Origin of the sequence: Tenacibaculum profundi (assembly GCF_052050075.1) — a bacterium.
GTDB lineage: Bacteria > Bacteroidota > Bacteroidia > Flavobacteriales > Flavobacteriaceae > Polaribacter.
Map to the genome: position 1 here is coordinate 1,865,001 of NZ_CP197225.1, position 57,671 is coordinate 1,922,671.

Sequence of the window (57,671 nt, forward strand, 5' to 3'; positions counted from 1 at the left end):
CGATTACTAGCGATTCCAGCTTCACGGAGTCGAGTTGCAGACTCCGATCCGAACTGTGATATGGTTTATAGATTCGCTCCTATTCGCATAGTGGCTGCTCATTGTCCATACCATTGTAGCACGTGTGTGGCCCAGGACGTAAGGGCCGTGATGATTTGACGTCATCCCCACCTTCCTCACGGTTTGCACCGGCAGTCTCGCTAGAGTCCTCAGCTTTACCTGCTAGCAACTAACGATAGGGGTTGCGCTCGTTATAGGACTTAACCTGACACCTCACGGCACGAGCTGACGACAACCATGCAGCACCTTGTGAAATGTCCGAAGAAAAAGCTATCTCTAGCCCTGTCATTCCACATTTAAGCCCTGGTAAGGTTCCTCGCGTATCATCGAATTAAACCACATGCTCCACCGCTTGTGCGGGCCCCCGTCAATTCCTTTGAGTTTCAATCTTGCGATCGTACTCCCCAGGTGGGACACTTATCACTTTCGCTTAGTCACTGAATCTAAATCCAACAACTAGTGTCCATCGTTTACGGCGTGGACTACCAGGGTATCTAATCCTGTTCGCTCCCCACGCTTTCGTCCATGAGCGTCAGTATATACGTAGTAGACTGCCTTCGCAATCGGTATTCTGTGTAATATCTATGCATTTCACCGCTACACTACACATTCTATCTACTTCCGTATAACTCAAGTCAACCAGTATCAAAGGCAGTTCTACAGTTAAGCTGTAGGATTTCACCTCTGACTTAATTGACCGCCTGCGGACCCTTTAAACCCAATGATTCCGGATAACGCTTGCACCCTCCGTATTACCGCGGCTGCTGGCACGGAGTTAGCCGGTGCTTATTCTTACGGTACCGTCAAGGTCGTACACGTACGACTGTTTCTTCCCGTATAAAAGCAGTTTACAACCCATAGGGCAGTCTTCCTGCACGCGGCATGGCTGGTTCAGGCTTGCGCCCATTGACCAATATTCCTCACTGCTGCCTCCCGTAGGAGTCTGGTCCGTGTCTCAGTACCAGTGTGGGGGATAATCCTCTCAGACCCCCTACCTATCGTTGCCATGGTAAGCCGTTACCTCACCATCTAGCTAATAGGACGCATAGTCATCTTGTACCAATAAATCTTTAATATACAACCGATGCCAATCATATATATTATGGAGTATTAATCTTCATTTCTAAAGGCTATCCTCCTGTACAAGGTAGATTCTATACGCGTTACGCACCCGTGCGCCGGTCGTCAGCAAGTAGCAAGCTACTCCTGTTACCCCTCGACTTGCATGTGTTAAGCCTGCCGCTAGCGTTCATCCTGAGCCAGGATCAAACTCTTCATTGTATAATCTTTAATATTATTTAATGTCAAGTCTTCAAAAGAATTTTCAAGTGGTAAACCCTAAAGCTTACCGTGGTAATTCTACTCTAATTACGCTGTCAATTTCAATATTTTCAATGAACTTGTTAACCCAAAATAATTAATATAATCTCAATCAATATCTCAAATTAAACTCTTGTAGAAATGCTAGAATCGAACTAACTGATAAACTAATTATCATTCCAAAATTTCTGTGATCGTATCGCTCTCCGTAAGCGGATGCAAAACTAAAAACTTTTTTAAAAATAACAAACATTTTTGAAAGTTTTTTTAGTTTTTTTTTCAGAACAGCCGAAGTCAAATTAAAACCTCAAACAAACTAAAAAAAAGCAGACAATTACTAATTATCTTACCCCCTTTATAACTCTAAAACAACACGCTAAATCAATGAACTTGCTAACTCTTTTACTATGCGTTTTCACGTTAGCGGTTGCAAACATACAACCATTTTTTATTCTAACAAGACTTTTTTTAACCTTTTTTAAACCAAACAAAAAAACAGCTTAATACCAATTACTTATATTTTAAATAATACGTAAACTTTATTGAAAGCTACTGAATATGAATTAAAATTTAAAATCAAAAATTAAAAATTAAAAAAAGCATAAGCTTTATTCTTCAAACAATATAACAAAATACTTAATTAGCTATGCTAACTTAAAAAAATCAATTAATTATTAATCAAATAACTATCAAGAGCCCTTTATTTTATTAATCAGGTCCATATTTTAATTTTTATACTCTATTATATCTTGATCACTATCATTCCTCCTATTAGTCTGTCCACCAGAGTCCGATTTAATCGTAACTTTTAAGGGGACTTTTCCTGAAGAATTAGTTGGTGAATTAAACACAGCTTTAACACCAATTCTAGACAATCCTCCACCTAAAAAAACTCCCCCATTAGCAATATATTCAAACTTATGAAGATCAGAATCAAAGCTATAAGACCAATCTGAGTTATCTACGGCTACCCCGTTTATATCAAGTAAATCTGGATCGAATGTAAAAGCAAAACTTTGACTATGGGGCACCCTAACTTCAACAGAAAAATTTCTTCTAGAATTTTTCCCATTACTCTCAGCAACAGCGATAAAAAAATCAATATTTCCTTTTTCACCAAATACTATTGTTTTTCCTGAAAATAAAGTAGGGAAGTAATCCGGCGGAGAAAACCCATTAACTTTAATTTCCACGCTTCCCTGATCACAAGCTCCTTCAGAATCACAAACATCATAAACGAAAGAATCTGTACCTGAAAACCCATTAGGAGGTAAATAAATTAAATCTCCTGAAGAACTTAAGATAGCTATTCCTCCTTGTGAAGTATTAACTCTCTTAGGAACAACTGACTGAGCATGCCCTTCATTATCAATATCATTTAATAAGACATTGATATTAGCCCCTTCTAATTTTTTTTCAAAATCAGTAGTAAAGAAATCATCTACAGCTATTGTTCTATTTGTATCCAAACTAGTAAAAGCAAATTTCATACGATCTCCTCTAGGCGCCCTAGGTCCTCTGAAATGAGGAACTGTTAATGTAAAACTAGAAACGGCACCATTTATTCTCAATGATCCTGAAGCAGCATAATTCCAATCATCAGCCGATGGTATATCTGTAGATAAAGGAACACCCGTTACAACGTTTCCTGCGCTCGAATCATAAACACCATTACCATTATTTAGAATAAAGTCTGAAGTTCCAGATATTTTTTGCCAAGACAATCCATTATTTAAAGTTAATAGTGATGAATATGAAGTACTCCTAAAAAAAGGATAAAATAAAATTTTATGTTGAATACCTCCAACATGGTCAACATGTATTACAGGATTCTTAACATTTATGAATTGATTTGTAATTGGATCTCTAAATTCAAACGTTATTGAATTATTCCAATTAAATGTTGTGCTCAAACCCGTCATTCCAGCTACACTAGAAGGAGACCAAAAATTTCTTCCATTGATATTCATCGCTTTTCGCTCAAAACCTGGGCTTGTGGTTTTTACAATAATTTTTACACCATCGACAATAGCAACTGCATTCCTGCCACTAATGCTCCAATTTTGCGCTGTTCCCTCAAATATTAACGAACACAATAAAATTAATAAGAATCCTATTTTCCATTTTTTTTTACCAATCCCCCACATTTTGAATATTATTTATTTTAACTAAAATTATTTCTGTACGCCTATATATTACTGAAATATAAAGTTGATTTTAAAAAAACTTGTTATCACAAATTTTTTTGGGGGAAGTTCAAAACAAATACGCGTTTTTATTTATCAAGCGTCAAAAATACAAAAATATACTATATATCAACAACTTAAATAGAATTCCTTTGAAATATATCAATAAAGGTTCTTCTAATTTTTAGTCCGTTTAACAACTGTAAAAAAAAACTCAGTTCCTTTACCTTTATCACTCTCTAACCAAACCCTGCCTCCATTTGTTTCTATTATCTTTTTAACTAACGCCAATCCTATTCCAATAGAATCAATATGTGGTTTCAATTCTAATTTTTGAAATAACTGAAAAATCTTTTGGTGGTATTTTTTATCTATCCCAGGGCCATTATCAGATACTGAGAATATATAATTTTCAGAATTTTCCTTTACATTTATATAAATAACTGATTTTTCTTTATCGTTGTGCTTAATCGCATTTTGAATAAGATTTTGAAAAACCTGTAATAATTGAGATTCATTAAAATAAACATCAGGTAATTTGTTTTTAACTTCAATAATACATCTATCTGAACTATTAACAAGAATTATCCTCTTTATAAGGTCTTCTAAAACTACTTTTTTTATTTCTTTCTCTCTTTCCATCTGCAAAGAATAATTTAGAATGCCGTTAATCAACATATCCATCTGCTCAGCCTGTTCTCTAATAATAAATAAATTCTTATGCATTTCAGAATCTTCTTTCACAAAATTTTCCTCCAATAGTTCTTTTGAGGTTACCCATTCTGCCATTGTATAAATATTTCGAAGAGGTCTTTTCAGGTCATGAGATACCACATAAGCAAACTCTTCCAAGTCTTTATTTCGTCGAAATAATTCTCCGGCTCTTTTTTCTAAATCATTTGTACGTACTTTTATTTTAGATTCTAACTGTAAATTAATTTCCTCGAGCCCTCTCCTATACTGCATAGCACCATTTAAAATTATAAATGAGAAAATAAAAATTGTAGTAATTGATATTAAAATTGCTCCTTCTGTAACGATATTAACATTATTACTTATTACTTGATAAGTCATGTGAAATAGTTGCATGGTGCTAAACAAAATTATTAACCATCTATTATTGAGCATCAATATACCTCCAAATGTTGCTATATATGCTCCTAATAAATAGTCTATTGAGAAATTATTAATAGCCATCATATAAATCAGATAGTGTTCAAAAAAAAACATCGGAATGAACACTAAAAGTCCGTAATAGTTTAACACTATCTTGCTTTTAATTAGGGGCAAAAGCCCTAAGAACAAAAATAATATTGAAAAAAATTCTCTTGCAAAAGGAATATATATTAGAGTTGGATTTAGATAATGTATTAACAGGGAATAAAAAAAAATACCTGGACTGATTAAACACAGTACCTTACTACTGTTTTTTATTTCAAAAGACTCTAACCTTCCAACTTCTCTTATAAAATCCCATTTTGACATATAGCGAAATCATGTTGCCACAAATTAAGTAATTAAGTATAAAATTATTCGCTAACTATCCATCAATTGAAGATAATGTATCGATAGGTTGTATCAAAAAAGCGCTCTTATTTAAAAAACTCCGAAAATTTTTAATTGACGGAGTTTATAAGTTAATTAGTAAAACTAAAAAGTTGCTGAAGAGGCTGGAATACTTCGGTTTATCTTTCGCATAAGTCCCTGTAAAACTTTACCAGGTCCTACTTCGACAAACTCAGAACCTCCATCTGCAATCATATTTTGAATTGATTGTGTCCATTTAACAGGAGCAGTTAATTGAGAAATAAGATTTTCTTTTATTTTTTTTGGAGTAATTACGGCCTCTGCTACCACATTTTGATATATGGGGCATATTGGTTCTTTAAAGTCTGTTTCTTCAATTGCTTTTGCCAGCTCCTCTCTTGCTGGTTCCATTATCGGAGAATGAAAAGCTCCACCAACAGGTAAAATCATAGCTCTTCTAGCTCCTTGTCCTTTTAAAACTTCACAAGCCTTTTCAACTGCCTCTATTTCTCCTGAAATCACCAACTGACCTGGACAATTATAATTAGCTGCTACTACAACTCCCTCAGTTTGATCACAAATTTTCTCTACCAAAGTATCCTCAACACCTAAAACTGCAGCCATTGTCGATGGCTGTATTTCACAAGCTTTTTGCATTGCTTTGGCTCTCTTTGAAACTAAGCTTAACCCGTCTTGAAAAGATAAAACTTTGTTTGCTACCAATGCTGATAATTCACCTAAAGAATGCCCAGCAACCATCTCTGGATTAAAATCATCTCCTAGCACTTTTGCTGATATTACAGAATGTAAAAATACTGCTGGCTGTGTTACTTTAGTTTGCTTTAATTCCTCTGGACTACCTTCAAACATTACGTCTGTGATACTAAAACCTAGTATATCATTTGCTTTCTCAAATAACTCTTGAGCTATTGGAAATTTTTCGTAAAGATCTAATCCCATTCCAGTGAACTGTGCACCTTGACCAGGAAATATATATGCTTTCATCTGTTTATTATTATTTTTTAACTTAAGCAGAGACACCTTTGTTAATACAAAGAGGTATTATGTTTAAAGCATTAATAAAAACCATTTAATAAATAGGTTTTATTTACTTTTACTTGCTCGTGCAAACATACAATTTTTAAAATTACTATTTTATCAAACATGACTACACAACAAAAATTACAAGCAAATTTAATTTACTTGATTTTAACCTCTTTATTTGTAGCATCTCTAATAACGTCTAATTTAATTTTTCAAAAATTCTTTTATTGGTACCCTTTTGATATTACAATTTTTGACACGAGGCTTTTTGAGATATCAGTTGGCCTTTTACCCTATCCAATAACATTTTTAATTACGGATATTATTTCGGAAATTTATGGAAAAACTAAAGCAAACCAAATGGTTGTTGCAGGGGTTTTTGCTTCCATTTTTTCTTTAGCTATTATTTATGTTTCTCAACATGCCCCATCAACACAATGGTCTAAGGTAAATGATGCTACTTTTACACATGTGTTTGGTGCTGCCCCAATAGCTGTTTTCGCATCTATGCTAGCTTATTTAGCTGCTCAATTTATTGATATTCGTATTTATCATTTTTGGAAATCTTATACCAAAGGAAAACATTTATGGCTACGAAATAACTTTTCAACCTTTTCTTCACAGCTCATAGATACACTAACTGTTCTAGTTCTATTATGTTCGTTCAATATTATTGAATGGAATAAATTTTTAGGGTTATTTGTTAGTGGTGTTCTATTTAAGGTTATCATTGCAATTCTTGATACACCACTACTATATATTACCGTATACTTATTTAGAAAGAAATTTAATTTAAAACCTGGCGAAGAAATTCCTAATTTTGACAACTAATATAATTCAAAATGGTCAGTAAATTTTTTTATCATTTTTTCAAAGATAAACTTCTTGTTCCTCATGAGGCTTCAATATACCTAAACTTAATTACTAATTTAGTAGTCATAGGTATCTTTGGATATATCTTGTTTAAGCTTCTCAGGTTTTTTGGAAAGAAGTTTCTTGGTAAGATAGCATACAAAACAAAAACTTCATTTGACGACTTACTAATTAAAAATAAAGTATTTCGTAACATATCTAGGATAATAATATTATCAATGTTTAATTCCTCTTTGCATATTTTATTGGAAGACCTCCCTTTTTTATACAGATACTTTGAAAAAGTTGTTTCTATTGCAATTATTCTATTTACCGTTTGGCTAATTAGAAGTATTTTACTGTCGATAAAAGACTTTTTGAGAGAATTTTCGTCTTTCAAAGACAAACCACTTGAGAGCTATGTACAAATTTTTATGGTTATCTTATGGATGATAGCTATAGTAATTGCTTTCTCTGTGCTTACAGACAAATCTCTTTACAGATTTTTAACAGCACTAGGAACTTTTTCTGCCATTCTTCTTTTAATCTTTAAAGACACAATATTAGGCTTTGTTGCTAGTATTCAAATAACAATCAATGACACTGTACGATTAAATGACTGGATTACCATGGAAAAGTACTCTGCTGATGGTAGTGTTATTGAAATTAACTTAGCTTCGGTTATCGTTAAAAACTTCGATAATACTGTAACAAGTATTCCTACTTATTCATTAATTTCAGATTCATTTAAAAATTGGAGAGCAATGAATAATTCAAAAGGTAGAAGAATTAAACGCTCTGTATTAATTAAAGTAAATTCAATCAAGTTTGTAGAGGATTTAAGCTCTTTTAACAAAATCGAATTACTAAAACCTTATATAGCCAACTCTTTAAAAGAAATTAATAGATATAATACAGAAAAAAAAATTGACAAATCACTATTAATAAATGGTCGTAATTTAACTAATTTGGGGTTATTCAGAAAATACTTAGACGAATACTTAAAGCAACATCCCAAAATAAATCAAGAACTTCTCTTTATGACTCGTCAATTAGAATCAACCCCTAATGGGATGCCATTGGAAGTATATGCTTTTAGCAAAGATAAAACTTGGATAAATTATGAAAGAATTACGGCTGACATATTTGATCATATTTTTGCAAGTATTTCTTACTTCGATTTAGAAGCGTTTGAATTACCTACGGGCAATGATTTAAATCATCTAAACAAATAGAATATTTTGGTATCTATTTTTCTACAATTGCATACTCTTTATTCATTTTTAACTCACTCAACACATTTAATGCTTCATTCATGTATATATCTTTTTTAAGGCTTTTATGCCATGCAAAACGCTTATCTTTTAATACTGTGTCTTTTTTAAATAATTCATTCTCATATTTTGGAGAACTAAAAGTCAAATTCGAATCAAATTTAAAAACCTCTTTAAATCTTTTTCCTTCATTTTCTTTTTTATGTCTTTTGCTCTTAAAATCATTGTAATTCAAAGAAAGTATATTATCTTCTTGATTTCTTTTGAGCCATTTTGCGTATTCACTGATTTTCTTAAATTTTTTATCATTAAATATTCTTTGTTGAGAATTATTAACAACCTCCTCCCAATTACTATACGAATTTTTCTTCTTATAATTGGCTTGAACTACCTTGTCCCAAGGTAAAGCTCCTTTTAAGTCACGTTCTCCAAACTCCATATAACTATACCTTGAAGGCAATGCTATATCAGAATAAACTCCTTCTTTTTGAGTTGACCCTCCACTGATTCTATAAAACTTTTGAATGGTCATTTTAAGAGAACCCAAATCACTTGGGTATTGTTCATAAAAACGGTTGATTGGTAATATGTTTTGAACAGTTCCTTTACCATAGGTCTGTTTTCCTCCTATAACAATCCCTCTTTTGTAGTCTTGCATAGCAGCCGCAAATATTTCCGATGCAGATGCAGAAAACTCATTAACCATAACTACTAGGGGGCCAGACCACTGAATTTGTTCATCAACATCGTTCTTCACGGTTGGAGCTTCTCCTCTATACTTAACTTGAACAATTGGCCCTTTATCGATGAACAACCCTCCTATTTCTATTGCCATTTGTAAGGATCCTCCTCCGTTATCTCTAAGATCAATTATCAGCCCTTCAACACCTTCTTTCTTTAATCTTTCTATTTCTTTCTCCATGTCTTTCGCAGCATCCCTCCTTCCTGGGTCATTGAAATCAATATAAAATTTCGGTAAATTAACTATTCCATATGTTTTTTCATTTTTTTCAACAATACTTGACTTAACAAAAGTTTCTTCAAGCTCGACGACATCTCTAATAATTGAAATCACTTGAAGAGATCCATCAATTTTTTTCACCGTAAGTCTAACTTCTGTGCCCTTTTTACCTTTTATAAACTTAATAGCATCATCTAACCGCATTCCAACAATATCAAGAGGTTCGTTTTTTCCTTGAGCTACTTTTAGTATAATATCCCCTGACTCTAATTCTCCCTGCTTCCATGCGGGCCCACCAGAAATTAGCTCAACAACATGTGTGTACATTCCCTTTTTTTGGAGTCTAGCTCCAATGCCCTCTAACCTTCCAGACATATCTTGATCAAACCTACTCTTAACTCTTGGTGACATGTAAGTAGTGTGCGGATCAAATCCACTAACGATACTATTCAAAAAAGAGGAATACCAATCAGAATTCTCCAACTCATCAATTCGGTTGTATAATTCATTCATGTTTTCTAGAACTTTCGCTCTTGCTACTTTTTCTAGTTCAGCAAAACTTTTCTTTTTAAAAATACTATCTTTTTTGGCTTTTTCATCTTGATCACTTTCTGATTGCTCTACTCTACTAATTACTGATAACTTTAATTGCTTTCTCCAAATATCACGTAACTCTAAATCGTTTTTAGCAAAAGGTATTTTCTCATAATCTATGTTTATTTCCTCATCACTATTGTAATCAAAAGAATCTTTCAATAATAATTTATACAAAGATTTAGCTTTGTCAATTTTTTCTAGAAATCGATTATAGACAAGCTTATAAAAATCAATATTTGTGTTTTTTATTTGATCATCAATTAAATACTTGTATTTTGAAAATTCTAGAATATCTTTTTGAGTAAAGTATCGCTTACTTGGATCAAGATTATTAATAAACTCATTATAAACATGTTCTGAAAAATCATCATCTAATTTTTTTTGAACATAATGATACCTACTTAAAATGTTTTTTAAGACATAAACAATTATTTTATCTTTTTCTGAATCACTATATTGTTTCCCTATCTTATTTGCACTTACAATATTTGAATAAAAAAATGCTGAAATAAGAAATGAAATAAAAAATTTCGTTTTCATAAACTCTCCTATCGTTTTGTATTAAATGATATTATATACCTTGGCTAAGCTACTAAAATAATGCCACTTTTACTAACTTAGAGCCTTTATTATAATAATTAGCTAACTCTCTTTTTATTTTCATACTCTACTAAATATCAATAAGATCCTTTATTTAAAATAAGACTTACTCAATTTTAAAAATATTGTTCTAAAAAAAAATAGAGGAATTTTATTACCCATTTTTCAATATAAACCAATCATTATTCATCGGAATAAATAGAGAATACAAAGGAATACTTCCCAAAAATTTTGTTTCTATATTTTTCTCAATGTTTAGCATAAAAACACACCAATAATACACAATCATTGTAAGATTAACTCTTTAATAAATGTTAAAAACTATAAATATCATTTCTTTAGAAAACTTTTCAAGTATACTCTCGTTGTTATTATAAATTGACACTTTTTTACTAATAAAATTCTTCGCCTAAGTAACTTTTCAAATGAACAATTTTAATTGAGTCCAATAAAAAAATTCATGTACTTTTGTTTTAAACTTGATTTAGTATGAAAAAAAGACCTTTAATTTTAGTTACCAATGACGATGGTATCACAGCTCCTGGTATAAGAATGTTAATAGAAATAATGAATAAAATAGGAGATGTTGTTGTTGTAGCCCCTGATAGTCCTCAAAGTGGTATGGGTCATGCAATTACCGTAAACAACGTTCTTCACTGTAATCCAATAACAATTGACGAAGGTCCACAAATTGAATATAGCTGTTCGGGAACTCCTGCCGACTGCGTTAAAATGGCAAAGAATGAGATACTAAATAGAATTCCTGATCTTTGTGTTTCAGGGATCAATCATGGATCAAACTCTTCAATTAACGTAATTTATTCAGGTACAATGAGTGCTGCTGTTGAAGCTGGAATTGAGGGAATACCTGCAATTGGTTTTTCTTTACTAGATTTTGATTGGCATGCTAACTTCAGGGCTGCTAAAAAATTTATAGAACAAATTACGCTTAATGTAATTCTAAATGGCTTACCCGATGGAGTTGTTCTTAATGTTAATATTCCTAAGCTGAAAGAAGAAGAAATTAAAGGAATACGTGTTTGTAGACAGGCAAATGGATATTGGAAGGAAAACTTTGACAAAAGAAAAAGTCCATACGGAAAGGAGTATTATTGGTTGACGGGTGAATTTATAAATAAAGATAAAGGACAAGATACTGATATTTGGGCTCTAGAAAACGGCTATATATCCGTAGTTCCTGTACAATTTGATATGACTGCTCATCACGCAATTCAAAAGTTAAACACATGGGATTTATAAGAAAAGAGGTTTGTATTGGGGTTTTAATTTCGCTACTTGCTACTATTTGTAGTTTTTTTATTTACTTACAATACATCACTGAAAGTGATTTAATGTCTACATATCATAAAGTCAAAGAAGGCGGTGTTATAAGTACTGTAATCACCTTAGCTGCCATTCCTAATTTATTTGTCTTCTTTGTATTTTTAAAAAAGAAACAAGATTATAGAGCAAGAGGTGTTTTAGTAGGCACTATTTGTATTGCATTGCTTACATTCGTTTTAAAAATCATTTAGTAGTTTAAAATAATACCAAATAAGTGAGATACTATATAATTGCAGGAGAGGCCTCAGGAGATCTTCATGGAGCAAACCTTATGAAATCATTATTCAAGTTTGATACTGACGCTGAGATACGCTTTTGGGGAGGAGATCTAATGAAAAAAACAGGAGGTGATCTTGTTGTTCATTACAAGGAGAGAGCTTTTATGGGATTTGCAGAGGTTTTCACGAATCTAAGAAAAATATTAAATTTTATATCATTCTGTAAAAAAGACATTCGTAAGTTCAATCCAAACATAATTATTTTTATAGATAATTCAGGGTTTAACTTAAGGATTGCGAAATGGGCTAAAAAAAATGAGTTTAAAACAAACTATTATATTTCTCCACAGGTTTGGGCTAGTAGGGCTGGCAGAATAAAAACCATTAAACGAGATATTGATAAAATGTTTGTCATCCTTCCCTTTGAAAAATCTTTTTACAAAAAATACAACTATGATGTAGAATTTGTTGGTCATCCTCTAATTGATGGAATTGACAATAGAAAGTTAGTGAATGAATCCGAATTTAGAAAAGAATATGACTTGGGGGAAAAACCAATTATTGCATTACTTCCAGGAAGCAGAAAACAAGAAATTACAAAAATGCTATCCGTTATGTTATCTCTAATAAATGACTTCAGCGATTATAAATTTGTTATCGCTGGAGCTCCTAGTCAGTCATTCGAATTTTACAGAGCATTTATAAATGAAAGTGACGCTTCTTTTATATCAAATAAAACGTATGATTTATTAAGTATTTCTTATGCTGCTTTAGTAACCTCTGGAACTGCTACTTTAGAGGCTGCATTATTTAAAGTACCGCAGGTCGTGTGCTACAAGGCTAGCAACCTATCGTATCAAATAGCAAAACGAATTATTACTTTAGAATACATCTCTTTAGTAAATTTAGTTATGGAAAAAAAAGTTGTTTCAGAATTAATTCAAGATGAGTTTACATATAAAAACTTAAAACAAGAACTTAAGCTAATTTTAGATCGAAAACATAGAGAGAAACTATTTCTTGATTACTTTGATCTAGAACAACGTTTGGGAGGAGCAGGGGCTTCAGATAAAACGGCTAAACTGATTATTTCAGGTGCAACAAAATGACCTATTGCAAAAACTTAATAGCCTTCTCATTAGAATAATTTAAATTACTAAGTAATTTCTTGAAAAACTGAATCACAAAAACAATATAAATGCAAAAAAAAATACTCCTCTTTTTACTAATCTTTATATCATTTTATTCTTGTGGCTCTTATCAGAAAATAAATGAAAATAAAAATAGTCCCGTAGCTTCAAAAACTCTCAATAAAGCCCCCTCTATTGCTGATAAAGTAGTTTGGACAGCTGTATCTTTCAAAGGAACTCCCTACAAGTATGGAGGAACAAGTAATAAAGGAATGGATTGTTCAGGCTTAATTTTCACCTCGTTCAAGAAAAGAAAAATTCTTTTACCTCGCTCTTCAAGATTAATGTATACTAAAGGCAAATACATAAAACTTAATGAAGTTAAAAGAGGAGATTTATTATTTTTTAAAACATCACGAAGAAAGACGGTAAATCATGTTGGCTTAATAACTTCAACAGAAAAAGGAAAAATTCAATTCATCCATGCAACAAGCTCAAAGGGTGTTCTAGTAAGTTATCTAAGTGAAAAATATTGGAAAAGGGCTTTTGTTAGTGCTAAACGGATTATTCATCAATAATCCATATAATATAAACTTTTGTTCATATGTTTTTATAAAAAAACTAATTATTAGTTTAACTTTATTCGCTATACAAAATAATTAAAAAATCGTGCTCTTTAAATATTATAAATTTAAAAAGAGCTGTACATAATTTACAACTATTTTTAAATTTATAATATATTATCTGATGGTTAAATTTCTAATTTAATAACTCCCATAATTTATCCTTAAGTTCCATTAGCCCTATTTGTGCTACGGATGAGATAAATACAGTATCAACATCACTTGGTAACTCTTCAGATAACTCTTCTTTTAATTCTTCATCAAGCATATCACATTTAGAAATTGCTAATAGTCGTTTTTTATCTAATAATTCAGGATTATGTTTTCTTAGTTCCTCTAATAAAACATTAAATTCTTTTTTTACATCCTCACTATCAGCCGTAACAAGAAATAGTAATACTGAATTACGTTCAATATGGCGAAGAAAATAATGACCTAATCCTTTTCCTTCAGAAGCTCCCTCTATAATACCTGGAATATCAGCCATTACAAAACTCTGGTGATTTCTATATTCTACAATTCCTAAATTTGGCTTTAATGTTGTAAATGCATAATCAGCAATTTTAGGTTTTGCTGCGGTAAGTACTGATAATAGAGTAGACTTTCCAGCATTAGGAAATCCAACTAAACCTACATCTGCTAGTACCTTTAGCTCAATTCGATACCACCCTTCCTGACCTTCCAAACCAGGTTGAGCATATCTTGGAGTCTGATTAGTAGGCGATTTAAAATGCCAGTTTCCTTTCCCCCCTTTTCCCCCTTCTAGCAAAACTACATCTTCGTCGTGTTCATTAACTTCAAATAGTACTTTATCAGTATCAGCATCTCTGAAAATAGTACCTAACGGTACCGGAATAATAATATCATTACCATCACTACCTGTACTTCTACTACTACCTCCATCTCCCCCGTGTTCTGCTCTAAAATGACGTTTAAACTTTAAATGAAATAGTGTCCACATACTTTTATCACCACGAACTATTACGTGACCTCCTCTTCCGCCATCTCCTCCATCAGGCCCTCCTTTAGCTACAAACTTTTCTCTATGTAAATGTGCTGACCCTCTACCTCCTTTTCCAGAAGAAGCATAAATTTTTAAATAGTCTACAAAATTTCCTTCAGTCATTTTAATTGTTTTTTAAATAAAAAAGGGACTTTAATAAGTACCCTCTTCACAATTTTACAAATTATCAAATATATTTGATAACCGTTCTGTAATTTGCTCAATAGTACCTACTCCATCAACTCCATGATAATTACCTTTCTCACGGTAAAAATCTTTCAATATAGCTGTCTTTGTATTGTACTCATTAAATCGATTTCTGATTTTGCTTTCATCAGTATCATCAGATCTACCACTAGTTTTTCCTCTTTCAAGAATTCGATTAACTAATAAATCTTCTTGTACTTCCAGCGCTATCATTCCGTTAATTTTTTCTCCCTTCTCGGCTAAAAATTTCTCTAAAGCTACTGCTTGAGATTCAGTTCTCGGAAATCCGTCAAAAATAAATCCACTTGCATCAATATGTCTTTCTACTTCATCTTGTAGCATACTAATGGTAACCTTATCTGGAACAAGTTCGCCTGCATCAATATACTTTTTTGCTAAAAGCCCTAACTCTGTAGCATTTTTGATATTAAATCGAAATACATCCCCTGTTGAAATATGGATTAAATTATATTTTTCTTTTAAAATAGAAGCTTGTGTCCCTTTTCCAGCACCTGGGGGACCAAATAATACAATATTTTTCATTTTTGGTTGTGTTGTTAATTGATAAACAGCAGGCATATTTCTTCCATAACCATTATAATCTAATCCGTAACCAATAATAAAACTATCCGGAATACTCTTCCCTATATAATCTATTGGTAATTCTTTTCTGTAGACGTCTGGTTTAAAGAAAAGTGTTGCTATTTTTAATTCTTTTAAATTTTTAGATTTAAATATTTCGTATATTTCCTGAAGTGTATTTCCTGTATCTATTACATCTTCTAGAATAATCACAGTTCTTCCCTCAAGATTCTCATTAACACCAATTAATTTTTTCACTTTATCAGTAGAAGAAGTTCCTTCGTATGAGGCAAGTTTTACGAAAGACACTTCACAATCACCTTTAAAAGCCCTCATAAAATCAGACGCAAAAATAAAACATCCATTTAATATACCTATAAAAAGAGGAACTTCATTTTCTGGTAAATCATTTTTAACTTGTACAGCTAATTCAGTAACAATACTGGCTATTTCTTTTTTAGAGACATACTCCTTAAAATATAAATCGTGAATTTTTGTAATTTCCATCTGAATGCAAAGATAGTTTCTTGATATTAAATGAAAAAACCGTTTTGAACTCTATTCAAAACGGTTTGACTATAATCTCAATTATAATTTATTTTTTTTCTTTTTTCTTGGCTACGTCAAACATAATTGGTGTTGCAACGAATAATGATGAGTAAGTACCCACAACTACCCCAACAATTAAAGCAAACATAAACCCTTTAATACTATCACCTCCAAAGAAGAAAATAGCTAACATTACTAATAATGTTGTTAAAGATGTATTTATTGTTCTTCCTAAAGTACTACTTAAAGCTTTATCAACCAAATTAGCCGTAAGCGAATTACTGTTATTTGCATACTCTCTAATTCTATCGAAAATAACTACGGTATCATTTAAAGAGTAACCTACTACAGTCAAGATTGCTGCAATAAACGATTGACCAATTTCCATGTCAAAAGGCATAATTTTGTAAAAAATAGAGAAAACTCCTAGCACTACCAATACATCGTGAAATACAGCTACAACAGCACCAATAGAGAAGGCCATTTTTCTAAAACGTAATAATATATACAAGAATACTCCAATTAATGACCCTAATACGGCCCATAAGGCAGATTGCTTTATATCATCAGCTATTGTAGGATCTACCTTCATATAACTCATAATACCTCCTCCATTATTTACTTTTTCAAAACCAGGCTTAAAGTTTTCATAGGAAACATCTCCCAAATAAGGTTGTAAGCCTTTAAATAATGCACTTTGCACCTCTTCGTCAACCTCCTTACTCTTATCTTCAATTTTGAAAACAGTGGTTATTTTTAGTTGATTTTCAGCTCCGTAAGTTTTAACCTCTGGAGCTGTTCCAAATACATCTTTTAAATTATTTGCTACTTCATTCGCCTTCATTGGTTTTTCAAAACGAACAACATATGAACGACCTCCCTTGAAATCAACACCTTGTTTTAGTCCTAGTGTTAACATAGAAGTCAATCCAAAAATAATTAATGTTCCTGAAACAATATAGGCCAACTTACGCTTCTTTAAAAACTCAACATTGATATTTTTAAACCAATTTTTAGAAACGTTGGTATTGAATGTTAAATCCTCTGAATCTTTAACCGATTTATCAATTAACAAACGTGTAATAAATACAGCTGTAAATAATGATGTTGCAATACCAACCATTAATGTTAAAGCAAATCCCTTAATCGGTCCCGTTCCAAAAGCATATAAAATAAAACCTGTCAATAAAGTAGTAATATTAGCATCGATAATAGCAGACAAAGCTCCTTTAACCGAAAATCCTTCATCTACAGAAACACCTAAACCTTTTCCCGCATTTAAACCTTCTTTGATTCTTTCAAAAATAATCACGTTAGCATCAACTGACATACCTATCGTCAAGATAATACCTGCTATACCAGGCAATGTCAATACTGAATTAAACGAAGCTAATATCCCAAAAATGAATAATATATTAACAATCAAAGCTACATTCGCATATACACCTGCCTTTCCGTAATATAAAATCATCCATAGTAAAACAAGTAATATAGCTAAACCAAATGACCAAATACTTGCATTAATAGACTCTTGACCTAACGATGGTCCTACAACTTCTGCTTCAATCATTCGAGCTGGCGCTGGCAATTTACCTGCCTTTAATACAGTTGCAATATCTTTTGCTTCATTTATAGTCATGTTTCCTCCAGAAATCTGAGTACTCCCACTAGTTATAGGCTCATTAACCGACGGTGCAGTATATACATAATCATCTAAAACAACAGCGACAAATTTCCCTGCATTTTCAGTAGTCATTTTACCCCATGCTTTTGTGCCAACACCATTCATTTGCATATTTACAACTGGTTGGTTGGCTCTAGTAGGATGGAAATCTTGCTTTGCATCAGCAATAACATCTCCCTCTATAGGCGCATCATCATTTCTATTTGACTTCACTGCATAAAGTCCAATCATTGGTGTTAAATCTTGGTCTTTATTCTGCTCAGTTCTTTCCGGTGTAAATGGTTTATAATCCCATAGGAATTTTGCATATCGTAAATTTTTAGGAAGTAAAGACTTAATATCTTTATTAGCTAGAAGACTATTTACCATTGCTGTATCTTGTAACTTAGCATAAGCAATAGTAGAACTAACCTGTTGGAAATTTGGTATTAAGTAAGTAAATAATGATTTCTGGGTTTCAACTTTTACTGAATCTTTAGCCTCACCTAATAAATCATCAATATCATCCTCTTTTTTAACCGTGTCCTTAACTTTTTCAGCTTCTTCTTCTACTTCTTCTTTTAATAATTCAATAGCCTTCATATTAGCTGATTGGAAAAAAGGAATTACTTCAGAGTTTGTAAATACTTCCCAAAATTGTAATTCAGCAGTACTTTGTAATAACTTCTGAACACGTTCAATATCTTTTGCTCCAGGTAACTCAACCTGAATTCGTCCAGATGTACCAATACGCTGAATGTTTGGTTGAACAACTCCAAATTTATCAATACGGCTACGTAATACTTCAAATGCAGTGTTTATTGAAGAATTAATTTCTTCTTGTAAAGTCGATTTAACCTGCTCATTTGTTTTGTTGAAGTTTATTTTATCACGTAATGATTTAGTTGCTCCAAAAATATTTGGATCACTTAATTTAACGTTACCCTTACTTAATTCTACGAATGCATCATAGAATAAATCTAAGTAATTATCTTGACTGTTTTTTTGAGCTTCATCAGCTTTTGACAGAGCCTCTCTAAAAACCTCATTTTTAGAATCATTAGATAATCCTATTAGGATATCTTTAACTGACACTTGTAGAATTGCATTAATCCCCCCTTTTAGATCGAGACCAAGATTCATCTCTTTATCTCTGATATCATCATAAGTGAATTTGGCAATTCCTAAATTTACTACTTCCTTATTTGCTACGCTGTCCAGATATCTTCTTTCGAATCTAGCTAACTCTCTACCATTATTATCTTTAACATTTTTTTTCGCGTACTCCTTAGCACTACTTTCTACCTTATTGGCAAAAAATGTAAATGACAATTGATAGGCGCTTACTATTCCAAAAAGAACAGCAAATAATTTAATTAGACCTTTGTTTTGCATTTTTAATTAATTTAAATCGACTTTTTTAAACGTGCAAATATAGTATTTCAAAAAAAGAATTGCCAATTCTTTTAAGATATTTATAATCAAAGAACTTGTTTATCTATAACTTTATATATAAATATTGTTTTTTACCTTTGGTAAATCTTTAATTTTAATTAGGGTAAAGTTTAAATAAAAAAACAAACACTAAAGTGATTATGCAAACATCGAATAATGAAACAATACATTTATCTGATATAGAAATTGCACAGTTAAAAAAACTTAAACATATAAAACACATTGCTAAGAAATTAAACATTGATGAAGATGATTTAGAAATGTACGGCAAGTATAAAGCTAAATTGCCCCTAAACCTCATCAATGAGGAGCAAATTAAAAACAATAATTTAGTTTTAGTAACTGCTTTGACACCTACTCCTGCTGGAGAAGGAAAAACAACTGTATCGATTGGCTTAACAGAAGGTCTAAATAAAATTGGGAAACAAGCCACTGTTGTATTACGTGAACCATCATTAGGACCTGTTTTTGGTATTAAAGGTGGAGCTGCTGGAGGAGGGTATTCTCAGGTAGTACCGATGGAAGACATTAACTTACATTTTACTGGAGACTTTAATGCCATTGAAAAGGCGAACAATTTATTATCTGCTCTAATTGACAACAATCTTCAAAGCAAAACTAATAACTTAAACTTAGACCCTAGAACCATTCTCTGGAAACGAGTTATTGATATGAATGACAGATCATTACGCCAAATAACAATTGGTTTAGGTGGAACAACGAATGGTATTCCAAGAGAAGATGGATTCAATATTACTCCTGCTTCTGAAGTAATGGCTATTTTGTGTATGGCGGATAACTTTGATAACCTAAAAGAGCGATTAGGAAATATTTTTATTGGTTTTACCTTTGATAAGAAACCTATTTTTGCTCGCGATTTAAAAGCTCAAGATGCCATGGCTATTCTACTAAAAGATGCAATCAAACCAAATTTAGTTCAAACATTAGAGGAAAACCCTGCAATTATTCATGGTGGTCCTTTTGCTAATATTGCGCAAGGAACTAACACCATTTTCGCCACTAAAATGGGACTATCTTTATCAAATTATGTAGTTACTGAAGCTGGCTTTGGTGCAGATCTAGGAGCTGAAAAATTCTTGAATATTAAATCCGCATATGCTGGATTGAATCCTAAATGTATTGTTTTAGTGGCTACGGTAAGAGCTTTACGTCATCATGGAGGATCTCCAAAAGATGAATACAATACTCCAAATTTAGAACGAATTAAAAACGGGTTTAAAAACTTAGAAAAGCATATTGAAAATATTCGAAAATTTAATATTGAGCCTGTTGTAGCAATTAATTCATTTATCTCAGATTCTCAAGAAGAGGTTGATTTTATTATTAAGGCATGCGCTGCCTTAGGAGTGCAAGCTGTAACATCAGAAGGATGGGCTAAAGGAGGAGAAGGGACTAAGAGTTTAGCTACGGCTGTAGTAGATGTTATTGAAAACAAATCCTCTCAATACAAACCTCTTTATGACTGGAAATCTCCAGTAAAAGAAAAAATTGAAACTATTGCAAAAGAAGTTTACGGAGCTGTCTCTGTTGAATACAGTAAAAAAGCACAACTAAACCTTCGAAGGATCGATCGATTAGGCTTTAATGACTTTGCCATTTGTATGGCCAAAACCCAAAAATCTTTCTCTGATAATGAAAACTTAATAGGTAGACCAGAAAACTTTATAGTTACAGTACGTGAGATAGAAATAGCAGCTGGAGCTAAATTTATCATTCCAATACTCGGAAAAATGATGAGAATGCCCGGTTTACCCTCAGCACCTGCCTCTGAAGGAATGCACATCGATAATACTGGAAAAATCTCTGGACTTTCATAAATGTTTAACCGTTTTAACACTGAATTTATTTACAAAAAATAATAAAAATTGTTCCCTTGCTAAAAAATAGGAAAGTAAATCTAATTAAAATAAGAAAATTAAAATTATGAGAAAAAATTTATTATTAATCATATTGGTAAGTTTATGTATAGGATGTAAATCCACATCTATTACCAACAATAAACTAGATGGGAAAAAAGAAAGAATGTTAAAAGGTGACTGGACTATTACCTCCGTGACGTTTCCTGGATCGGAATATCTAAACGTTACCTCATTCAACCTGCTAGACTCACAATGTTTTATTGGAAGTGATTGGAACTTTATATCCAACAATAACAAAGGAACGATGCGTATTAAAGGAAATAATAAATGCCAATCATTTGATTCACCAATAACTTGGTATATCAATACAGATGGAAATTTCATATTCAAAATTATCAATGGTAATAAAGCGAAACAAGTCAAAAGTGGTTATATAATGAGCGTAAAAAACATATCTGAGACAAGTTTTCAACTGTCTAACAAAGTTGATGTAGCGGGTAGTATCAAAGATATAACCTATACTTTTCAAAGAAATAATTATTAAAAACTTTTAAAATGAAAAAAGCAATATTATATATTTTAGCATTGTCTTTCCTGGCAGGTAGCACCTTTACTTCTTGTAGCGCTATAAAAAATGCAAATAACACACAAAAAGGAGCTACTATTGGAACAGCTGCTGGCGGGGCACTTGGTGCGATCATAGCAAGAAAAAACCCAGCACTTGGAGCTGTTTTAGGTGGCGTAATTGGTGGTGTAGCAGGAGGGTTAATTGGAAATAATATGGACAAGCAAGCCCGTCAAATCGAACAAGCACTCCCTACAGCTGAGGTAGAAAGAGTTGGTGAAGGGATCAAATTAACACTCGGAGAAAACGCAATAAGATTTGCTGTTAACAAATCTTCGTTAACAACAACCTCTAGAGCTAATTTGAACAAATTGATTAATGTTTTCCAAGAATACAAGGATACCAATATTATTATTTATGGATATACAGATAGTACTGGTAGAGCAGAATACAATAAAACGTTATCTGAAAAAAGAGCTAACTCTGTAAAAGATTTTTTTATTGGTAAAGGATTAAACCCAAATAGATTCCAAATAAAAGGTTTAGGAATCGAAAACCCAATAGCATCGAACGATACTGCAGAAGGGAGAAGTAAAAATAGACGCGTTGAATTCGCTATTGTAGCAAACCAACAAATGGTGAATACTGCTAAAAACGAAGCAAATAAATAATTTATCCAGAAAAACACTAGTTCTATTTAATATGAACTAGTGTTTTCTCTCCTATTTTTTAACAATCCGAATCCTTACAACTAAACCTTCATTACTTCGAATATTAAATACTGTGTCGTCCTCAAAAATTAGATATTGTCCTTTAATTCCAACTAATTTTCCTACAAAACTTTCCTGTTTAATCAAATTCAAGCTTTTAGGTTTTATGGGGTATTTTTCTACAGGAAAATAAATATTCATTGCCTTATCTTTTTCTAAAAAATACTCTTTTGTCTCTTCTGGAATAAAAGGCATCAACTTTACTTTCCAATCCTTCAAATCAGCTTCTTCAATATCATTTCTTAGCATTTTTCTCCAATTCGTTTTATCTGCTACATGCTTTTTAAGAGCAACTTCTGTAATTCCTGCTAAATATCTATTCGGCACTTCTAAAATTTCAATTGCCTCATGCGCACCTTGGTCTATCCATCTAGTTGGCACCTGACTTTTTCTTGTTACTCCTACTTTCACATTACTTGAGTTTGCTAAATAAACAATATGTGGCTGTAACTGCATTTCTTTTTCATATTCAAGATCCCTATCTTCTTTATCTAAATGAGCCTTACTTAACTCTGGCCTAAGAATCCAATCAGCAACCCTTGGTGATTCAAAAAAGCATTTTTTACAAAATCCTTGTCTATAGATTTCTCTTTCACTACCACAATTTAAACACTCATAAGTTATAAAACTTAATGAAATAACTCTATTTAAAAGTTGGTTAATATTCAAAAAGTCAGACTTCATATCCAAATAATATTGAACACACTCTAAGTTTTCAGTTGACATTTTTTTTAACACTCCTTGATATTCCATAACCTAAATTTTATTACTTTTATCTAAAATTATTTACTTGTTTTAACTAAACTAGAAATAGTTTTATTATCAAAAAATCATAACAATAAACTACAACTACAAACTTAAAAAATATTATGGCGTTTACGTTTATAAATTCAATCATTTCTTGGTTTTTAAAAAAACGAAAACATCAGGTAGAACTTTTCCTGAAATACCCTGTTTATGTTCAGAACGAAGTTTTGTCAAAACTACTAAATACCGCAAAAAACACCGAATATGGAAAACAGCACAACTTTTCTTCTATTAAATCATATGAAGATTTTATTAAGAAAGTTCCTATTAGAAAGTACGAGAGTATTGAACCTTTAATTGAACGATGTAGGCAAGGAGAACAAAACATATTTTGGCCAACCCAAATTCGTTGGTTTGCTAAATCCAGTGGTACTACTAACGCAAAAAGTAAGTTTATCCCTGTTAGTGATCAAGCAATCGGAGACTGTCATCTTAAAGCAGGGAAGGATATGTTATGTCTTTATATTAACAACAACAAAAACGCACAATTATTTACAGGTAAAGGTCTTAGACTAGGTGGAAGTTCTAATGTCTATGAAGACAATAACTCTAACTTCGGAGATTTATCTGCTATAATAATAGAGAATATGCCTTTTTGGGCTGATTTCAGTTCTGCTCCCAAACAAGAGGTAGCTTTAATGAGTGAATGGGAAACAAAAATGGAAGCAATTATAGATGAAACCATTAATGAAAATATTACTAGCCTCGTAGGGGTTCCATCATGGATGCTTGTTTTACTAAACAGAGTGTTGGAAAAAACGGGCAAGAGCAATATATTAGAAGTTTGGCCTAACTTGGAAGTTTATTTTCATGGAGGAGTAAACTTCAATCCATATCGTGAGCAATACAAAAAATTAATTCCAAAAGAATCTTTTAAATACTATGAAACATATAACGCTTCGGAAGGTTTCTTCGGAATACAGGACAAAAACAACTCAGATGAACTTTTATTAATGCTTGATTATGGTATTTTTTATGAGTTTATTCCCATGCCCCATTTTGACGGTGAAAACTCTATTGCCATTCCTTTAGAAAAGGTTGAAAAAAACACAAACTATGCAGTTGTTATAACTACTAATGGTGGCCTATGGCGTTATTTAATTGGTGATACAGTTAAATTTACCTCCACAAACCCTTATAGAATTAAAGTCACCGGTAGAACGAAACATCATATAAACGTATTTGGAGAAGAATTGATTATTGAGAATGCTGAGGAGAGCCTAAAGGCTGCATGCTTAAAAACAGATGCAACAGTTAAAGATTACACAGTTGGCCCTGTTTTTATGGATAATAGTATTCAAGGTGCTCATGAATGGGTAATAGAATTTGGTAAGGCTCCAGAAAATCTAGATTTTTTTACTGAAATGTTAGACAGCCATCTAAAGAATTGCAATTCAGACTACGAAGCAAAACGTTATAATAATATGACCCTAGGAATGCCAAAAGTTCATCAAGCTAGAAATGGCTTGTTCTATGAATGGTTAAAAATAAAAGGGAAGTTAGGAGGCCAACACAAAGTCCCTAGATTATCTAATAAACGTGAGTTCATTGACGAACTTTTGAGTCTATAAAAAACAACATATAAACACTTTTTTTAATTTAAGGATCTCAAAAGCTACAAATCATTTAATGAATTTTTATAGGTAATGTAAATTGTGATGTCACAGCAACTCCTTTCTTTATAGCTGGCTTTACTTTTGGCAGTTTTTTAATAGCAGTGTTTAAAAGGCTATCCAACATGGGTATTTTTTTTAATACCGCTTTAGATGATTGAATTTTTTCTAGTTTTATATTACCTGTTTTACATACTTTTATACTCAATATAACTTGTTCATTAATCTCTCCTTCAACTTGAATGTTTTCCAGAAATAAATTTTTCTTAACCCTCCTTAGAACCCCTTCTTTAAAGCATCTTTCTCTGTTAATATTACTAAGACTATCACAACTTAAGAAAGCTGGAAAATGATCTATCTGATTAATATTTATTGCTTCAAGATAATTTTTCTTTTCAAAACTACTTTTTATTGAGTAATTACAAGAATTTAAAAATAAAAGAAATGAAATAAAATAAAACCTCATTTACCTGATTTTTAAGCGAAAGATAAGACATAATTCAACATAAAAAAAGTAGTCTAACTTGCATCAGACTACTTTTATAGCTTTTTTAATAAACTTATTTTAAAAGACTATAAAGGAATTGTTCCTTGTGTAATAGGCCAACTTTGAGACCATATTGGATAACCCCATGTAAAATTTAAACCTGGAATACCAAAAAGTCCGGCTCTTGCATATGCGTTCATTCCCGCTTCAAATCCTGCAAAATAATTAATAAAGCTAAGCCTATTTGAGTCAACATAATAAGTTCCATTCACATAAAAGCCTGCGTTGGCACCAATTCCAACACCCAAAAGCCCATAAAACGATGTATTAAAAGCCCCATTTAATGCTACTGACGAGTTAAAACCAACAGTTGCTGACAAAGGCTTAAATTTAAAATTTAAATTATGCGCTTCATGAATATAATTCCATCCACGACCTCTATTATAATGAATCCCCTCTCTTAAAATTACAGACCCCTGAACGCCTGTTGAAATACTAGCATTCACTGAACCATTAGCATCTAAAGAAATATTAACAGAATTAGTTATAACTACTGGAACCCATCCTATCCAAAAAGTAACTGGTGGCAACGGAATTTGAGCTAATGGAATACTATGCCCAAATAAAGGAACTGAATGACTCCATGTCAAATCAAGATTAGCAATTTTTCTACTAGTCACAATAGATCTAAATTCTTGTAAATGCCACCAATGAAAACGAACACCAAAATCTAATGAAGGTTGCACTGTGAAACTTCCATTCGCACGGATTTGATCATGGGTTGTCTTATGATTCCCATCAGCATCAAAAATTACTCTATTCAAAGAAATAGTAAAACTTCCAAGATTTCTACCTTTCTCTGAAGAAGTCTTATAAGAAACTAAATCTCCCTTATCAGTCTTCAAAGACTTTTTAAGCTTCAAGTTATCATAGTTATAAATTACATCAAGATTACCATCTGGCATTAAATCCGTAACCTCAGCAATCTCTGTTTCTACAACTACTTTATCACCTTCTTCATAAATGGATTTTATTTTTCTCAAAAAACCATTTGGTGCTACTGCTAGTTGTCCTGCTACAAGATACTCTTGACTCTTTAAGTTTAAGCTATTATCTTTCTTAAACACAATTTTATTTTCTTCCACACTCACAATCGACTCTGATAAGCTACTCTGTTTATCAAAGACAATTGTTACATCTCTTTTATCTTCATTTTGTGAAAGGTTTTGATTAATTAAGTCTCCTGACGTATCATCGCTACATGAAACTAACAGAAGAATAAAGGTTGTAAGTGTAAACAACAATTTCTTCATAATTGAACATTTTAAAATTTGTTAAATTTAACAAAAAATTAACAAACAAACGTTCGATTTTGTATTTATAACGATCTTAAACCCTAAAAAACAGCTATTTAACCCCTAAAAAACACGTTTTATCGATTTTATTAACATAAATAATTTAAATTATTTTAGAACAACTCCTTGTTTAAAGTAATATTTTCTAATTTCTTTCATTCTATTACTCACATTGCGTGTTAGCTCAACCTTACTTAACTTAAATTTACGGAAATATTCTTTGTAATATCTATACGCTTTCTTTTTATCCTTATTATATATAATATCATTGAGCACAGCTATCTTATAAAGCGCTTTATAATTCTTTTTATTACCCTCAAATGATATCCTATAGCTATTTAATGCTTTCTTGTATTTTTTTAATTTTTCATATGCTTCTCCTTCTTTAAGATACTCTACACTCCGAGAATCTTTTGCTATTTGAGTAGCCATGTAATAATTTAACCTCGCTTTATCATATTGTTCTTCATCAAAATACATATCACCGAAATAGGTATATATTTTGTAATCATTTTTTTCTATAGATAAAGCCTTTTCAAAATAATCCCGTGCGCTTTTGAAATCCTTTAATTTATAATAACATCGGGCAATCATTTTATTTGTATAATGTTGATTAGGTTGTAAAGAATCGATTTTCATTAATAATTTTAAAGACTCATCGTATTTCTTCTCCCTAAAAAGCTCATTTATTTTAAGACGATTTAAATCAATATCTTCTGGTCGTAATTCTAGTCCCTTATCAATATAAAAAACAAGTGAGTCTTTAGCTTTAATTCCGGCAAAATACATAGCCAATTCTTTAATAGCGTAAAAATGTTCCTTGTCTTTAAAAAAAGCTTCTTTATAATATTTAATAGCTTTTATATATTTCGCTAATACCTCATAGGCTCTTGCCTTGTAAAACGAGTAATTAGCATTTTCATCATCTGTCAAAACAAGAAAATTCAGCAACACCAAAGCTTTTTCCGCTTTACCTACTTTTATATATAATTTAGCTAAATCATAAGCAATAAATTGATTTCCTTTATCATTTTCTAAAATTTGTTCTTCAAGAAAAATTGCTTTTTCATACTTCTTTTGTTTTTTATATAGTTTTATAAGCTTAACCCTTACTTTATATTCTTCCTTAAGAGTAAGTGCTTTTTCCAAAAAACTAATAGCTCTCTCATTATCATCAAATACCTCACTTAATTCAGCTAACTTTTCATACTTTAAAAATGTATTTTTTTGATTTTCAAGAAATAACTTCACCTTTTTAAATCTTCCGATACTCACTAAACTATCAATCGAATTAAATGTCAAAGTTTGACCTTTGACCTTTAAAATAATCAAAACAAATACAACAAATATTTTTTTTTTCATCATTCTTTATGTTCTTGAATTTTACTTTTCAATACTAAAAGTTATAGGTAAGGTATAACCAACAATAACCTTTTCCCCCAATTCATTCTCACCAGGAGTTATATTGGGCAGCTTTTCTATAACCCTACGTGTATAATCTCTCAATTTTTTATTTGGTGCTCTTGTTTCTATATCTATAATTTTACCGGTTGTAGCTATTTTAAAAATAGCATAGATTCTTTTCTTACCAGGTGGTAAATCAGTACTCAAACTTCGAAGGCTATTCATATCAAAATTTTTTGCAATAAAATCTGACATTTTAGAATTGAAACATGCTTTGGTCGCATCCTCATAACATCCTGGAAAAATCGGTCCTTTATGAACTAACTTATAAGGGGCTACTTTTGGAGTTACGGAATTAGTTACTCTTTGTGTTTTCTCAACCTCTTTCTCTTTATTTCTCTCATTAATAATTTTCATCAAAATATTTTCAGCTGTTTCATCATCAGCTTTAGCAGTACTTATTGAAGCGTATAAAATCATTGCTACTAGAGTTGGAAATATCAATAAATATTTGAAGTTGTTAACTTTTTTAGATTGTTTTTTCTTAATCATAATAATTCGTTTTTTGATTAAAGAATGTTTGTAGAATTGATTAATAAATGGAATACATTCAACCTGAAATACTTCTGACAATAAATTATTAATATAATTAACTCTTCCTGTTTCTTCTACCACATTAGCATCAGCTATGTATTCATGCAAAACCATTACTCTTTGTTTGTATATTAGTAATAAAGGGTTAAACCACATTAGCACCTGAAGCACCTCTATAATTAACAAATCAATGCTATGATTTTGTTTTACATGAATTAGTTCATGTTTAATAATCTGCTCTTTTTTGAATCCTTCGATTTTTTCACTTATGAAAATGTATTTAAAAAAAGAAAATGCTCTTAATCCATTATTTAAAAACACCAAATTATATTCAGATTCTTTTTTAATTCGGTTACTCAAGATTAACCTTGAAATCTGAATTAATTTTAACGTAAAAATTACAAACGAAATTGAAGCACCGATAACAAATATTATTTTAAAGTTGTACAACGAATCATACCAAAATGTTTTTTCAATTACACCTTGAGGTGATAAAACAATTTCTGGTAACTGAATAATATAATTCTTTACAATTTCATTTGACACTACAGAAAAATCAATTTTTGGTATAAAAAAAGACAACAACAAAGTGATTATTAAATACCCTCTATTCTGTTTAAAAAAAGTTTCCTTACTCAGGAATAAGTCATAAAATAATATGAATAGCCCCTGAAACAATATTACTTGGATAATGTAATTGATCATAGCTTATCATTTTTATTAATTTCTTTCATTATACTCTCGAGTTCATTGACATCCAATTTATTCTCTTTCATAAAAAAAGAAACCATACTTCTAAAAGAACCTTCAAAATACCCATTCATTAACTTATGTAGACTCTGATTACTATAATCACTTTTTTCTATTAATGGAAAGTAAACGTACCCTCTACCTTTTGATTTGTGTCCAACAAAGTTTTTTGTCTCCAAAATTCTAATGATTGTAGAAACTGTGTTATAGGCTGGCTTAGGTGACTCTAATTTTTCAATAACTTCTTTGACAGAAGCTTCAGATAAACTCCATAAAACTTTCATTATTTGCTCTTCCCCTTTTGTTAATTGCTTATTCATCATATTCTTATTATCAAACATTTACAAATATAACTATAAAATTAGTTTAAACTAATTTTATAGTTATATGTAACAAATTTTAACATTTTTAGTCTATTGTTTATGTAATCATAACAACTAAAAAATAATCTATGGATTTATTTTTACTAACCATTGCCTTTATTTTTTCCTGCTTGGGAATTATAGGCTCTTTTTTGCCTATTCTACCCGGTCCACTAACAGGTTGGTTTGGCTTATGGATTCTTCATATAACAGAGGCTGTCCCTATGAATGTGATATTTTTGTTGACAACATTTATTATCGCTCTAATTATTTTTGTTTTAGACTATTTTATCCCTGCTATTGGCACAAAGAAATTTGGTGGCACAAAGTTTGGCATATACGGGACAACCATTGGATTAATAATTGGAATGATTATTCCTGTTCCTTTTGGAATAATTATAGGTGCTCTTTTAGGCGCGTTCATTGGTGAACTTATTTATAATCAAAATATTAAAAGAGTTTTAAAAGCTTCATTTGGAGCTTTTGTCGGTTTTATAGTATCAATTACTCTTAAATTCATTGTAGCATTTACTTATTTTACTATTTTTTTAATAAAGTTATGGGAACACAGAGAAGGTTTATTTTAATTTTTTATTAATCCAATAAACTTTATGTAGCACTAAATAGCGTCAAAAAAAAAGCAACCCATTTCAGGGAAGCTTTCCATTGGTAACAAAACCACGGTGCCTTAAAGCACCTTAACAACACAACTAAATACTGCCTTTTTAACAAGACAGCCTGCAAATATATAAATTAAAATTAAACTAAAAAAAAAACAAACCCTAAAAACTGATTCAACACCACATTGAATAATAAGTAATAGATTGTATCTTTGTAGCTTTAAATTTTAAAACGTAAAAAACAAAGCAATGCAATTATCAGAACAAGAAGTTGTACGAAGAGAAAAGCTTAGCAAACTGAAAGAGCTCGGCATTAATCCATACCCAGCAGATTTATTTCCCTTAGACACAAATTCAAAGGAAATTAAAGCTGATTTCAAAGAAGGTAAAAAGGTAATTATTGCTGGTAGATTAATGTCTCGTCGTATTCAAGGAAAAGCTTCTTTTGCTGAATTGCAAGATAGTTATGGAAGGATACAAGTTTACTTTAATAGAGATGAAATTTGTACAGGAGAAGATAAAGCATTATACAATGACATATATAAGAAATTATTAGATATTGGTGACTTCATAGGAGTTGAAGGAGAATTATTCGTAACACAAGTTGGAGAGCCTACTGTGCTAGTCAAAAATTTCACCTTACTAAGTAAATCATTAAAACCGTTACCGTTACCAAAAGTAGATTCTGAAGGCAATACTTACGATGGTTTTACAGATCCAGAGCTTCGTTATCGTCAACGTTATGCAGATTTGGTAGTGAACCCTCACGTAAAAGAAGTTTTTGTTAAGCGAACAAAATTATTTTCAGCCATGCGTCAATTTTTCAACGACGCTGGTTATTTCGAGGTAGAAACCCCTATTTTACAGCCAATTCCAGGAGGTGCTGCAGCCAGACCTTTTACAACACACCACAATGCTCTTGACATACCTTTGTACATGCGTATAGCAAACGAATTGTATTTAAAACGTTTAATTGTTGGAGGTTTTGATGGTGTATATGAATTTTCTAAAAACTTCAGAAATGAAGGCATGGATAGAACACACAATCCAGAATTTACTGCCATGGAAATTTACGTGGCGTATAAAGATTACAACTGGATGATGGAGTTTACAGAAAAACTTCTCGAACACTGTGCTATAGCTGTTAATGGAACAACTAAAGCAACTTTTGGAGATCATGAAGTTGACTTTAAGGCACCATATAAAAGGGTTACAATGGCCGCGTCGATTAAACATTTTACAGGGTTTGATATTACTGGAAAAACTGAAGATCAAATAAGAATAGCTGCTGAAGGAATGGGAATAGAGGTAAACGAAACTATGGGTAAAGGAAAGCTAATTGATGAAATTTTTGGAGAAAAATGCGAAGGCAACTATGTTCAGCCAACTTTTATAACCGATTATCCTAAAGAAATGTCTCCTCTTTGTAAAGAGCATCGCGATAATCCAGAACTGACAGAACGTTTTGAACTAATGGTCTGCGGTAAAGAAATTGCCAATGCTTACTCAGAATTAAATGACCCTATAGATCAACGTGAACGCTTTGAAGCACAATTAAAATTAGCTGAAAGAGGCGATGATGAAGCGGGTGAATTTATTGATCAGGACTTTTTAAGAGCACTAGAATACGGAATGCCACCTACATCTGGTTTGGGAATTGGTATTGATCGCTTAATCATGTTCTTAACAAATAATCAATCTATTCAAGAGGTTCTCTTTTTTCCACAAATGAAACCAGAAAAAAAAGCTCCTACTATTGAATTAAATGATGATGAACGATCTGTTTTAGAAATCATTACAAAAGCTACAAAAATTGATCTTAATGACTTAAAATCCAAAAGTGGTTTAAGTAATAAAAAATGGGATAAGACTATTAAAGGTTTAACAAAAAATAAACTTGCTAAAGTTGAAAAAACAGAGCAAGGGTTATTTGTTGAAGCAATTTAAAATATAAAAAAGGCTGTTTTTTGACAGCCTTTTTTTATGACCTATTTTTAGTACTATTAATAATTTAATTTAAGCAATAGCGCTTTACCCAAATCACTTCATGCTATTTTTTAAAAAATAATTTTCATTAGATAGTAAATCTATTAATAATTCAAAAATTGCTTTTCAAAATAAAAATCATATTCGAAATCAAGAATACTTTATTCTTCCTAAATTTAAAATTAAACATATAACTTTTCTATTATATAGATACATAATAGAATTCAATGAAAAAACAACTTCAAAGTTATAAACTGTATGTAACCTATTAGAGAAAATAATCTATCAATAAATAAAATTTATAAAACTTATTTTTTTTAGTTAGGATTACTAACTATATTTGTCTCGTAAAATAAATTTTAAACTTAAAGAAACACTTATGAAAGTATCAGTCTACGACACATATGTTCCTAAAGGAAACAGCATAATAATGCATTTTGACATCATTGTTAAGGATAATGAATCTATTGAAAACGTATACGCCTATGGTAAAGACTACCTAAATAACAAAGGTCTTCCAAACTATAAACTCTCTACAAATGAATGTAAATTTTGTCATATGGAAAAAGCTCCTGATGATGTTGAAAAACAAATATTGGACAAGGGATATTATATAATCGAAATGGAAAATTGTAATTAATTCAAAATTTAACTATGCTTAAAGAACAATGGTTACCAAGCTTAATTACCAATTCACCAGAAGAAGGCTTTGAATTAGCGATTAAACTCTCACGTATGGGTGTTAAATATACCCAACCCGATATCGAAATTTTAAAAAAAAGTCGTCCTAATTATGCTAATGATGCAAAAGGGTTAACTATGGCTTCTCAAGTTGTGGCTTTAAATTTTCAGACAGTCGCTGCAGCCAATAATTATTGGAAATAAAGTAGCTTATTACTCATAACAAATGAATTATTTATAGATATGAAAAAATTAAATTTACATTATGGTAAAATCATCCAAGGAAATTTTAATTTAAATAAAATCAATTTTCTATTTATTTTTCAAGTCAATTGTCCTGGGTGTTTCATTTACGGAATACCCATTGTTAATAAACTCTATGAAAAATTTAAAGATAAAGTTAGTTTTATTGGAATATCAACAGCCTTTGAAGATTTCAATTATAATACAGCAATAAATACAAAAAAATTAATCGAACAAGGTGAAACAATTGGAGAAACTCGAAAAGTACTCAAACAACATGGCTTTGATAACTATCCACATCCCATAAATTTTCCTGTTGCATTTGACAAAATAGTTGACGAAAATTTTAATTTTAATGAGGCGGCCTCAATCATTTGTAAACTTCATCCTGAATTTAACCTTTGGCCTGAATTTGAAAAGAAAACATTACACAGCAAGGTATATAACTATCTAAAAAGTTTAGATAGTTTAGCTTTAACCTTTGTTCTTAACCAATTTAAAGGAACCCCCACTATGGTAATCTTTAATGATTCTTATGAAATTCTTTTTTCTCAATTTGGGCATGTAAATTATGATGAAGTTGAATCAAAACTTATTTCATTGATCACTAAATTCACATAACTGTTTTTACTTTTTTTTAGAATTCTAAAAATTAAAAAATATTATTACGCACATTCTTTCTTAAAAAAGTTGATCGTAGAGATTCATTTATTTAGCTTTGACTTATGAATGAATCAATTTCTCTTTGGGGTGTAGCACTCAGAAAATTCATAAAAAACAGATTAGGTCTCTTATGCTTAATCTACATCATAACCTGTGCTTTAATTTCAATATTTTGCTATTTTCTAACTCCCGATAACAGTAATAATGCTAACAAAATGCATTTAGAAATTCATTCGAAGCCACCAGGTTTTAATTGTCTAATGCTTACAATACCTTCTCATAAAAAAACTAAAACCAACTTTTTTGAAACACTTTTTCAAGGAAAAGCAAAAATAGACCCGGAAATACCAATTAGATCATATGCTATAGAAAATAATCATTTAAAAATTGGTAAATATCCAGAAGGGATGAGCAAGTTATACCCTCTTGAAATTTTCAAAAATGAACCTAGAAAATTCATAAAGAATAAAACATTTTGGCTTGGAACTGATAAGTATGGGCGTGATTTGTTAAGTAGGCTTCTCATTGGTACAAGAATATCTTTCTCTATAGGATTTGTAGCTGTGTTTATCTCATTAATCATAGGAATTCCTATTGGAGCAATTGCCGGGTATTTTGGAGGTAAAATAGACACCCTAATTATGCTCATAATTAATATTACTTGGTCTATTCCAACCTTACTTCTTGTTATTGCGATAACATTAGTACTTGGCAAAGGTTTTTGGCAAGTATTCATTGCCGTCGGATTGACTATGTGGGTAGAAATAGCTCGCATCGTAAGAGGCCAAGTAATTAGTTGTAAAGAAGAGCAATATATTGAGGCTGCAAAAGCTTTAGGGTACTCAGATTTCAGAATTATTTTTAAGCATATTATTCCTAATATATTTGCTCCAATAATTGTTATTTCAGCAGCAAACTTTGCGTCAGCTATACTCATTGAAAGTGGCCTAAGCTTTCTTGGAATAGGTGCCCAACCGCCAATTCCTTCATGGGGATCTATGATAAAAAATCACTACAATTATATCATCTTAGGAAAACCTTTTTTAGCAATTGTGCCTGGAATTGCCATAATGTGTTTGGTAATGTCTTTTATGCTTTTAGGTAATGTACTAAGAGATGTTTTAGATGTTAAATCATAAAAAACAAGGACCTATAGCATACAAATAACAACACTTTAAAATTTTCAAACGTCTTTTTATAGAATTTAATTAATTTCGTTCAAAATACGATTACAATGAACTTTGAAGTAAACTTTGTTACCAAATGGGCTGACTTCGATGCCAATATTCATATGCGTCATACGGCCTATAACGATTATGCAGCAGAATGTAGGTTACGCTTTTTTAAGAAGCAGAATATAACCGTACATGATTTCACTAAAGAACAAATTGGCCCTATTCTATTTGAGGAAAACACAAAATTTTTAAAAGAAATTCATTTAGGAGAAGATATAACGGTTAATTTAAAATTACTTGGCTTATCAAAAAATGCTGAAAGATGGAAAATTCAACATGAAGTTTTCAATAACAACAAAGAACTTTCAGCTATTATAAATGTATATGGCGCTTGGTTAGACTTAGCTAAGAGAAAATTAACAATTCCCCCAATCAAATTCCTCTCAATATTTAATAAAGTTGAAAAAACAGAAAATTTTGAAGAAATTTTAATCAAACCATCATGACAACATCAAGAAAAATAAAAGTCTTTGTATTATTAGTTGGTTTTGCTGTAAGTTTTTGGCTCAATAAATCAGAAAAAAACAAACAAAATAAAGTAGAGCATACTTTGTCTAAAAGCAAAAAGTTGCAAAACTTTAATTACCTTCCTACCTCAACAACAGGCGTTATTATTCATCATGAAAATTATCAGTTATCATATAACGAAAATCATGAACAAGCTGAATGGGTTGCTTATTCATTGAGAGGTGAAGATGTTGTTAAAATAAACCATAAACGACCTTTTTTCATTAGAGACCCAAAAGTTAAAAGTAAATCAGCAGATTGGAGAAACTATAAAAGATCAGGGTACGATAGAGGTCATTTATGTCCTGCCGGCGACAGAAGATTTTCTAAAAAGGCGCATGATGAAACTTTTTACACCTCTAACATTTCACCTCAAAAACATAAGTTTAATGCTGGTATTTGGAACAAACTAGAACAAAAAACCAGGTATTGGGCAAAGAAATATGATCAGTTATATGTTGTTACTGGGGGAATTTTAAATAATAATTTAAAAACTATAGGAAAAGAAAACGTAAGTATTCCAAAAGAATTTTACAAGATTATTTTAGATTACTCCGAACCTGAAATTAAAGCAATCGCATTTTTAATGCCTCACGAAGAAAGTACTGAACCCCTTTATGAATTTGTTACTTCTATTGACGAAATAGAAAAGAAAACAGGGATCGACTTTTTCCCTTCTTTACCGAATGATTTAGAGAATCGTTTAGAAAAATCAACGCAGTATAAAAACTGGAGTTTTAGATAAAATAAAAGCATAAAAAAACCGAGCTTAATGCTCGGTTTTCATACTTTATGCTACTCATTAAAAATTATATCCTGTCCAAGCAAAAACCGAAATATCAGCTCCCCCAGTTGTAGCTTCTGTAACATTAATTGTTGCTCCACCAGAAGTAGTATTCTTAATATCACTAGAATCTAAACCATTTGCAGGGTTTACATTTGCTGTTATACTCGTAGTATCGTTTGCATCACCTTTTGAATCTTTTAAATCGATAACATCTGAAAATATTGCTCCAGTCCCTAAAGCTAAATAAGCATTGGTAATGTTTGCAGCTGCTCCTCTTCTAATTTTGATTGCATCAGATAAACCAATTGCTTCTCCATTGGAATTTACCATTTCTGCATTATTTATGATGGTCAATCCGTTTATTATAAAATTAGATTGGTTAATATCAGAAGGGGTGATTCCATCTAAATTCCCATCAGCTTCGATCCCACGAGGATCATCTGTTACCGCAGTAAAACCATTTTCTCTAACTCCATATAAATTTGTACAAGTACCTACATAACCTTGTGTAAAATCAAACATATCATCTTTAGCATTTACAACTAAAATATTTGTTGCATCTACTGTACCTCCAAAAAATTCAATGGCATCGTCATCACCGTTTAAAATAGCGATGTTAGAAATAGTTGTTCCTGAACCAACTCCATTTAAAGTCAATCCATTATGCTCTGCATTATTATCAATTCTAGCTCCCGTATATTCAATTTTTACGTAATTTAAAACTCCAGAATTATCATTGGCTATAGCCCCCCCATACATAACAGCTGTATTAACCTCTGATGCTGAATTACTTTCAGCACCGTTTTGTCTACTTAATGGTGCTTTACCATTTAAGATAATACCTCCCCAATCACCAGATTGAGGATTTGTTGCGTTTGAGGTAAACACAATGGGGTTTGACTCTGTACCATTCGCAATAATTTTACCCCCTTTTTCTACTAAAAGATATACATCAGTTCCTCCTGCCAAGGCTTTAACTCTTACTCCTGGATCAATAGTTAGAGTAGCGCCATCTTTAACCAATAAAGCTCCCGTCAAAGTATAATCAAATCCAGACTGTAATTTTAAATCAGTAGTTAAGTTTCCTGCTAAATTTTGAGTAGTTACTGGCTCAATTGGATTTACTCCTGAAATTTCATCATCATTATCTAATGAACATGAAGCAAAGAATAAAGATGAGAATGCTATCGTTGATAAAATAATTTTTTTCATTTTATTTATATTATTATTTTGTTTTAGTCTCTGCAAATTTGCATTACTAATATTTCTTTATTTATACTTAATCTTTAATGAATCGCTATGATTTTAGGCTTACGATTAAAAATCATAAGAAAAACCTAAACTTATATTTACTCCTTTTTTATAATTTCTTAACACTACACTATTCTTGTTCACAGAACCATCCCTACTTGTTTGAAATTCAGGATTCAGCAAGTTCATTAATTTCAATTTCAAGCTATATTTCTTTGCTAATCTTAATGAAGAAACAATATCTAAGGTTGGAATTCCTTTCTCTATTATATTTTCAAAACCTCTGGTTCCAATAGAATATACTCTATCACTGAAATAATTTAAAACAATTGACGAGGTAAACTCACTATTCTCGTACTTCTTGGTAAAAGCTAAATCCGCATTTAATAAAAACGGAGTAGCACCTTCTAACTCACTAGAACTTTGTTGAAATTGTGCTATTGAATTAGAATTTAAATTAACTCTAGAATATAAATACGATGCATTTAAACCTCCCTTTAATTGATAATCCTTTTCTTTATTATCAACAAGTTTTTTTCTTGCCTCCAATTCAACCCCGTATACATAGGCATCTTTTCCTACATTTAAATAAGTTAAGGTATTTCCTGCACTAGAAATTTCACTTCTAGCAATTGGATTTTTAATCAATTTATAAAACCCTGTTAAAGAAATTAATTCACCAGAAGATATATAATGCTCATATTTTAAATCTATATTATAATTATCTGATGGCTTTAAGTTTGGATCTCCTTGACTTGCAAAGTTTATATCTTGGTATTTAAAAGGCGCTATTTCCTTGAATTGAGGATAGGTATAAGTTTGACTTACTGCCAATCTAAAAATATTATCATCATTAAAACTATACTTTACATTGAAACTAGGTAATATATACGTTTTATCTATTTCAGATGGACCATCCACTTCACTTCTCGCTATATTCGTATCATAGGTAACTCTCTGAGCAGCTCTTTCAAATTTAACCCCACCAGAAAGAATTAACTTTTCACCTAGTTGATAAACTACATTTGAAAAAGCACCACTTACTAAACGCTTTCCTCTATAGGTAAATGGTATAAATGTTTTCAAATCATCATTACGCCTACCTCTAGCGGTCCAAAATCCAAATACATTATTATCAACAGACTGTTGATTAAAGATGGCATCTGGATTATTGACATCAACTCCTACATCAAAACCAGAGAAATTATGATTAAAAATTGTTGCCGCAAACAAACGCTCTGTATATCGATAATCTACCCCGAGATCGAATACGTTTTTATCCTCCTCGTTTGAACTTAATTTATAACTCAATATTGCTTTTGTTGCATAATCATTCTCTTGAAGTTTTGAAAAATACCTTTCATTATACCCAGCACTACCCGGATTTGGAACCGTTTGACCATTTCGTGTCAAATAATTATTAGTTCTTCTATCAGGTTCATTTCCTCTAACAAAGTTTAAAGCTCCTTTCCCTTCTATAGTCAATCGATCATTAAATTTATACTTAGCCAATAATTGATTTACATACAATTCGTTATTATTAGTTTGCTGTCTACGGCGAAAAACTAAATCACCTTCTTCTTGTGGGTCATCTTTCCCATAGTAATCACCCACACTCTGCTTGTTATTATGAATAAATAAATGATTATATGCTAAATCTAATCCATTTCCTGATTTATACTTTAAATTCCCCATAAGTAACTGAGAAGTATTATAAGTATATTCAGAGAAATCCATATCTCTAAAAGGCTCCGCTACCCCATCATTGGTATTTTGTTTGATATTTCCTTCTATAAAATTGTAAGCTCCGCTAAATCCTCCAACAAAGAAATAACTTAAAGTTCCCTCTTCTCCAACGGAATACTTTTTCCCATAATTAAAAGAAAATGAATTATTCAATTGAAAGTTTTGAGTTTTTGGTTTGAAAGAATTACTAAATGAATATGTATTAAGGTCAGTTATCTCATGATTTAACTTCTGAATACCTAACCTATTTGTTCCATCAATAGTTTGAAAATTTTTCTTTACCAAAGTTTGCGAGTTACCACTTAATGAAACTCCTAAGTTCGCTACTCTCTTTTTACGTAAATCCTTAGAGACAATATCAATATTTGCACCGCCAACATCACCATTGATATCAGAAGAGAACACCTTATTTATTCCAACACTTTGAATAATACTTGTATCAAAAAAGCTTAATGATATATTTTTATATTCAGGATCTTCAGATGGTAATGGTAATCCATTTAATGTTGTAGAGTTATATCTATCACCTAAGCCTCTTACTACAACATTCTTAGCACCTTTTGATACCCCTGCTGTTTTAGTAACTGCAGCTGCTGCATTTGAAACTCCTTTTTTTGAAAGTTCTTGAGCTCCGATGCTTGTTTTAATAGACACAGCTTTTTTCTGTTCTAATATTAAAGCGCTTTCTTTCTCTCTACTTACTGAAGCATTAATTTTAACCTCTTCTAATTGTACGCCTTGGTTAGCACCCAAAAGTTGGTCTACAATGACCGTTTGTCCCTCTTTAACAAATACCGTTTTCTCTACCGTTTCATATCCTACAAAACTAAATACGATAGTTTGAGCTCCTGCTGGCACATTAATAGCGTATTTTCCGTCAATATCAGTTGTACCTCCAATAGAAGTTCCTTTAATAAAAACATTAGCAAAAGGTAAAGACTCTCCTCCCATTTCTTTGTCGGTAACCACCCCTGCAATAGTTCCTTTACCTTGCGAAAAGACCAAATTACATAAACCTATAAAGGCTATGAACAACATTTTTTTCATCACTAACTTTGAATTCTGTTTACTTATGTCGCAAAATTCAGTCTAAGCTGTAAACCTAATGTTAGCTGTAAATTATTGTTCCATTATTAGAATGTTTTTTTAATGTTAAGAGAAGTCTTCAGTGTTACCTTATCATTAATTTCTTATCAAATAAATATATTATTTTACTTCTAAATACCTCTTCAACACCCATAAAAATTGCTTTGCCGACATATAACTATCAATTTGTTCATCAATAATATTATTTTCGCCTAAAAATACAGTGGTCGGATATGTAATCCCTTTATTTGTAGAGGCTAACACTTCTGCTAACTCATGTATTCCTGAAGAAGAAGTTTGTTTTTTGTACTCGAATAGATGTTTCATATACCTTACCGGTCTTTTTAATTCAGCATCGAGTGACACGAAGTAGAAATACTCATTTAATAGTCTTGTAACCTCTGGATTAGCAAAAGTTTTTTCTCGCATAGCGTAGCAAAATTTACACCAAGAAGTATGGATAAACACAACTATTGGTTTTTGCTTTTGTTTTTGAAGCTCTTCTATTTCTTCAAATGTGTATTCAACAACCTCAACACCATTTGTTTGGGAGCACAAATGGTGTGAAATTATTAGAAGTAATATGACTAAAATATATTTCAATTAAAATATTTTATATCGCAATCCAAGAAACATTCGTATTCCCTGATTTGATGCGTAAACGTAAGTGGTATCAAAATCATCTGCAAAAGGATCATCTGCACTCCATATACCATTTGCAACAGGAGTAAAATCTAATAGATTTTTTACCCCTCCGAAAACCTCAAAGTTATTCGTAAACTTCTTAGATAATTGAATATTTTGAATGCTGTACCATGGAGATTTTGGCGCTCTTGGATCATTTTCCAGCAAAGGTAAATCCATCGGACCATAAATATTTCCTGTATAATCAACCTTCATATCTAAACTAGGTAAATGATATGAAATACTCCAAGTACCACTAAAACTCTCTGTTAATACTTGTCTTTCGGTAACTCCGTTTTCTGTAACTGAAACATCCATTAAAGTTGCCCCAGCCAAAATTGACAAACCATTTTGCCAAGTAATATCTGTGCTTAGTGAAATTCCTTTTGAAACAGAATTACCACTTAGGTTCCCGTAGATAATTTTATTTGTGTCTGTTTCGTAATCAGGAATTATTTTATTCTCAAAATAAGTATAAAAAGTACTTGCATCGAGATTAATTATACCCCCATTATCCGTTGTAAACCTCTTAACATAGTTAACATTAGCATTCCAAGAGGTTTCGGGTTTTAACTCATCTTCAAAAAAAACTTCTCTATTACCTGTTAAAGCAGCGTGTTCTTCTGTAAAAATATTAGCGACTCTAAACCCGTTCCCCATACTAATTCTTATAACGTCCTTATTATTCTCCGAATTCCACTTATAGTTAATCCTTGGTGAAAAAATCCCTCCATGTATGCTATTATAATCATACCTAGCTCCAAGTAGAAGTTTATTATTTGGTGCTAAAGTGATTTCATCTTGAATAAAAACACCTGGTAAGTGTGTAATTGAAGGATCATTGTTTAAATCATTCCCTGTAGCAGTGGTATTATCGTCATAATAAGTATATCTGTAAGTTGCTCCAAAAAGTAAATTATGATTTTTACCTAACGAAGTATCCCATAGAAGCTGTCCAAACCCTATGTATTGATCCGCCTGATAAAGCGCATTTCCATAAAAGGAGTTTTGAGAATGTCCATTAGCACTAAATTGTAAACTCAATTTTTCGCTTGTCGGTAAGTCATATGTTCCAAATGTCTCCCATCTACTAGTATAAATACTTTCCCCATAAATTTCGTCCCCTCCTCTAAAAGCTGGAGTCCAATCCATTTCTCCTCCCCATCTATCTTCATAAACATAGCGTCCTGCAACGGTAAAAATCTTATTATTTTTTCTTGGAAAAGAAAGCTTATTAAATATTGAGATACGATCCTGTAATGTTAAATCTGTAAACCCATCTTTATTATTATCAATGGGGTTTTGATAATTGAAATAATTAACACCAAGTAATCCTTGTGCTCTACCCAGATTGTATTTAAATCCTAAATCTGCATTTATTTCTCCCCAAGAACTACCAAAAGACTCTAGTGTAAGCTTTGGTGCAGCCTTTGATGTTTTTGTAATGATATTGATAACACCTCCAACTGCCTCTGAACCATACAATGTTGAAGCAGGTCCTTTTACAATTTCAACTCTTTCTATCAAAGACTGGGGTAAGCCAGTTAACCCATAAACGGTTGACAAACCACTAACAATTGGCATTCCGTCAATCAAAACAAAAGTATAAGGCCCCTCCAATCCATTTATATGGATATCTCCTGTATTACAAACACTACAGTTAACCTGTGGTCTAATACCGTTCACATTTGCTAAAGACTCAAAAACGGACGGTGTAGGGTTTTTTCTGAAAAAAACAGGTGAATAGACTTCCACAGGAACAGGACTATCTAATTTTTTTACAGGTTTCATTGTTCCAGAAATAACTACTTCATCTAAAGACGAGTTTACTTCGACTAGTTGAAAGTTTATGTTTAAAGTTTTCTTACCATCCAAAAACACTCTTTTTGTGATAGTATTAAACCCAACTGAAGATACTTCCATTTTAAACTTTCCTTTCAGGTCTGTTTTTAAAGAGTAAATTCCTTCATTATCAGAAACTGTTCCTGTACGGGTCCCTTTAATAATAATACTTGCCATTTCTAATGGCTTACCGTTAAATGTTACCTTCCCCCTCAATATATTTTGAGATAAAAGAATATGCGTACTACAGAAGAAAAGTAGTACAATGAAATATTTCATTCTATTTTGTTTTTATTTTTGTGCAAATTTAAAATATTTTTTAGACATACCTAAAAATATGTTTATATAAAACAAAATTTATATATTTGCAGACTCTTACAAATTTCATGTTTAGTCAATCAGAAGAAAATTATATAAAAACCATATTTCACTTAGGAGGTACTTCTTCTAAAGGAATAAGTACTAATTCTATTGCTAAAAAACTCAAGACCAAAGCGTCTTCTGTCACCGATATGGTGAAAAAACTTTCCGAAAAAAACGTTGTTATTTATAAAAAATACCAGGGAGTAAGTTTAACAGATCTAGGTAAAAAGACTGCTACGAATATTATAAGAAAACATCGGCTTTGGGAAGTTTTTTTAGTTGACAAATTAAATTTTTCATGGGATGAAGTACACGAGGTAGCTGAACAATTAGAGCACATTAAGTCTTCCAAATTAATTGATGAACTCGATGCTTTTTTAGAATACCCAACAAAAGACCCGCATGGTGATCCTATACCAGATAAAGAGGGAAACTTAAGTATTGTAGAAAAAAAACTATTATCTACACTTAAAATCAGTGAAAAAGGTATTTGTATTGGCGTTAAAGATAGTTCAACTGAGTTCCTTAAATTTTTAAACAAGCACGAAATTGCACTTGGAAAGGAAATTCAAATCACCGAACAAGAACCTTTTGACGGGTCATTTACTATCAGAATGGATGATAAAACCCTCAATATTTCAAATAAAATTGCTGACAATTTATACATTCAGCAAACGCATAAACAAGAATAAATATATTAAAAAACATTATGGGCTCATTTGATCAAATAGTTGCTTTTTGTCAAGAACATCCAATACAAGGTGCACTCTACGCATCTCTATTTACTTGGGGGTTGACTGGACTTGGTGCAAGTTTAGTTTTTTTCTTTAAAAACCTAAACCGTGCTGTACTGGACGGCATGCTTGGTTTTACAGGTGGAGTTATGGTCGCTGCGAGTTTTTGGAGCTTACTTTCACCTGCTATTGATAATAGTCCTGGCGAGGGGTTTATTAAAGTAATACCCTCTGCAATAGGATTTGCACTTGGTGCCATGGCATTGTTTGGAATGGACAAATGGCTTCCACATCTTCACCTAAATTTTAAGGATAATGAAGCTGAGGGAGTTAAAACTAACTGGCATAAAACAACCTTACTAGTATTAGCAATCACACTTCATAACATTCCTGAAGGTTTAGCTGTTGGCGTCTTATTTGGAGCCGCTTCAACCTTAGTGGGGGCAGAACAAACCGAAATGATTATAGCTGCTATCTCTTTAGCTATTGGTATTGGAATACAAAACTTTCCAGAAGGATTTGCTGTAGCAATGCCCCTTAGACGACAAGGCATAAGTAGGCGAAAAAGCTTTTGGTATGGACAGCTTTCTGCAATTGTTGAACCTTTTGCTGCTGTCTTAGGTGCTGTTGCTGTATCATTTTTTACTCCAATCTTACCTTACGCACTAGCATTTGCTGCAGGAGCTATGATTTTTGTGGTAGTTGAAGAAGTTATCCCCGAAACCCAAAGAGATAAATATACAGACATTGCTACTTTAGGGTTTATAGGAGGTTTTATTGTTATGATGGCACTTGATGTAGGTCTCGGATAAAAAGATTTTACTCTAAAAAACATAAAAATATTTTTAGGAAGATTTGATTTCGTATGTTTTTTTAGGCATAAAATTTTAATTTGCGATAAATTATAAGCCTGTGAGTCATTCCTCCACTTTTCAAATATACAATGCCTCTGCTGGAAGTGGTAAAACCTTTACATTAGTAAAGGAATATCTAAAAATACTACTAACCGCTAAAGACGTTTTTCTTTTTCAAAAAATTCTTGCTATAACATTCACCAATAAAGCTGCTGGTGAAATGAAAGAAAGGGTTTTAAATAATCTTCAAAGTTTTGCAGAAAAAGAAGAAAGCGTCATTTTGACTTTAATATTGGATGAAACTAACTTAGATAGACAAACTATTCAGAAACGAAGTGAAAAAATTATTGATGCTATCTTACAAAACTATGCTAGCTTTTCTATTACCACCATTGATAGTTTTACTCATAAAATAATTAAGAGTTTTGCCTTTGACCTCGGACTTAGTCTTAATTTCGAAGTTGAAATGGATGCCGTTTCTCTATTAAGTGAAGCAGTTGATGTTTTAGTTTCAAAAATTGGTAATAATAGGGATATTACACGGTTATTAATTCATTTTTCTCTAAGTAAAACGGATGAAGACAAATCTTGGGACATTTCTAAAGAGTTAAACGATATTGCCAAAATACTTTTAAACGAAGATGACGCCAAACACGTGAACTTGTTAGCCTCGAAAAAGCTAAATGATTTCGATAATATACAGAATAAAGTATCCAAAAATAAAAGTGAATTACTTGAAGAAATAAAAAGTAAAGGAAAAACAGCTTTAAATATTATAGAAAATGCAGGACTTGAGGTAAAAGATTTTTCAAGAGGTACTTTCCCTAAATTCCTTAAAGACTTAAGCGAGTTTACTTCTTCTTTCGATTTCAAAAAAAGAAGTGAAACGATTGACAAAGCAATAGAAAATCATAACTTTTATACAAAAACAGCTAAACCAGAAATCAAGAACTCTATTGAAGGAATTTTACCAGACTTGATCACTATATTTGATCAAAGCAAAGAAATCTATGGTCAGCTAATACTGTGTGAATTAGCACTAAAAAGTTTAATTCCGCTAGCTGTATTAAATAATATTAATACCGAACTAAATACTATAAAAGAGGACAATAATATTCGCTTGAACGCTGAATTTAATCAATTAATCGCGAATAATATTAAAAACCAACCTAGCCCTTTTATTTATGAACGTATTGGTCAACGTTTTATGCACTACTTCATTGATGAAATGCAGGATACTTCAACTTTACAATGGAAAAACTTAATACCTTTAATAGATAATGCTCTGGCTCAAGAAAATAGTAATCTTTTACTCGTAGGTGATGGAAAACAAGCTATATATCGATGGAGAGGTGGTAAAGCGGAACAATTCATCAACTTAGGTTCTAGTGATAAAAATTCGGCAAACCCTTTTCAGATAACTAAAACAGCTAAAACACTTGAAATAAACTATAGAAGTTTTAGTGAAATTATCAATTTCAATAATAATTTTTTCCAACATTCTGCTGCATTCCTTCAAAACAAAAGTTACGAGCAATTATTTATTGATGGAAATAAGCAACTAGAAAATAACAGAAAAGGCGGTTATGTAACTTTAACTTTTTTAGAAAAAGAAAAAGATAGAGAAATTGAATCTTTGCAATATCCGAATAAGGTTCTTGAAAAAATTAAAGAAGTACAATCTCAATTCAGATTAGATGAGATATGTATTTTGGTAAGAAAAAAAAGTGACGGTATTGCAATTGCAAATTATCTGTCTGAAAATTTAATTCCAATCGTTTCTTCAGAAACACTATTACTTAAAAGTAATACCAAAGTCAGCTTTATTATTAATATGCTTCAGGTATTACAAAACCCCACTGACAAAGAAACATTAATTAATGTTCTATACTTTCTGCACAGTCATTTAAATGTTCAGGAAAAGAAACATTCCTTTATCATAAAGCATATCAAACTTAACAATCATGATTTGTTCGATAGCTTGGCTTACTACAGTACATCATTTAATCTTAATGATTTTAATCTTCTTCCATTTTATGAAAAAATAGAAAGTATCATTCGAGGGTTTCATTTAACCAATTCTTCCGATGCCTATTTACAGTTTTTCCTAGATGTTATTTTAGAACAGCAAAGAAAAAATACAGACATTCAAAGTTTTTTAGATTATTGGGATCGTAAAAAGGAAAACCTTAGTATCGTGGCTCCGGAAAGTGCAGGTGCAGTTCAAATAATGACAATACATAAATCAAAAGGACTAGAATTTCCCGTTGTAATTTTTCCTTGTGATTTGGATATTTACCAACAAATAAACCCTAAAACCTGGCTGGATCAGTTACCTAAAAACTACACCCCTTTTAATGAACTGTTACTTCCATTTAATAAAGATTTAAACTTTATTAGTAATCGAGGAAAAGAAATTTATAAACAGCAAAGAGAAGAACTAGAATTAGACAATTTTAATCTTCTTTATGTAGCCCTTACGCGCCCTATTGAACAACTACATATAATTACTAATAAAAAAATTTCGAAAAACATTGAAAACACAAACTATTACTCTGGAATTTTCATCAATTATTTAAAGAAAACGAACAACTGGAATAATGACAAATTAAACTATGCTTTTGGTGATGTTCAGCGCAAAAGTAAATTGACCAACATTGAAAATAAAACAAAAACCCAAGACAGTTTTATTTCTTCTCCTTGGCAAGATCATAATATTTATATGCTTGCCAGTGCTTCAAAACTATGGGATACAAAACAAGAAGAGGCCATTGAATACGGAAACCTAATTCATGAAATGATGTCTAAAATAATTTCTGAAGAAGATATTACAAAAGTCATTGATGAATATACCAATCAGGGAATTATTCAAAAAAAAAATATAAAATTAATTCAGCGTATCATTATAAATATTGTTAAACATCCTCTTTTAGAAGAGTTTTTCAAAAAAAACATTACTGTCTTTAATGAACGAGAAATAGTAACAATCGATAATCAAATTATCATTCCTGACAGGTTAGTTATCAATGGTAGTGATGCTGTCGTAATTGATTATAAAACAGGAAAACATTCTTCACAGCATCATCAACAAATATTAAAATATGCAAATACCATAGGAGAAATGAATCTTAAAATTCAAAAGAAACTACTGGTATATATTGGAAAAGAAATTTTGGTCAGAGAAGTCTAACCTCCTAAATTTGACTTCTACAAACATCATACTCTAATAAAAACATCGTAACATGTACGGAAAATTAAAGGATCACCTACAAAAAGAAATTCAAAATATTAAAGAAGAGGGGCTATATAAATCTGAAAGAATTATTACTTCATCCCAGGATGCTATTATAAAAATATCTTCAGGCCAAGAAGTGATTAACTTCTGTGCTAACAACTATCTAGGATTATCAAATCATCCTGAGGTTATACAAGCGGCTAAAGATACTATGGATACACATGGGTTTGGTATGTCATCTGTTCGTTTTATTTGTGGCACACAAGACATCCATAAAGAACTTGAAAAGAAAATTGCTGATTTTTATGAGACAGAGGATACCATATTGTACGCTGCAGCATTTGATGCTAATGGAGGTGTATTTGAGCCACTACTCACTAAAGAAGATGCTATTATTTCAGATAGCTTAAATCATGCGTCGATAATAGACGGTGTTAGATTGTGTAAAGCTGCTCGATACAGGTACGCAAATAACGATATGGCTTCTCTGGAAGAACAATTAATTCAAGCTAATAAGCAAAATCATAGGTTTAAAATTATTGTGACTGATGGGGTATTCTCAATGGACGGTATTGTAGCTGAATTAGATAAAATCTGTGATTTAGCAGATAAGTATGATGCTTTGGTTATGATTGATGAATGTCATGCAGCTGGCTTTATAGGTGAAACAGGAAGAGGCACATTGGAACTAAAAAAAGTAATGGGACGTATTGATATTATAACAGGAACATTAGGAAAAGCTTTAGGTGGTGCAATGGGTGGATATACTACAGGAAAAAAAGAAATCATTGAAATTTTACGACAAAGGTCTCGTCCTTATTTATTTTCAAATTCATTAGCTCCTGCCATTGTTGGAGCCTCTATAAAAGTATTTGATCTACTATCAAATGACACTTCACTTAGAGATAAACTAGAATGGAATACAAAGTATTTTAGGACTGAAATGGAGAACGCAGGTTTTAATTTGGTTGGAGCTGATGCCGCAATAGTACCGGTTATGTTGTATGATGCGAAATTATCTCAGATAATGGCTAATAAACTTTTAGAAGAAGATATTTACGTTATTGGTTTCTTCTACCCTGTTGTTCCAAAGGAACAAGCTAGAATAAGAGTTCAGCTATCTGCTGCTCATAAAAAAGAGCATCTTGACAAGGCTGTTAATGCATTTATTAAGGTAGGAAAAGAACTGAAAGTTATATAGATGATTGATGTAAAAAACTTGCTTTTCTGGTAAGTTTTTGTAGATTTGTTTTTGTAAATAAGTTTTAACAACTTACATTTGCGTTATATATAAACGAACTTTTAATTTAAATTTTTAATAATGAAACAATTAAAATTAGCTGTGATGGCTTTGTTTGCGTTCGCAACAGTGGGAACGGTAAGCGCACAGGATTCAGACAACCCATGGGTAGTTGGTTTCGGAGTTAATGCTGTTGACTTTAGAATCCCTTCAGATTTTGGAGATTACGCAAAAGACTATATTGGTACAAGTGACTGGAATATTCTTCCTTCAGTTTCTAGAATTTCTGTTGACAGATACTTAAACGACGGTTTTAGTTTACAATTAGCAGGGTCTATCAATAAAATTGAAACTTTCCGTTCTGAAGACGATATGGATGAGCTTTATTGGGCTATCGATGCTAACGTAAAGTATGACTTAAATAATTTATTTGGTGATACTGCTTGGTTCGATCCTTATGTATATTTAGGTGGTGGATATGCTAACTTAGGTGATTTAGGTGAAGGAACATTAAATGCAGGTCTTGGTTTTAATACTTGGTTCAATGATAATTTAGGTTTAAACTTCCAATCGGGAGGAAAAAAAGAGTTTGCAGATAAAGTTCAAGATCATTTTCAACACTCAATCGGTTTAGTGTTCAAATTTGGAGGAAAAGATACTGACGGAGATAAGATCTATGATAAAGATGATGCTTGTCCAGAAGTTGCTGGTTTAAAAGAATTTAACGGATGTCCTGATACTGATAATGATGGTATTAAAGATTCAGATGATGCTTGTCCTGAAGTTGCTGGTTTAGCTGCATTAAACGGATGTCCTGACGCTGATGGTGATGGTATCGCAGATAAAGATGATGCTTGTCCTAACAAAGCTGGTTTAGCTGCATTAAATGGATGCCCAGATGCTGATAGCGATGGTATTGCGGATAAAGAAGATAAATGTCCAAATACAGCTGGTCCAGCTGCTAATAATGGATGTCCTTGGCCAGATACCGACGGTGATGGTGTTTTAGATAAAGACGATAAGTGTCCTAATGTAAAAGGTGTTGCTTCTAACAACGGATGTCCTGAAGTTGTTATTAAAGAAGAAGCGGTTAAGAAATTAGAGAATTTCGCAAAAGCTATTTATTTTAATTCAGGAAGAACTTCTTTCAGACCTGGAGTTAAAGGTAAATTAGATTTAATGGCTGGTATTATGAACGAATATCCAAAAGCTAACTTTAGTATTGAAGGACACACTGATAGTCAAGGTAGAGAAGCTTCTAACTTAAGATTATCTGAAAGAAGAGCTAAGGCTGTAGTTGACTATTTAGTTGGTAAAGCTGGTATTTCTTCAAGTAGATTATCATCTAAAGGATTTGGAGAAGCTTATCCAATTGCTTCTAACAAAACTAGAGATGGAAGAGCTCAAAACAGACGTGTAGAAATTAAAGTTGTAAAATAATTTTAATTTAATCATAAAAAAAAAGCCTCGCAGTTTGCGAGGCTTTTTTTTATTGTGTTCGAAATTAAAAATAGTCAGAAACATTTTTAATTTTGGCTTTAAAAAAGTACCTTTGCGCCGTGAAAAAATGAGTTAATTCTCACTTAACAAAATAAATAACTTTAATTACAATAGTAATGTCTACAATAAAAGGTAAAGTTTCTCAAATTATTGGTCCAGTTATCGATGTTGAGTTTAATACAGAAAATGCTGAACTGCCAAAAATTTATGATTCATTAGAAATAAAAAAAGCCGATGGTTCTACTTTAGTTTTAGAAGTTCAACAGCACATTGGAGAAGATACAGTTCGTACGATTTCAATGGATGCAACTGACGGCTTACAAAGAGGACAAGATGTAATTTCTACAGGCAATCCAATTCAAATGCCAATTGGTAATGATATATACGGTCGTTTATTTAATGTAACAGGGGAAGCTATTGACGGGTTAGGTGAGTTGCCTAAAACGGGTAAAAATGGTTTACCTATTCACCGATCTGCACCTAAATTTGAAGACTTATCTACTGCTACAGAAGTTTTATTCACTGGAATTAAAGTAATTGATTTAATTGAACCTTACGCAAAAGGAGGTAAAATTGGTTTATTCGGTGGTGCTGGTGTTGGTAAAACTGTACTAATACAAGAGTTGATTAATAATATCGCTAAAGGTCACGGTGGTTTATCAGTATTCGCAGGTGTAGGTGAAAGAACTCGTGAAGGTAATGACTTATTAAGAGAAATGTTAGAATCTGGAATTATCAAGTACGGAGACGATTTTATGCATTCTATGGAAGATGGTGGATGGGATCTCTCAAAAGTTGATAAGAAAGGTATGAAAGAATCGAAAGCAACTTTTGTTTTTGGTCAAATGAATGAACCTCCTGGAGCTCGTGCTCGAGTAGCATTATCTGGATTAACTATAGCAGAATATTTCCGTGACGGTGCTGGTGAAGCTCAAGGTAAAGACGTATTATTCTTTGTTGATAATATATTCCGTTTTACTCAAGCTGGTTCTGAAGTTTCTGCATTATTAGGGCGTATGCCTTCTGCTGTAGGTTACCAACCAACATTAGCAACAGAAATGGGAGCTATGCAAGAACGTATTACTTCTACTAAAAAAGGATCTATTACTTCAGTTCAAGCAGTTTATGTACCTGCTGATGATTTGACAGACCCTGCTCCTGCTACAACTTTCGCTCACTTAGATGCAACTACTGTATTATCACGTAAAATTGCAGAATTGGGTATTTACCCTGCCGTAGATCCTTTAGATTCTACTTCTAGAATTCTTACTCCGGAAATTCTTGGAGACGAACACTACGGGTGTGCACAGCGAGTTAAAGAATTATTGCAACGTTATAAAGAATTACAAGACATCATTGCAATCCTAGGTATGGAAGAATTATCTGAAGAAGATAAATTGGTCGTTCACAGAGCGCGTCGTGTTCAACGTTTCTTATCTCAACCATTCCACGTGGCCGAGCAATTCACTGGTATACCAGGGGTTTTAGTTGATATTAAAGATACCATAAAAGGTTTTAATATGATTATGAATGGTGATTTGGATAAATATCCTGAAGCTGCCTTTAACCTTAAAGGATCGATTCAAGAAGCAATTGATGCGGGAGAAAAAATGCTAGCAGAAGCATAATCTGATTAACAATTATAATTAATAATCAATTGAATTTATGTTTTTAGAAATTGTTACTCCAGAAGCTATATTATTTTCATCAGATGTTGACTCTGTTACTGTACCTGGTATCAACGGAGAATTTCAAATGTTAAATAATCATGCACCTATTGTTTCTATTTTAAATAGGGGTGTTATCAAAATTCATACGCATTTGCAAAATAATTTATCATTTGATGACTTACATGGTAGTTTAGAGAAATTGCCTTCTGACGATAAAGTTTTTACACTTAATATTAAATCAGGAACAATTGAAATAAAGGACAATAAAGTAATTATTCTAGCAGATTAATTATTATGAATATATCTAAAAAAAGCCAAGCCCTAAGGGTTTGGCTTTTTTTTAGACTAATACTTTTTAACTATCTTTGTTTTATGAAAATTTCTTTTTTATTTATTGGAGGCCCTGAGATATTTGTAATTTTACTAATTGTAATAATGTTCTTTGGTGCAGATAAATTACCTGAAATTGCTAGAGGTTTAGGTAAAGGGATGCGTCAGGTAAGAGATGCAACAAACGATATTAAAAGAGAGATTAATGAAAGTGCAAGTAAACATGGTTTAGACAACAATATTGTAGAAGACATTAACAAAGAAGTTAATGATGTTAAAGATAACATCGATAAATTAACAGGCCCCATAAAGAGAAATAGATAAAAAATATTTCCGCTTTATATTTTTTTCACTCTACTTATAGTTAATCCATCTCTAATAGGCAGTAATACAGTCTCTAAGCGTTCATCTTCATTCAATAATTTATTATACTCTAAAAGGATTCTTGTATCTACATCTCTAGGATCTACCTCTTCGACAACTTTCCCACTCCATAATACATTATCTGATAGTATTATACCTCCTGGATTCATTTTGTCAATAATTAATTTAAAATAATTTAAATAATTAGACTTATCGGCATCTATAAAAACCATGTCAAATTTCTCGTTAATATTTGGTATTATTTCTATTGCATTACCAATGAATTGTTTAATTTGATTCTTATAAAGTGATTTATCAAAATATTTTTTTTGTAACTCTTCAAGTTCCTCATTTTTATCAATCGTATACAAAACTCCCTCTTCTTTTAAACCTTCCGCTAGACAAAGAGCAGAATAGCCAGTATAAGTACCAATCTCCAATATTTTCGTTGGCTGTATTAATTTCGAAATAATAGCAAGTACTCTTCCTTGGAATGAACCACTTAGCATTCTTGGATTTAATACTTTTTGCCAAGTTTCTCTAGTAAGTTCTTTTAAAATTAACGGTTCTTTCTGAGAATGATCTATAGCGTATTTATTTATTGAATCAGGTAAAAAATGCATCTTTAAGTTTTAATACAAAACTAAAAAAAACGGAATTCATTTTAGCAACAAATTCCGTTTCAATCTAACAAAAAATCAAAAATGGTTTTTTCGAAAAAAACCTAAAAAATCATTTTATGTTTTTAATTTTTTCTTTAAGAGCTAATTTATCTTCATTAGTCAATGTATATTTTTGTGAGCTACAGTTTTTTGCTTTTTCCTTATAGAATAGTGATAAAAAGCTGTTTTGCTTAGAATATAGCCTACACAATTTACAAAATAAGAAATGTAATTTTAGCTTTATAATTTCCTTCCGGGATGCCTCACCATATTGTGATTTATCACAAATTGTTGTTGCCTCATCACAAGATATTTTAAACTTAATAAACATAAACCTTAAATATTAAACCAATTCTTTTCTAAACATCCCCTTAATTGTGTTCTCGCTCTGTGTATAATAACCCATAGATTGGACGGTGTAATTTCTAACTCCTTACAAATCTCTTCAGTTTCAAATTCACGTATCGTTTTCATTTTAAAAACCATAGCATACTTTTCTGGCAGACTATCAATACATTTATCTATTTGTTCTTTAAGCTCTTGATTTTCTATACTACGCTCTGCTTCATTATTCCAAGATTGAGGAACTCGCTCCTCTATCCAGTCACCTTCCTTATTACCAGACCCGTAGAAATTCATTTTTATTTCAGCTTGACCTTTTCGTGAATTAATTTTTCTATAGTAATCAATGACCTTTCTCTTCAAAATAGAAATAAGCCAAGTCCTTTCACTTGATTTTCCTTCAAAATTTTTTGCTGATTTTAGACCCGCAAAAAAGGTTTCTTGAACTAAATCTTTCGCTAACATTTCATTATTAACTCTAACTACAGCATAATTAAATAAATAATCAGCATAATTATCAACCCACTTATCGGGCAACAAACTATTTCTCACTTTTTTGGGTTTTTCATTTCAAATATACACTAAATATTATTTAATAATGTATGCATTAACACTGACAACATAAAATCCTTTACGGCTATTTTTTATGAATTGCAAATAACATCTACTTTGTAGGTAACTCAGTATAGTTTTATCAAAAATTAACATGATTTTAAAAATATAGGATGTGAAAATATAATGATAACAGCTTTGATCATTGTAATGAATAAAACTTTTATTAAAATTTTCAACCCTTTGTCAGCCTTAAAAAATCTTTTTAATTAACTATTTTTTTAATTAAATGACAATCAAATAAAACAAATAATTCTATACTGATTTAAAAAGTAGTAAAACTATTCATTATGGACAATTAAGAAAATTAATTAACAGAAGATTAACGATACATTAATCTTATTAAATTACTATTTTTACATGACACAAATAGATATATGATATGTCAGTAGCAAAAAAGCAATACAAAAGAGTGACTGTCAAGTCATTAGTTGAAATGAAAGCTAATAAGGAGAAAATATCTATGCTTACTGCATATGACTATACCATGGCTAAAATTGTTGATGGAGCAGGAATTGACGTAATTCTAGTAGGAGATTCTGCTTCTAACGTTATGGCTGGACATGAAACTACTTTGCCTATAACACTTGATCAAATGATTTATCATGCTAGCTCAGTCGTTAGAGGAATTGATAGATCGCTAGTGATTGTTGATCTTCCTTTTGGAACTTACCAAGGTAATTCTAAAAATGCACTCGAATCGGCAATAAGAATAATGAAAGAATCTGGAGGTCATGCTGTAAAACTAGAAGGAGGGAGTGAAATTTCAGAATCAATTTCTCGAATATTAACTGCTGGAATACCTGTTATGGGACATTTAGGTTTAACACCTCAATCAATCTATAAGTTTGGAACCTATACTGTACGAGCAAAAGAAAATACTGAGGCGGAGAAACTGAAAGAAGATGCTAAATTACTTGAAAAACTGGGGTGTTTTGCTCTTGTTTTAGAAAAAGTACCCGCAAAGTTAGCTCAAGAAGTAGCTGAGAGTTTATCCATACCCGTTATTGGAATCGGTGCTGGGGGTGGTGTCGATGGTCAAGTATTAGTAACACACGATATGATAGGAATGACACATGAATTTAGTCCAAGATTTTTAAGACGTTATTTAGACTTATATTCGGAAATGACAAAGGCATTTCAAGAATATATACACGATGTTAAATCTAAAGATTTTCCTAACGAAAAAGAACAGTATTAATACTTTTACAATTAGTTAAATATAAATAAAATATGAGAATAATGCATTTAGATACTAATCATCCAATTCTCATTGATCAATTGAATCAGCTAGGATATATAAATGATGAAGATTATGTTTCAACCAAAGAAGAAATAGAAAGTAAGATATATCAATATGATGGCATTATAATCCGAAGCAGATTCACCATCGACTCGTCATTTATTGATAAAGCAACTAACCTAAAATTTATTGGTCGCGTTGGAGCTGGTTTGGAAAATATTGATTGTAATTATGCTATAGCTAAAGATATTCATCTTATTTCGGCACCAGAAGGTAATCGAAATGCTGTAGGTGAGCATACCTTAGGAATGTTACTCTCTTTATTCAACAAGCTAAATAAAGCTGATAAAGAAATAAGACAAGGTAAATGGTTGCGGGAAGAAAATAGAGGAATTGAACTTAATGGAAAAACTATTGGTATCATTGGTTATGGTAATATGGGGAAAGCTTTCGCAAAGAAACTCAAAGGTTTTGATGTAAACATTTTATGTTATGATATAAAAGATGATGTGGGTGACGAAAATTGTACCCAAGTAAGCCTTAAAGAGTTTCAGGAAAAAGTCGAAATTGTGAGTCTACATACTCCACAGAATAAATTAAGTATAAACATGATCAATACCCGCTTTATTAACAGGTTTCAAAATTCATTCTGGCTATTAAATACAGCCAGAGGAACTACTGTGGTGACATCTGATTTGGTCAGAGCATTAAAAAATGGAAAAATTTTAGGTGCTGGCTTAGATGTGCTTGAATATGAAAAAAAATCATTTGAAAAATTATTTACAACAGAACCACCTAAGTCATTTAATTATCTAATAAATTCTGAAAAAGTTATACTCTCTCCTCATGTAGCTGGATGGACCAAAGAAAGCAAAGAAAAATTAGCTCAAACGATTGTGGATAAAATCAAAATGAAATTTCCAGCGAAATGAAAACTTATAGCTATGAAGAAAACAGATGCTATGTTTGAACTAAATAATATATACCCTTATGTGTGAAAATTAAGAATTCCAATTTAACTACTCTTAAAAAAATATCTATCTATTCATTTTTTTCAACTGACTGACACTTTTTACAAATTCCAACAAGTAAAACCCTTAATTCCTCTACTTCAAAATCATCATTATTAGGCGAATGCATTTCAACCATTGTGCAAGATAATTCTCCACATTTTCTACATTGCCTATGAATGTGGTTATGATCATGGTGCTCTTTACTACATTTTGAACTACACGTAGCATAATAGGTATTTGCATCATTTCCTATAACTGAATGGACTTCACCTTCATTTTCCAAACGAGCTAATACGCGGTATATCGTTGTTTTATTAAAACTACCGGAAAAATGATCTACGAGTTCAACAGCACTTATTGCAACGCTTTTACTTTCCAAATAGTCTCTAATTGCTAA

Annotated in this window: 48 protein-coding genes and 1 rRNA gene (2 of these 49 cut by a window edge); 28 read left to right on the forward strand and 21 right to left on the reverse strand. The window is 31.6% G+C overall.

Features of this window, described 5'->3' with window-relative positions:
- From ACSIGE_RS07610 to fabD, 4 genes are all read right to left on the reverse strand, one after another.
- A 16S ribosomal RNA gene (locus tag ACSIGE_RS07610) occupies window positions 1-1,341 on the reverse strand; it reaches 181 nt to the left of the window's first position.
- 764 nt (window positions 1,342-2,105) lie between these two features.
- Window positions 2,106-3,527, reverse strand: coding sequence for an Ig-like domain-containing protein (locus tag ACSIGE_RS07615; protein WP_440882148.1), 1,422 nt, complete (start codon window positions 3,525-3,527; stop codon window positions 2,106-2,108).
- 216 nt (window positions 3,528-3,743) lie between these two features.
- Entirely contained in the window at window positions 3,744-4,796 is a 1,053-nt protein-coding gene (locus ACSIGE_RS07620) for a sensor histidine kinase (protein ID WP_440882149.1), read from the reverse strand.
- Window positions 4,797-5,216: 420 nt separating this feature from the next.
- Entirely contained in the window at window positions 5,217-6,098 is an 882-nt protein-coding gene (gene fabD, locus ACSIGE_RS07625; RefSeq protein WP_440882150.1) for an ACP S-malonyltransferase, read from the reverse strand.
- Between the two features lie 159 nt (window positions 6,099-6,257).
- Here fabD and ACSIGE_RS07630 point away from each other — a divergent pair, with 159 nt between their 5' ends.
- Window positions 6,258-6,968, forward strand: coding sequence for a queuosine precursor transporter (locus tag ACSIGE_RS07630; protein ID WP_440882151.1), 711 nt, complete (start codon window positions 6,258-6,260; stop codon window positions 6,966-6,968).
- 11 nt (window positions 6,969-6,979) lie between these two features.
- Window positions 6,980-8,224, forward strand: coding sequence for a mechanosensitive ion channel family protein (locus ACSIGE_RS07635; RefSeq protein WP_440882152.1), 1,245 nt, complete (start codon window positions 6,980-6,982; stop codon window positions 8,222-8,224).
- Between the two features lie 13 nt (window positions 8,225-8,237).
- On the opposite strand, the gene ACSIGE_RS07640 is transcribed toward ACSIGE_RS07635, so the two are convergent.
- On the reverse strand, window positions 8,238-10,361 hold the full coding sequence (locus ACSIGE_RS07640; RefSeq protein WP_440882153.1) for a carboxy terminal-processing peptidase: 2,124 nt from the start codon (window positions 10,359-10,361) through the stop codon (window positions 8,238-8,240).
- A 549-nt stretch (window positions 10,362-10,910) separates the two neighbouring features.
- Between ACSIGE_RS07640 and surE the strand changes: the two genes are divergently transcribed.
- From surE to ACSIGE_RS07660, 4 genes are all read left to right on the forward strand, one after another.
- Window positions 10,911-11,681 (forward strand): 5'/3'-nucleotidase SurE, encoded by a 771-nt coding sequence (gene surE / locus ACSIGE_RS07645; protein WP_440882154.1) that lies wholly within the window; start codon window positions 10,911-10,913, stop codon window positions 11,679-11,681.
- Window positions 11,669-11,956, forward strand: a complete 288-nt coding sequence (locus ACSIGE_RS07650) for a hypothetical protein (protein WP_440882155.1) — start codon at window positions 11,669-11,671, stop codon at window positions 11,954-11,956. Before surE ends, ACSIGE_RS07650 begins: the two co-directional genes overlap by 13 nt.
- Before the next feature lie 23 nt (window positions 11,957-11,979).
- Window positions 11,980-13,092, forward strand: coding sequence for a lipid-A-disaccharide synthase (lpxB, locus tag ACSIGE_RS07655; protein WP_440882156.1), 1,113 nt, complete (start codon window positions 11,980-11,982; stop codon window positions 13,090-13,092).
- Window positions 13,093-13,181: 89 nt separating this feature from the next.
- The gene (locus tag ACSIGE_RS07660; protein WP_440882157.1) at window positions 13,182-13,691 is read left to right on the forward strand and encodes a C40 family peptidase; all 510 of its coding nucleotides are present in this window, start codon (window positions 13,182-13,184) and stop codon (window positions 13,689-13,691) included.
- Window positions 13,692-13,872: 181 nt separating this feature from the next.
- Here ACSIGE_RS07660 and obgE read toward each other — a convergent pair whose 3' ends face one another.
- From obgE to secDF, 3 genes are all read right to left on the reverse strand, one after another.
- Window positions 13,873-14,862 (reverse strand): GTPase ObgE, encoded by a 990-nt coding sequence (obgE, locus tag ACSIGE_RS07665; protein ID WP_440882158.1) that lies wholly within the window; start codon window positions 14,860-14,862, stop codon window positions 13,873-13,875.
- A 54-nt stretch (window positions 14,863-14,916) separates the two neighbouring features.
- Entirely contained in the window at window positions 14,917-16,035 is a 1,119-nt protein-coding gene (locus ACSIGE_RS07670) for an adenylate kinase (protein WP_440882159.1), read from the reverse strand.
- An 88-nt stretch (window positions 16,036-16,123) separates the two neighbouring features.
- Window positions 16,124-19,135 carry a protein translocase subunit SecDF gene (gene secDF, locus ACSIGE_RS07675; protein WP_440882160.1) on the reverse strand — a complete coding sequence of 1,004 codons (3,012 nt, stop codon included), beginning with the start codon at window positions 19,133-19,135 and terminating at the stop codon, window positions 16,124-16,126.
- Window positions 19,136-19,335: 200 nt separating this feature from the next.
- Between secDF and ACSIGE_RS07680 the strand changes: the two genes are divergently transcribed.
- The 3 genes from ACSIGE_RS07680 to ACSIGE_RS07690 all read left to right on the forward strand — a co-directional run bounded on the left by ACSIGE_RS07680 (window position 19,336) and on the right by ACSIGE_RS07690 (window position 22,311).
- Window positions 19,336-21,033 carry a formate--tetrahydrofolate ligase gene (locus ACSIGE_RS07680; protein WP_440882161.1) on the forward strand — a complete coding sequence of 566 codons (1,698 nt, stop codon included), beginning with the start codon at window positions 19,336-19,338 and terminating at the stop codon, window positions 21,031-21,033.
- 106 nt (window positions 21,034-21,139) lie between these two features.
- Complete coding sequence (locus tag ACSIGE_RS07685; RefSeq protein ID WP_440882162.1) at window positions 21,140-21,619, forward strand: hypothetical protein; 480 nt, start codon at window positions 21,140-21,142, stop codon at window positions 21,617-21,619.
- Window positions 21,620-21,630: 11 nt separating this feature from the next.
- Window positions 21,631-22,311: an OmpA family protein gene (locus ACSIGE_RS07690; protein WP_440882163.1), complete on the forward strand. Its 681-nt coding sequence runs from the start codon at window positions 21,631-21,633 to the stop codon at window positions 22,309-22,311.
- A 51-nt stretch (window positions 22,312-22,362) separates the two neighbouring features.
- Here ACSIGE_RS07690 and ACSIGE_RS07695 read toward each other — a convergent pair whose 3' ends face one another.
- Window positions 22,363-23,163: a DUF2797 domain-containing protein gene (locus tag ACSIGE_RS07695; protein ID WP_440882164.1), complete on the reverse strand. Its 801-nt coding sequence runs from the start codon at window positions 23,161-23,163 to the stop codon at window positions 22,363-22,365.
- Window positions 23,164-23,279: 116 nt separating this feature from the next.
- Here ACSIGE_RS07695 and ACSIGE_RS07700 point away from each other — a divergent pair, with 116 nt between their 5' ends.
- Window positions 23,280-24,788: a GH3 auxin-responsive promoter family protein gene (locus tag ACSIGE_RS07700; RefSeq protein WP_440882165.1), complete on the forward strand. Its 1,509-nt coding sequence runs from the start codon at window positions 23,280-23,282 to the stop codon at window positions 24,786-24,788.
- 55 nt (window positions 24,789-24,843) lie between these two features.
- On the opposite strand, the gene ACSIGE_RS07705 is transcribed toward ACSIGE_RS07700, so the two are convergent.
- The 5 genes from ACSIGE_RS07705 to ACSIGE_RS07725 form a co-directional block, all read right to left on the reverse strand.
- The gene (locus ACSIGE_RS07705) at window positions 24,844-25,296 is read right to left on the reverse strand and encodes a hypothetical protein (RefSeq protein WP_440882166.1); all 453 of its coding nucleotides are present in this window, start codon (window positions 25,294-25,296) and stop codon (window positions 24,844-24,846) included.
- Window positions 25,297-25,403: 107 nt separating this feature from the next.
- Complete coding sequence (locus ACSIGE_RS07710; RefSeq protein WP_440882167.1) at window positions 25,404-26,630, reverse strand: hypothetical protein; 1,227 nt, start codon at window positions 26,628-26,630, stop codon at window positions 25,404-25,406.
- 150 nt (window positions 26,631-26,780) lie between these two features.
- Window positions 26,781-28,034 carry a tetratricopeptide repeat protein gene (locus ACSIGE_RS07715; protein WP_440879295.1) on the reverse strand — a complete coding sequence of 418 codons (1,254 nt, stop codon included), beginning with the start codon at window positions 28,032-28,034 and terminating at the stop codon, window positions 26,781-26,783.
- Between the two features lie 21 nt (window positions 28,035-28,055).
- Entirely contained in the window at window positions 28,056-29,375 is a 1,320-nt protein-coding gene (locus ACSIGE_RS07720) for a M56 family metallopeptidase (RefSeq protein ID WP_440879296.1), read from the reverse strand.
- A complete protein-coding gene (locus ACSIGE_RS07725) occupies window positions 29,372-29,740 on the reverse strand; it encodes a BlaI/MecI/CopY family transcriptional regulator (RefSeq protein ID WP_440879297.1) in 369 nt (122 codons plus the stop codon). The genes ACSIGE_RS07720 and ACSIGE_RS07725 overlap by 4 nt, the downstream gene beginning before the upstream one ends.
- 131 nt (window positions 29,741-29,871) lie before the next feature.
- On the opposite strand from ACSIGE_RS07725, the gene ACSIGE_RS07730 reads away from it, so the two are divergent.
- The 8 genes from ACSIGE_RS07730 (at window position 29,872) to ACSIGE_RS07765 (ending at window position 36,462) form a co-directional block, all read left to right on the forward strand.
- Complete coding sequence (locus tag ACSIGE_RS07730) at window positions 29,872-30,369, forward strand: DUF456 domain-containing protein (protein WP_440879298.1); 498 nt, start codon at window positions 29,872-29,874, stop codon at window positions 30,367-30,369.
- Window positions 30,370-30,651: 282 nt separating this feature from the next.
- Complete coding sequence (gene lysS / locus ACSIGE_RS07735; protein WP_440879299.1) at window positions 30,652-32,349, forward strand: lysine--tRNA ligase; 1,698 nt, start codon at window positions 30,652-30,654, stop codon at window positions 32,347-32,349.
- Window positions 32,350-32,767: 418 nt separating this feature from the next.
- On the forward strand, window positions 32,768-33,028 hold the full coding sequence (locus ACSIGE_RS07740) for a DUF2024 family protein (protein WP_440879300.1): 261 nt from the start codon (window positions 32,768-32,770) through the stop codon (window positions 33,026-33,028).
- 14 nt (window positions 33,029-33,042) lie between these two features.
- On the forward strand, window positions 33,043-33,273 hold the full coding sequence (locus ACSIGE_RS07745) for a hexameric tyrosine-coordinated heme protein (RefSeq protein WP_440879301.1): 231 nt from the start codon (window positions 33,043-33,045) through the stop codon (window positions 33,271-33,273).
- A gap of 39 nt (window positions 33,274-33,312) precedes the next feature.
- A complete protein-coding gene (locus tag ACSIGE_RS07750) occupies window positions 33,313-33,933 on the forward strand; it encodes a hypothetical protein (RefSeq protein ID WP_440879302.1) in 621 nt (206 codons plus the stop codon).
- Between the two features lie 104 nt (window positions 33,934-34,037).
- Entirely contained in the window at window positions 34,038-35,114 is a 1,077-nt protein-coding gene (locus ACSIGE_RS07755; protein ID WP_440879303.1) for an ABC transporter permease, read from the forward strand.
- Between the two features lie 95 nt (window positions 35,115-35,209).
- On the forward strand, window positions 35,210-35,656 hold the full coding sequence (locus ACSIGE_RS07760) for an acyl-CoA thioesterase (protein ID WP_440879304.1): 447 nt from the start codon (window positions 35,210-35,212) through the stop codon (window positions 35,654-35,656).
- Entirely contained in the window at window positions 35,653-36,462 is an 810-nt protein-coding gene (locus ACSIGE_RS07765) for a DNA/RNA non-specific endonuclease (RefSeq protein WP_440879305.1), read from the forward strand. The genes ACSIGE_RS07760 and ACSIGE_RS07765 overlap by 4 nt, the downstream gene beginning before the upstream one ends.
- 57 nt (window positions 36,463-36,519) lie before the next feature.
- Here ACSIGE_RS07765 and ACSIGE_RS07770 read toward each other — a convergent pair whose 3' ends face one another.
- From ACSIGE_RS07770 to ACSIGE_RS07785, 4 genes are all read right to left on the reverse strand, one after another.
- Window positions 36,520-37,716, reverse strand: a complete 1,197-nt coding sequence (locus tag ACSIGE_RS07770; RefSeq protein WP_440879306.1) for a hypothetical protein — start codon at window positions 37,714-37,716, stop codon at window positions 36,520-36,522.
- A 105-nt stretch (window positions 37,717-37,821) separates the two neighbouring features.
- Complete coding sequence (locus ACSIGE_RS07775) at window positions 37,822-40,548, reverse strand: TonB-dependent receptor domain-containing protein (RefSeq protein ID WP_440879307.1); 2,727 nt, start codon at window positions 40,546-40,548, stop codon at window positions 37,822-37,824.
- Between the two features lie 159 nt (window positions 40,549-40,707).
- A complete protein-coding gene (locus ACSIGE_RS07780; RefSeq protein ID WP_440879308.1) occupies window positions 40,708-41,190 on the reverse strand; it encodes a thioredoxin family protein in 483 nt (160 codons plus the stop codon).
- Window positions 41,191-43,392 (reverse strand): TonB-dependent receptor, encoded by a 2,202-nt coding sequence (locus ACSIGE_RS07785; protein ID WP_440879309.1) that lies wholly within the window; start codon window positions 43,390-43,392, stop codon window positions 41,191-41,193.
- 107 nt (window positions 43,393-43,499) lie between these two features.
- On the opposite strand from ACSIGE_RS07785, the gene ACSIGE_RS07790 reads away from it, so the two are divergent.
- From ACSIGE_RS07790 to ACSIGE_RS07825, 8 genes are all read left to right on the forward strand, one after another.
- Window positions 43,500-44,168, forward strand: coding sequence for a metal-dependent transcriptional regulator (locus tag ACSIGE_RS07790; protein ID WP_440882194.1), 669 nt, complete (start codon window positions 43,500-43,502; stop codon window positions 44,166-44,168).
- A 17-nt stretch (window positions 44,169-44,185) separates the two neighbouring features.
- Window positions 44,186-45,022 carry a ZIP family metal transporter gene (locus ACSIGE_RS07795; RefSeq protein WP_440879310.1) on the forward strand — a complete coding sequence of 279 codons (837 nt, stop codon included), beginning with the start codon at window positions 44,186-44,188 and terminating at the stop codon, window positions 45,020-45,022.
- Between the two features lie 100 nt (window positions 45,023-45,122).
- On the forward strand, window positions 45,123-48,254 hold the full coding sequence (locus ACSIGE_RS07800; protein ID WP_440879311.1) for a UvrD-helicase domain-containing protein: 3,132 nt from the start codon (window positions 45,123-45,125) through the stop codon (window positions 48,252-48,254).
- A 52-nt stretch (window positions 48,255-48,306) separates the two neighbouring features.
- Window positions 48,307-49,500: a glycine C-acetyltransferase gene (gene kbl, locus ACSIGE_RS07805; RefSeq protein ID WP_440879312.1), complete on the forward strand. Its 1,194-nt coding sequence runs from the start codon at window positions 48,307-48,309 to the stop codon at window positions 49,498-49,500.
- 120 nt (window positions 49,501-49,620) lie between these two features.
- Window positions 49,621-50,979, forward strand: coding sequence for an OmpA family protein (locus ACSIGE_RS07810; protein ID WP_440879313.1), 1,359 nt, complete (start codon window positions 49,621-49,623; stop codon window positions 50,977-50,979).
- Window positions 50,980-51,155: 176 nt separating this feature from the next.
- Window positions 51,156-52,667, forward strand: a complete 1,512-nt coding sequence (atpD, locus tag ACSIGE_RS07815; RefSeq protein ID WP_440879314.1) for a F0F1 ATP synthase subunit beta — start codon at window positions 51,156-51,158, stop codon at window positions 52,665-52,667.
- A 37-nt stretch (window positions 52,668-52,704) separates the two neighbouring features.
- The gene (locus ACSIGE_RS07820) at window positions 52,705-52,998 is read left to right on the forward strand and encodes a F0F1 ATP synthase subunit epsilon (protein WP_440879315.1); all 294 of its coding nucleotides are present in this window, start codon (window positions 52,705-52,707) and stop codon (window positions 52,996-52,998) included.
- A gap of 83 nt (window positions 52,999-53,081) precedes the next feature.
- Window positions 53,082-53,363: a Sec-independent protein translocase subunit TatA/TatB gene (locus ACSIGE_RS07825; protein WP_440879316.1), complete on the forward strand. Its 282-nt coding sequence runs from the start codon at window positions 53,082-53,084 to the stop codon at window positions 53,361-53,363.
- A gap of 14 nt (window positions 53,364-53,377) precedes the next feature.
- On the opposite strand, the gene ACSIGE_RS07830 is transcribed toward ACSIGE_RS07825, so the two are convergent.
- Both ACSIGE_RS07830 and ACSIGE_RS07835 read right to left on the reverse strand, forming a co-directional pair.
- Window positions 53,378-54,025, reverse strand: a complete 648-nt coding sequence (locus tag ACSIGE_RS07830; RefSeq protein WP_440879317.1) for an O-methyltransferase — start codon at window positions 54,023-54,025, stop codon at window positions 53,378-53,380.
- Between the two features lie 375 nt (window positions 54,026-54,400).
- A complete protein-coding gene (locus ACSIGE_RS07835) occupies window positions 54,401-54,958 on the reverse strand; it encodes a sigma-70 family RNA polymerase sigma factor (RefSeq protein WP_440879318.1) in 558 nt (185 codons plus the stop codon).
- 442 nt (window positions 54,959-55,400) lie between these two features.
- Between ACSIGE_RS07835 and panB the strand changes: the two genes are divergently transcribed.
- Both panB and ACSIGE_RS07845 read left to right on the forward strand, forming a co-directional pair.
- Window positions 55,401-56,219, forward strand: coding sequence for a 3-methyl-2-oxobutanoate hydroxymethyltransferase (gene panB, locus ACSIGE_RS07840; protein ID WP_440879319.1), 819 nt, complete (start codon window positions 55,401-55,403; stop codon window positions 56,217-56,219).
- A 32-nt stretch (window positions 56,220-56,251) separates the two neighbouring features.
- Entirely contained in the window at window positions 56,252-57,193 is a 942-nt protein-coding gene (locus ACSIGE_RS07845; protein WP_440879320.1) for a 2-hydroxyacid dehydrogenase, read from the forward strand.
- Window positions 57,194-57,302: 109 nt separating this feature from the next.
- Here the strand turns inward: ACSIGE_RS07845 and ACSIGE_RS07850 are convergent, their stop codons facing one another.
- Window positions 57,303-57,671, reverse strand: partial view of a Fur family transcriptional regulator gene (locus tag ACSIGE_RS07850; RefSeq protein ID WP_440879321.1) — the 3' portion only. The gene runs 21 nt beyond the window's last position; the window shows 369 of its 390 coding nt (coding positions 22-390); the start codon falls outside the window, past its right edge; it ends in the stop codon at window positions 57,303-57,305.

Bases quoted from the DNA above. Each gene is read 5' to 3' on its own strand.
- ACSIGE_RS07740 (WP_440879300.1), top strand. From the start codon at position 32,768: ATGAAAGTATCAGTCTACGACACATATGTTCCTAAAGGAAACAGCATA.
- ACSIGE_RS07635 (WP_440882152.1), top strand. From the start codon at position 6,980: ATGGTCAGTAAATTTTTTTATCATTTTTTCAAAGATAAACTTCTTGTT.
- obgE (WP_440882158.1), bottom strand. From the start codon at position 14,862: ATGACTGAAGGAAATTTTGTAGACTATTTAAAAATTTATGCTTCTTCT.
- ACSIGE_RS07770 (WP_440879306.1), bottom strand. From the start codon at position 37,716: ATGAAAAAAATTATTTTATCAACGATAGCATTCTCATCTTTATTCTTT.
- ACSIGE_RS07730 (WP_440879298.1), top strand. From the start codon at position 29,872: ATGGATTTATTTTTACTAACCATTGCCTTTATTTTTTCCTGCTTGGGA.
- surE (WP_440882154.1), top strand. From the start codon at position 10,911: ATGAAAAAAAGACCTTTAATTTTAGTTACCAATGACGATGGTATCACA.
- ACSIGE_RS07620 (WP_440882149.1), bottom strand. From the start codon at position 4,796: ATGTTTTTTTTTGAACACTATCTGATTTATATGATGGCTATTAATAAT.
- ACSIGE_RS07810 (WP_440879313.1), top strand. From the start codon at position 49,621: ATGAAACAATTAAAATTAGCTGTGATGGCTTTGTTTGCGTTCGCAACA.
- ACSIGE_RS07640 (WP_440882153.1), bottom strand. From the start codon at position 10,361: ATGAAAACGAAATTTTTTATTTCATTTCTTATTTCAGCATTTTTTTAT.
- ACSIGE_RS07795 (WP_440879310.1), top strand. From the start codon at position 44,186: ATGGGCTCATTTGATCAAATAGTTGCTTTTTGTCAAGAACATCCAATA.
- ACSIGE_RS07820 (WP_440879315.1), top strand. From the start codon at position 52,705: ATGTTTTTAGAAATTGTTACTCCAGAAGCTATATTATTTTCATCAGAT.
- ACSIGE_RS07660 (WP_440882157.1), top strand. From the start codon at position 13,182: ATGCAAAAAAAAATACTCCTCTTTTTACTAATCTTTATATCATTTTAT.
- kbl (WP_440879312.1), top strand. From the start codon at position 48,307: ATGTACGGAAAATTAAAGGATCACCTACAAAAAGAAATTCAAAATATT.
- ACSIGE_RS07715 (WP_440879295.1), bottom strand. From the start codon at position 28,034: ATGAAAAAAAAAATATTTGTTGTATTTGTTTTGATTATTTTAAAGGTC.
- ACSIGE_RS07755 (WP_440879303.1), top strand. From the start codon at position 34,038: ATGAATGAATCAATTTCTCTTTGGGGTGTAGCACTCAGAAAATTCATA.
- ACSIGE_RS07775 (WP_440879307.1), bottom strand. From the start codon at position 40,548: ATGAAAAAAATGTTGTTCATAGCCTTTATAGGTTTATGTAATTTGGTC.
- ACSIGE_RS07785 (WP_440879309.1), bottom strand. From the start codon at position 43,392: ATGAAATATTTCATTGTACTACTTTTCTTCTGTAGTACGCATATTCTT.
- ACSIGE_RS07825 (WP_440879316.1), top strand. From the start codon at position 53,082: ATGAAAATTTCTTTTTTATTTATTGGAGGCCCTGAGATATTTGTAATT.
- ACSIGE_RS07685 (WP_440882162.1), top strand. From the start codon at position 21,140: ATGAGAAAAAATTTATTATTAATCATATTGGTAAGTTTATGTATAGGA.
- lysS (WP_440879299.1), top strand. From the start codon at position 30,652: ATGCAATTATCAGAACAAGAAGTTGTACGAAGAGAAAAGCTTAGCAAA.
- ACSIGE_RS07630 (WP_440882151.1), top strand. From the start codon at position 6,258: ATGACTACACAACAAAAATTACAAGCAAATTTAATTTACTTGATTTTA.
- panB (WP_440879319.1), top strand. From the start codon at position 55,401: ATGTCAGTAGCAAAAAAGCAATACAAAAGAGTGACTGTCAAGTCATTA.
- ACSIGE_RS07615 (WP_440882148.1), bottom strand. From the start codon at position 3,527: ATGTGGGGGATTGGTAAAAAAAAATGGAAAATAGGATTCTTATTAATT.
- secDF (WP_440882160.1), bottom strand. From the start codon at position 19,135: ATGCAAAACAAAGGTCTAATTAAATTATTTGCTGTTCTTTTTGGAATA.
- ACSIGE_RS07680 (WP_440882161.1), top strand. From the start codon at position 19,336: ATGCAAACATCGAATAATGAAACAATACATTTATCTGATATAGAAATT.
- ACSIGE_RS07765 (WP_440879305.1), top strand. From the start codon at position 35,653: ATGACAACATCAAGAAAAATAAAAGTCTTTGTATTATTAGTTGGTTTT.
- ACSIGE_RS07695 (WP_440882164.1), bottom strand. From the start codon at position 23,163: ATGGAATATCAAGGAGTGTTAAAAAAAATGTCAACTGAAAACTTAGAG.
- ACSIGE_RS07830 (WP_440879317.1), bottom strand. From the start codon at position 54,025: ATGCATTTTTTACCTGATTCAATAAATAAATACGCTATAGATCATTCT.
- fabD (WP_440882150.1), bottom strand. From the start codon at position 6,098: ATGAAAGCATATATATTTCCTGGTCAAGGTGCACAGTTCACTGGAATG.
- ACSIGE_RS07745 (WP_440879301.1), top strand. From the start codon at position 33,043: ATGCTTAAAGAACAATGGTTACCAAGCTTAATTACCAATTCACCAGAA.
- ACSIGE_RS07705 (WP_440882166.1), bottom strand. From the start codon at position 25,296: ATGAGGTTTTATTTTATTTCATTTCTTTTATTTTTAAATTCTTGTAAT.
- ACSIGE_RS07790 (WP_440882194.1), top strand. From the start codon at position 43,500: ATGTTTAGTCAATCAGAAGAAAATTATATAAAAACCATATTTCACTTA.
- ACSIGE_RS07690 (WP_440882163.1), top strand. From the start codon at position 21,631: ATGAAAAAAGCAATATTATATATTTTAGCATTGTCTTTCCTGGCAGGT.
- ACSIGE_RS07700 (WP_440882165.1), top strand. From the start codon at position 23,280: ATGGCGTTTACGTTTATAAATTCAATCATTTCTTGGTTTTTAAAAAAA.
- ACSIGE_RS07750 (WP_440879302.1), top strand. From the start codon at position 33,313: ATGAAAAAATTAAATTTACATTATGGTAAAATCATCCAAGGAAATTTT.
- ACSIGE_RS07720 (WP_440879296.1), bottom strand. From the start codon at position 29,375: ATGATCAATTACATTATCCAAGTAATATTGTTTCAGGGGCTATTCATA.
- ACSIGE_RS07845 (WP_440879320.1), top strand. From the start codon at position 56,252: ATGAGAATAATGCATTTAGATACTAATCATCCAATTCTCATTGATCAA.
- atpD (WP_440879314.1), top strand. From the start codon at position 51,156: ATGTCTACAATAAAAGGTAAAGTTTCTCAAATTATTGGTCCAGTTATC.
- ACSIGE_RS07760 (WP_440879304.1), top strand. From the start codon at position 35,210: ATGAACTTTGAAGTAAACTTTGTTACCAAATGGGCTGACTTCGATGCC.
- ACSIGE_RS07650 (WP_440882155.1), top strand. From the start codon at position 11,669: ATGGGATTTATAAGAAAAGAGGTTTGTATTGGGGTTTTAATTTCGCTA.
- ACSIGE_RS07710 (WP_440882167.1), bottom strand. From the start codon at position 26,630: ATGAAGAAATTGTTGTTTACACTTACAACCTTTATTCTTCTGTTAGTT.
- ACSIGE_RS07670 (WP_440882159.1), bottom strand. From the start codon at position 16,035: ATGGAAATTACAAAAATTCACGATTTATATTTTAAGGAGTATGTCTCT.
- ACSIGE_RS07725 (WP_440879297.1), bottom strand. From the start codon at position 29,740: ATGAATAAGCAATTAACAAAAGGGGAAGAGCAAATAATGAAAGTTTTA.